The following is a 47389-nucleotide window of genomic DNA, read 5'->3' on the forward strand; positions in this document are numbered from 1 at the left end:
GAACCTGCTGGGCACCGACGACCAGGGCCGCGACGTGCTGGCGCGGGTGATCTACGGCTTTCGCATCTCGGTGCTGTTCGCCCTGACGCTGACGGTGTTCAGCTCCATCATCGGGGTGATCGCAGGCGCCCTGCAGGGCTTCTATGGCGGCTGGGTCGACCTGGCCGGGCAGCGCTTTCTGGAGATCTGGTCGGGGTTGCCGGTGCTGTACCTGCTGATCATCCTGGCCAGTTTCGTGCAGCCCAACTTCTGGTGGCTGCTGGGCATCATGCTGCTGTTCTCGTGGATGAGCCTGGTGGACGTGGTGCGCGCCGAGTTCCTGCGCGGGCGCAACCTGGAATACGTACGCGCGGCGCGGGCGCTGGGCATGCAGAACGGCGCGATCATGTACCGGCACATCCTGCCCAACGCGATGGTCTCGACCATGACCTTTTTGCCGTTCATCCTGACCGGCGCCATCGGCACCCTCACGGCGCTGGACTTTCTCGGCTTCGGCCTGCCACCGGGCGCGCCGTCGCTGGGCGAACTGGTAGCCCAGGGCAAGTCCAACCTGCAGGCGCCGTGGCTGGGCATGAGCGCCTTCGCGGTACTGGCACTGATGCTCAGCCTGCTGGTGTTCATCGGCGAGTCCGCCCGCGATGCCTTCGACCCGAGGAAATGAGATGAGCAACGACACCTTGATCGAAGTGCGCGACCTGTCGGTGGAGTTCGTCACCGGGGCGCAGCAGCAACGCGTGGTCGAAGGCATCAGCTTCGACATCCGTCGTGGCGAGACATTGGCACTGGTGGGCGAAAGCGGCTCGGGCAAGTCGGTGACCGCGCACTCCATCCTGCGCCTGCTGCCCTACCCGCTGGCCCGCCACCCCAGCGGCAGCATCACCTACGAAGGCCAGGACCTGCTCAAGCTGGAAGAAAAACAGATGCGGCGCATTCGCGGCAACCGCATCGCGATGATCTTCCAGGAGCCGATGACCTCGCTCAACCCGCTGCACAACATCGAGAAGCAGATCAACGAGATTCTCATGCTGCACAAGGGCCTGCGCGGGAAGGCGGCCACCGAGCGCACCCTGGAGCTGCTGGAACTGGTGGGCATTCCCGACCCGGTCAAGCGCCTCAAGGCCCTGCCCCACGAGCTGTCGGGCGGTCAACGCCAGCGGGTGATGATCGCCATGGCCCTGGCCAACGAGCCGGAGCTGCTGATCGCCGACGAACCGACCACCGCGCTGGACGTCACCGTGCAGCTGAAAATCCTCGAATTGCTGAAGGACCTGCAGGCGCGCCTGGGCATGGCGCTGCTACTGATCAGTCACGATTTGAACCTGGTGAAAAGAATTGCCCACCGCGTATGTGTCATGCAGCGCGGTTGCATCGTCGAACAGGCGTCGTGTGACGAATTGTTCCGTGCCCCGCAGCATCCGTACACGCAAATGCTGCTCGGTGCCGAGCCCAGCGGCAAGCCTGCCGACAACCCGGTGGGCCCGCCGCTGCTCGAGGTCGAGGACCTGCGCGTGTGGTTCCCGATCAAGAAGGGCCTGCTGCGCAAGACCGTGGACCACGTCAAGGCGGTGGACGGCATCAACTTCAGCCTGCCCCAGGGCCAGACCCTGGGCATCGTGGGCGAGAGTGGTTCCGGCAAGTCTACCCTGGGCCTGGCGATCCTGCGGTTGATCGGCAGCCAGGGCGCGATACGCTTTGAAGGCCAGGCGCTGGACGGCCTGACCCAGCAACAGGTGCGGCCGTTGCGCCGCCAGATGCAGGTGGTGTTCCAGGACCCCTTCGGCAGCCTGAGCCCGCGCATGAGCGTGAGCGATATCGTCGGAGAGGGCCTGCGCATTCATCGGATTGGCACGGAGGCAGAGCAGGAACAGGCGATCATGGAGGCGCTAGAGGAAGTAGGACTGGATCCGCAAACCCGGCACCGCTACCCTCACGAGTTCTCCGGTGGCCAGCGACAACGTATTGCCATTGCCCGGGCACTGGTATTGAAACCGGCGCTGATACTGCTGGACGAGCCCACTTCGGCGCTCGACCGGACCGTTCAGCGCCAGGTGGTGGAACTGCTGCGTACGCTGCAGACCAAGTACAACCTGACCTACTTGTTCATCAGCCATGACCTGGCGGTGGTCAAGGCGCTCAGCCACCAGTTGATGGTGGTCAAGCAGGGCAAGGTGGTGGAACAAGGTCCGGCTACGGGTATTTTCAGCGCCCCGCAACATCCCTATACACAGCAGCTGCTGGAAGCCGCCTTTTTGGCCCCCACAGCTGTCGATTAACCTGAAGAGGAACAACACATGGGTTTTCTCGCCGGTAAGCGCGTACTGATCGTCGGTGTCGCAAGCAAACTGTCCATCGCATCCGGCATCGCTGCCGCCATGCATCGCGAGGGTGCAGAACTTGCCTTCACCTACCAGAACGAAAAGCTCAAGGGCCGCGTCGAAGAGTTCGCCGCTGGCTGGGGCTCCAGCCCTGAGCTTTGCTTCCCCTGTGACGTTGCCAGCGATGAAGAAATCGCCAAGGTCTTCGAAGAACTGAGCAAGAAGTGGGACGGCCTGGACTGCATCGTGCACTCCGTAGGCTTCGCGCCGGGCGACCAGCTCGACGGCGACTTCACCCAGGCCACCACCCGTGATGGCTTCCGCATTGCCCACGACATCAGCGCCTACAGCTTCGTGGCCCTGGCCAAGGCCGGTCGCGACATGATGAAGGGCCGCAATGGCAGCCTGCTGACCCTGTCGTACCTGGGCGCCGAGCGCACCATGCCCAACTACAACGTGATGGGCATGGCCAAGGCCAGCCTGGAAGCCGGCGTGCGCTACCTGGCGCGCAGCCTGGGCCCGGAAGGCACTCGTGTGAACGCCGTTTCGGCCGGCCCGATCCGTACCCTGGCAGCCTCGGGTATCAAGAACTTCCGCAAGATGCTGGACGCCAACGAAGCGCAGACCCCGCTGCGTCGCAACGTCACCATCGACGAAGTCGGCAACGCCGGCGCGTTCCTCTGCTCGGACCTGGCGTCGGGCGTGAGCGGTGAAATCATGTACGTGGACGGTGGCTTCAACACTACCGCCATGGGCGACCTTACCGAGTAAGGTTGGCAGGATGGGAAAAGGCCGCTGATGCGGCCTTTTCTTTTGTCCGGGATCCGGCCATTCGCCGGCAAGGCCGGCTCCTGAAGAGGTTGCGATCCCTGTAGGAGCCGGCCTTGCCGGCGAACGCCCCCGTACAACCAACACAAAAACAGAAAGGGCCGCATCAGCGGCCCTTTCCGTTTACAGCAGCATCACTCAGTAACGGGTGATGTCCGCCTTCTCTTCCAACTGCTTGCGGTACGCAGCGAAGTCCTGCTGGCCAGCACGCGACGCCAGGAAGCGACGGTAGGCCGCCTTCTCTTCGTCACTTGCCGCAGCACCTTCGTTGACGCCGTTCAGGCGCAGGACCACAAAGCTGCCGTCGTTCAAGGTGACGCTACCGAAGGTCGGCTTGTCCTTGGCTTGCGGCTTGCTCATGCGGAACACCGCCTGCAGCTCGGCCGGGTCGATGGCCTCCTGGTTGCGTGTGACCGCTTCCTGGACCTTCCAGCTCTGACCTTCCTGGCTGGCTGCCAGTTCGACCTTGCCGTCGCGCAGGCCGGCGATCAGCGCCTCGCCCTTGGCCTTGGCCGCCGCACTGGCGTGCTCCCTGGCCAGGTGCTTGCGAATGCTGTCGCTCACCACTTCCAGCGGCAGTTGCTCAGGCTTGCGGTGCTCCTTGACACGGATGACCACGACCGTCTCCGGGTCCAGCTCGATGGCGGTGCTGTTGGCACCCTCTTCCAGCACTTCCGGGCTGAACGCCGCCTGGATCACCGCACGGTTGGCCGTGATGCCATCGCCACCTTCACGGCCGAACGGCGCCGAAGTGTTCAGCTTCAGGCCAAGCTCCTGGGCCGGCTGGGCCAGGTCGGAGGCTTCGAACGCCGAGTCCTCCAGCTGCTTGGTCACTTCGACGAAGCGCTGTTCGACCTGCTGGGTCTTGAGCTCGCGGGTCAGCTTGTCTTTCAGGCTGGCGAAGGTCGGCACTTCAGGTGCCTGCACATCCAGCAGCTTGATCAGGTGCCAACCGAAGTCGGTACGCACCGGCGCCGATACCTGGCCCTTGTTCAGCGCATACAGCGCCTCTTCGAAGGCCGGGTCGTAGACGCCCTGGCCGGCATAGCCTAGGTCACCACCCGTGGCGGCAGAGCCCGGGTCCTGGGAGAACTCCTTGGCCAGCTTGGCAAAGTCTTCGCCTTTGTCCAGACGCTGCTTGATCTCTTCGATGCGGGCCTTGGCCTGGGCATCGTCAAGCTTGTCGTTGACTTCGATGAGGATGTGCGCGGCATGACGCTGCTCGGCCAGGTTGGCGATTTCCTTCTGGTACAGCGCCTGGAGCGCCTCGTCGTCGACCTTGACCTGGTCGAAGAACGCGGCCTTCTTCAGCTCAATGTAGTCGATGACCACCTGATCGGGGCTCATGAACTCCTTGGCGTGCTCGTCGTAGTGCGCCTTGATCTCTTCGTCGGTGACCTTGACCGCGGCCGGGTCGGCCTTGAAGGTCAGCGAAGCGAAATCACGGGTCTGCTTCTCCAGGCGGGCAAATGCCTCGACCTGCGAATCGGTAACAAAACCGCTGCCGGCCAGGCCAGCACGCAGTTGGCCGATCAGCATTTCCTGCGCCAGCATGTCGCGGAACTGCAGGCGACCGTAGCCCAGCTGACGAATCACCTGGTCGAAACGCTCGGGGCTGAACTTGCCGTCAACCTGGAACTCCGGCGTTTGCAGGATGACCTGGTCAAGCGCGGCTTCGGAGAAGCTGAACTTGGCATCCTTGGCGCCCTGGAGCAGCAGCTTGCGCTCGATGAGGCCCTTGAGTGCTGCTTCACGCAGCATTTTTTCATCCAGCAGGGAGGCGTCGAAATCCTTGCCCAGCTGTTGCATCAGTTGCCGACGTTGCATGTCGACAGCCTGGCTCAGCTCATTCTGGCTGATGGTGTCGCCATTGACCTTGGCAGCGTCCTGGCTATGGGTGGTGGCCTGGAAGATGGCATCGAAGCCGGTCAGCGCCATCAAGGCCACGATGACACCGATGATGGTCTTGGCAATCCAACCTTGTGAATTGTCCCTGATATTTTGAAGCATGCGTCCCCCAGAAACGGCCGTACTAAATAAACAACCGCGGAGCGTGGGTAGAGTCCTGATAGAAGAAAGGCGCATCCGAGGATGCGCCTTCTCGTAACTGGCGAAGCACACGGGAATCTGTTTTTGCGATTCCCCGTGCTGCGCTACCAGGCCAGGCGAAACCCGACCCGGTTAGGCGAAGCCTGAAAGAGACGCCTTAGTTGACGGCTTCTTTCAGTGCTTTGCCGGCCTTGAAGCCTGGCTTCTTGGCAGCAGGAATTTCCAGAGTCTTGCCGGTTTGCGGGTTGCGACCGGTACGGGCAGGACGATCGGTTACCGAGAAGGTACCGAAACCGACCAGCACCACGGAATCACCGGCTTTCAGGGCGCCGGTGACGGATTCGATGACTGCGTCCAGCGCACGGCCGGCAGCAGCTTTCGGGATATCAGCAGATGCGGCAATAGCGTCAATCAGTTCCGACTTGTTCACTCTAAGTCCCCTTATCTCTATTTGAGTTTGTTTCTAAGTATGTAATGAAAAGCAAAACGATTGCCGGGTGGCCCACCGACAAGTGGGCGCCGCTTTATAACAAGGGCCCGAATTAACGTCGTGGAGGCCCCCCAGCCAAATACGTACTAATGGGTACTGATTCGTTCCTTGGAATCGCTGTCGCGCTTTTCATCCTTGGCGACAATCTCGGGAGCCACATCTGGCAAGGGCTCCGGGGCGTATTGCAGCGCAATTTGGAGGACTTCGTCAATCCATTTGACAGGTTTAATCTGAAGATCCTGTTTAATATTGTCAGGAATTTCCTTCAGGTCGCGCACATTCTCTTCTGGAATGATCACGGTCTTGATCCCGCCGCGGTGTGCTGCCAGCAGTTTTTCCTTCAAACCGCCAATGGCCAGCACCTGGCCACGCAGGGTGATTTCCCCGGTCATGGCCACATCGGCGCGCACCGGAATCCCGGTCAGGGCCGACACCAGTGCAGTGCACATGCCGATGCCAGCGCTCGGGCCGTCCTTGGGGGTAGCCCCTTCCGGCATGTGAATGTGGGTGTCGCGCTTCTCGTGGAAGTCGGCCGGGATCCCCAGGCTGCGTGCACGGCTGCGCACCACGGTCTGCGCGGCAGTGATCGACTCGACCATCACATCGCCCAGCGAACCGGTCTTGATCAGTTGACCCTTGCCCGGAATCACCGCGGCCTCGATGGTCAGCAGCTCGCCGCCCACCTGGGTCCACGCCAGGCCGGTTACCTGCCCTACCTGGTCCTGCTGCTCGGCCAGGCCGTAGCGGAACTTGCGAACGCCCAGGTAATGCTCGAGGTTGTCACCATCGACCTTGACGGCCACCTGCTTGAGCCCGGCATGTTCCTTGACGACCTTGCGGCAGATCTTGGCGATCTGGCGCTCCAGGCCCCGCACACCGGCTTCGCGAGTGTAGTAGCGGATGATGTCGCGGATGGCGGCAGTGTCGATCTCCAGCTCGCCCTTCTTCAGGCCGTTGGCCTTGATCTGCTTGGGCGAGAGGTACTTGACCGCAATGTTGATCTTCTCGTCTTCGGTGTACCCCGGCAGACGAATCACTTCCATCCGGTCGAGCAGCGCCGGCGGGATATTCATCGAGTTGGAGGTGCACAGGAACATCACGTCCGACAGGTCGTAATCGACCTCCAGATAGTGATCGTTGAAGTTGTGGTTCTGCTCGGGGTCGAGCACTTCGAGCAGTGCCGAGGCCGGGTCGCCACGCATGTCGCTGCCCATCTTGTCGATTTCATCGAGCAGGAACAACGGGTTGCGCACACCCACCTTGGTCATCTTCTGGATCAGGCGACCTGGCATCGAACCGATGTAGGTACGGCGGTGACCGCGAATTTCTGCCTCGTCACGCACGCCACCCAGGGCCATGCGCACGAACTTGCGATTGGTGGCGCTGGCAATGGATTCGGCCAGGGAGGTCTTGCCCACACCCGGCGGGCCGACCAGGCACAGTACCGGGCCGCGTATCTTCTTCACGCGCTTTTGCACGGCGAGGTATTCGAGGATGCGTTCCTTGACCTCGTCCAGGCCATAGTGGTCGGCATCCAGGATCTCTTCGGCCTTGGCCAGGTCAAGGCGCACCTTGCTCTGCGCCTTCCACGGCACCTGCACCAGCCAGTCGAGGTACGAGCGCACCACGGTGGCTTCAGCCGACATCGGCGACATCTGCTTGAGCTTGTTCAGCTCGGCCTGGGCCTTGGCGTAGGCATCCTTGGGCAGGCCGGCAGCGTCGAGGCGCTTTTTCAGCTCTTCGACTTCGTTGTGGCCTTCGTCGCTGTCGCCGAGCTCTTTCTGAATGGCCTTCATCTGCTCATTCAGGTAGTACTCGCGCTGGCTGCGCTCCATCTGCTTCTTGACCCGACCACGGATGCGCTTCTCGACCTGCAACAGGTCGATTTCGGCATCCAGCAAGGCCAGGACGTGCTCGACCCGGGCGCCCAGGTCGATGATTTCGAGAATTTCCTGCTTCTGCTCGATCTTCAGGGCCATGTGGGCGGCCATGGTGTCGACCAGGCGGCCCGGCTCGTCGATGCTGTTGAGCGACGAGAGGACTTCAGCGGGGACCTTCTTGCCCAGCTGCACATACTGTTCGAATTGCGACAGCAGGCTGCGCACGAAGACTTCGGACTCGCGATCGGCGGCCTCGACTTCGTCGATCAGCGCCACATCGGCGCGAATATGCCCGTCGACTTCGACAAAGCGCTCAACCGCACCGCGCTGCTCGCCCTCGACCAGCACCTTGACGGTGCCATCGGGCAGTTTGAGCAGTTGCAGTACGGTTGCGATGGTGCCGACACGGTACAGGGCATCTTCACCTGGATCGTCATCAGCTGGATTCTTCTGGGCCAGCAGGAGGATCTGCTTCTCGCCCGTCATCGCGGCCTCGAGGGCCTCGATGGACTTTTCACGCCCCACGAACAGCGGGATGACCATGTGCGGGTAAACGACGACATCGCGCAATGGCAAAAGAGGCAAGTCGAGGGTTGTCTTCATGATTTCGCCTCTACAGCGGCCTTATGGCCGTAATCCGATGGAAATTTGAGCATGGACTTAATGTGGGGGCAGGCCCGCAAAAAAACAAGCTCTGCGACAGGAAAAGCAAAGGGGCCCGTAGGCCCCTTGCTGGTTTGCTGCCGTCACCCGACTCAGGCGTCGGGTGCAGCCTTGGCTTGCGGCTCGCTGTTCTCGTAGATCAACAGCGGCTTGGACGAGCCATCAATGACGCTCTCGTCGATCACCACCTTGCTGACATCCTTCTGCGAAGGAATCTCGTACATGGTGTCGAGCAGGATGCCTTCGAGAATCGAACGCAGGCCACGGGCACCGGTCTTGCGCTCCAGTGCCTTGCGGGCCACCGACTTGAGCGCATCGCTGCGGAACTCCAGGTCGACGCCTTCCATCTCGAACAGCTTGCCGTATTGCTTGGTCAAGGCGTTCTTCGGCTCGGTGAGGATCTGCATCAGTGCAGCCTCGTCGAGCTCGTCGAGGGTTGCCAGTACCGGCAGACGACCGACGAACTCGGGAATCAGGCCAAACTTGACCAGATCGTCCGGCTCGACTTCACGCAGCGACTCGCCAACCTTCTTGCCTTCTTCCTTGCTGCGAACTTCCGCACCAAAGCCGATGCCACCGCGGGTGGAACGGTTCTGGATGACCTTTTCGAGGCCCGAGAACGCACCGCCGCAAATGAACAGGATGTTGCGCGTATCGACCTGCAGGAACTCCTGCTGCGGGTGCTTGCGGCCACCTTGCGGTGGTACCGAGGCAACCGTGCCCTCGATCAGCTTGAGCAATGCCTGCTGCACGCCTTCGCCCGAAACGTCACGGGTGATGGACGGGTTGTCCGACTTGCGCGAGATCTTGTCGATTTCGTCGATGTAGACAATGCCCATCTGGGCCTTTTCCACGTCGTAGTCGCACTTCTGCAGCAGTTTCTGAATGATGTTCTCGACATCTTCACCGACATAACCCGCTTCGGTCAGCGTGGTGGCATCGGCAATGGTGAACGGCACATTCAACAGACGCGCGAGGGTTTCGGCGAGCAGGGTCTTACCCGAGCCCGTCGGTCCGATCAGCAGGATGTTGCTCTTGCCGAGCTCGACATCGTCGTTCTTCTTGTCACGTTGGTTCAGGCGCTTGTAGTGGTTGTACACCGCTACGGCCAAGACTTTTTTCGCGCGCTCCTGACCAATGACGTACTGGTCCAGGATGCCGCTGATTTCTTTCGGCGAAGGCAATTTATGCGCGCTGCTCTCGGCCTGGGCTTCCTGCACCTCCTCACGGATGATGTCGTTGCACAGGTCGACGCACTCGTCGCAGATAAAGACCGAGGGGCCGGCAATCAACTTGCGTACTTCATGCTGGCTTTTGCCGCAGAAGGAGCAATAGAGCAATTTGCCGTTGTCCTCGCCGTTACGGGTGTCAGTCATTCGATCGATCCAATCCGGTAGGCTTGCAACACAAGATGAAGGCAATTGCGGGCTTTTTCAAGTCCACAGGTGGCGGGAAGGCCCGGCCACCCGCTTGGCTGCCTATCAAACAGGCCGCTTGTGGAGCACCGAGTCGATCAGGCCGTATTCGGCAGCACGCTCGGCGCTCATGAAGTTGTCGCGGTTGGTGTCACGCTCGATGGTTTCGAGGTCCTGCCCGGTGTGATGGGCCAGCAGCTCGTTCAGACGCGAACGGATCTGCAGGATTTCCTTGGCGTGGATCTCGATATCCGAGGCCTGACCCTGGAAGCCACCCAGCGGCTGGTGAATCATCACCCGCGAGTTCGGCAGGCAGAAACGCTTGCCATGGGCACCGGCAGCCAGCAGGAACGCGCCCATGGAGCACGCCTGGCCGATGCAGGTGGTGGAAACGTCGGGCTTGATGAACTGCATGGTGTCGTAGATCGACATGCCTGCTGTCACCGAACCACCCGGCGAGTTGATGTAGAGATGGATGTCCTTGTCCGGGTTTTCCGCTTCAAGGAACAGCAATTGCGCTGCGATCAGGTTGGCCATGTAGTCCTCTACCGGGCCGACCAGAAAGATCACCCGCTCCTTCAACAGGCGCGAGTAGATGTCATAGGCGCGTTCGCCACGAGCGGATTGCTCGATAACCATCGGGACCAGGCCGCCTGCGGCCTGGATGTCAGAGCTCTGCTGATAATAAGAATTGCGGGACATGTCCTGCACTCACTCCCAAATAGTCATGTCTTGAATACGCACAAGCCAGCTCGAAGGCTGGCTTGTGGTGTTTTCCTACAAGAGAAGGAAATCAGTCAGCGGCAGGTGCCTGCACCGGCTTGACAGCTTCTTCGTAAGAGACCGATTTGTCGGTCACAGTCGCTTTCTGCAGAACAGTATCCACAACTTGTTCTTCCAGCACAACCGAACGGACTTCGTTCAGCTGCTGGTCGTTCTTGTAGTACCAGGCCACGACTTGCTCAGGCTCCTGGTAGGCCGAGGCCATTTCCTGGATCATTTCGCGAACGCGGTCTTCGTCTGGCTTGAGGTCGAACTGCTTGACCACTTCGGCGACGATCAGGCCCAGCACGACGCGGCGCTTGGCTTGCTCTTCGAACAGCTCGGCCGGCAGTTGCTCAGGCTTGATGTTGCCACCGAACTGCTGAACGGCCTGCACGCGCAGACGGTTCACTTCGTTTTCCAGCAGGGCCTTTGGCACTTCGATCGGGTTGGCAGCCAGCAGGCCGTCCATTACCTGGTTCTTGACCTTGGTCTTGATGGCCTGGCGCAGTTCACGCTCCATGTTCTTGCGAACTTCGGTGCGGAAGCCTTCGATGCCGGTTTCCTTGATGCCGAACTGGGCGAAGAACTCTTCGGTCAGCTCAGGCAGTTTTGGCTCGGAAACGCTGTTGACGGTAACGGTGAACTCGGCGGCTTTGCCAGCCAGGTCCAGGTTCTGATAGTCCTCGGGGAAGGTCAGGTTCAGAACGCGCTCTTCACCGGCCTTGGCGCCGACCAGACCTTCTTCGAAGCCTGGGATCATGCGGCCGGAACCCAGCACCAGCTGGGTGCCCTGGGCCGAACCACCGGCGAACACTTCACCGTCGACCTTGCCGACGAAATCGATGTTCAGCTGGTCTTCGTTCTGGGCAGCACGATCGGTCGCTTCAAAGCGAACGTTCTGCTTGCGCAGCACTTCCAGCATGTTGTCCAGGTCGGCGTCAGCCACTTCGGCGCTCAGGCGCTCGACGTTGATCGACTCGAAACCGGCAACGGTGAACTCAGGGAACACTTCGAAGACGGCAACGTATTCCAGGTCCTTGCCCGCTTCGAGCGACTTCGGCTCGATCGACGGCGAACCGGCCGGGTTCAGCTTCTGCTCGACCACGGCTTCGTAGAAGGAGGACTGGATCACATCGCCTACTGCTTCCTGGCGAGCGTCAGCACCGAAACGGCGCTTGATTTCGCTCATTGGAACTTTGCCTGGACGGAAGCCAGCGATCTTGGCCTTTTGGGCGGTCTGCTGCAGACGCTTGTTGACCTGGCTCTCGATACGCTCAGCCGGCACGGTGACGCTCATGCGGCGCTCGAGAGCGGAAGTATTTTCAACAGAAACTTGCATGGATATTCCTCGTTGCACAGACGTTAGCCGGCGATACCGACTCCAGAATCAAGGGCAAGCATTCTAGTGACTCAAACACCAGAAGTCACCCCGTTCAAATCAAGGAGAACAGGCCGCGGCACATTTGAATTTCGCACAACTGCCCCGAAGCCTCTTGCCCGGGCGCCGGAACCCGCCGTTGAAGGCGTTGCGGCCTGACCGGCGGGCATCCCGATGCCCAGTGGAGGCTATGGAACAGAAACTTTTCAACACACTACCGCGCCTCAGGGCGCAGCATCTTCAATTTCGTTGAACTCGCAGTATTCCTGCCAGCTCAGGCCCAATGCCTCGGCCACTTCGCGGTGCACTTCAAGACGCATCTCGCGCAGTTGTTCGGGCGACTCGGCAATCAACTCCAGGGTCAACTCCCAGGATTGAAGGCCACGCTCCTGCGCCTGGTCATCGAACGCCCACTGGATCTGCTGCTGTTGCTCGTGGGCATTGAGCCCGGCTATCTCTTCGAGCAACTGCGGGTTTGCCTGGGCAAATCGCTCTAGCGCGACCGCCTGGCGTGATTCTTTTGCAATCATGGTGCATTCCTTCCTGCGGCCGATAACCCGGCCACTGCTTCAACCGCCTGAAATCTATCAGCTTTGGCTTATTTGTCACTAGCCAGGGTGACATCGGCGACAGGTGAACAGCAGAATGCCGCGCACCTTAACATCTGGCCCTGTGCCACCCAAGCGCTGCAGCAAATCAACAAACGGCCGCCCGGTTTCTGCCAGACTCACCGGCGTCTTCTTTTCGGATACCTGCATGAATCACGAATTGTTCTGGGTCCTTGGCCTGCTGTTCAGCGCCGTCGCGCTGTTTGTCATCAATCGCCCGCGCATGGACGTGGTGGCGCTGCTGGTGATCGTCGCCCTTCCCCTGCTCGGCATCCTGAGCGTGCAGGAAGCCCTGGCCGGCTTCAGCGACCCCAACGTGGTGCTGATTGCCGCGCTGTTCGTGATCGGCGAAGGGCTGGTGCGCACCGGTATCGCCTACCGCATCGGCGAGTGGATGGCCGAACGCGCCGGCAACAGCGAAACTCGCCTGATCGTGCTGCTGATGGTGTCGGTGGCAGGCCTGGGCTCGGTGATGAGTTCGACCGGCGTGGTGGCGATCTTCATCCCGGTAGTGCTGAGCATCGCCGCACGCATGAAGGTGTCGCCCAGCCGCCTGATGATGCCACTGGCCTTCGCCGGGCTGATCAGCGGCATGCTCAGCCTGGTGGCCACGCCCCCCAACGTGGTGGTGCACAGCGAGCTGGTACGCCACGGGGAAACCGGTTTCAGCTTTTTCAGCTTCACCCCTTTCGGCCTGGTGATCCTGGTGCTGGGGGTGGGCTACATGCTGCTGACGCGCAACTGGCTGGGCAGCGCGACGCGCAAGGACGGCAGCACCGAAACCCGCCGCACCCTGCTCGACCTGATCATCGACTACAAGCTGGCCGGGCGTGAACGACGCCTGCGGGTCAGGCCCCATTCGCCGCTGATCGGCCACAGCCTGAGCGAGCTGAAGCTGCGCACCGAGCACGGTGCCAACGTGGTCGGCATCGAGCGCCAGCACAAGTTCAGCACCCGCGTGATCAGCCCCGACTCCAGTACCCTGGTGCACGAAGGCGACGTGCTGCTGCTTGACCTGTTCTCGCCCAAGGACGACCTGCGCAGCCTGTGCCAGACCATGCGCCTGGAGCCTCTGCACTTCAAGGCCGCCTACTTCATCGACCAGTCGCGCGAAGTGGGCATGGCCGAAGTGGCGCTGCCACCGGGCTCGCAGTTGATCGGCAAGAACCTGCTGGAGCTGACGTTCCGCAGCCGCTGGGGGCTGAACGTGGTGGGCCTGCGTCGCGACCAGGCGGCCATCGACGAGCAACTGGTGGAAGAAAAGCTCAAGCTGGGCGACACCCTGCTGGTGATCGGCACCTGGAAGGCGATTCGCCAGCTGCAGACGCAACCGCGGGACTTTCTGGTGCTGAGCCTGCCGGCGGAAGTGGACAACGTGGCCCCGGCCCTGAATCAGGCGCCTTATGCGCTGATCAGCCTGGCGGTGATGGTGGGCCTGATGATCAGTGGCCTGGTGCCCAACGTGATCGCCGCGCTGATCGGCTGCCTGCTGATGGGCGCCAGCCGCTGCATCGACATGGAGAGCGCCTACCGGGCGATCCACTGGCAGAGCCTGATACTGATCGTGGGCATGCTGCCCTTTGCCCTGGCGTTGCAGAAAACCGGAGGCATCGCCCTGGCGGTTGACGGCCTGGTGGGCGTGCTGGGCGGTGCCGGGCCCTACGTGATCCTCGCCACGCTGTTTGCGATTACGGCGCTGATCGGGCTGTTCATTTCCAACACCGCAACAGCGGTACTGATGGCGCCGGTTGCGATCACCACCGCACAGCAACTGGGCGCATCGCCCTACCCGTTCGCCATGATCGTGGCGCTGGCCGCATCCGCCGCATTCATGACGCCGGTGTCGTCGCCGGTGAACACCCTGGTGCTGGGGCCGGGGCAGTATCGCTTCGCCGACTTTGTGAAGGTGGGGGTACCGTTCACGATCCTGGTGATGATTGTGAGCGTGCTGATGGTGCCGTGGATTTTTGCTCTGTAGACGGCGATGCTGCCTTCGCCGGCCATGCCGGCTCCTGCAGGAGCCGGTTTGGCGGCCACAACTCACTAACAATAACAATTATCATTTGAGAAATAATCTCGTTATACTCCGCAACCTCATCAGCCCTGCACCGATCGCACTCGATGGAATCCAGCCCACACGCCCCTGCCAGCGCCCATGCGTACCTGCAGACGCTGTACACCGATCACCATCGCTGGCTACGCCAATGGCTGCGCAACCGAATGGGTTGCCCGGAGTCGGCGGCTGACCTGGCCCAGGACACGTTCCTGAGCATCCTGGCCTCCAAGGACCTGTTCAGCATCCGCGAGCCGCGCTCGTTCCTGTCCACCGTGGCGCGGCGCCTGATGGCGAACGTACACCGGCGCCGACTGGTGGAGCAGGCCTATCTCGAAGCCCTGGCCAACCTGCCCGAAGCCGTGGAGCCCTCGCCCGAGGTGCGCACCCTGGCCCTTGAAGCCCTGACCCTGCTGGACAGGCTGCTCGACGAACTGCCGGCCAAGGTCCGCGAAGCGTTTCTGCTGTCGCACCTGCAGGGTCTGAAAATCGCCGAGATCGCCGAGCGCCTGCAAGTCAGCACTCGCTCGGTGAAGCTGTACCTGGTGCGCGCCAACCAGCACTGTTTTTTTGCGCAACTGCCATGAGCACACCGCAACCGGCCTTCAAGCCCCGCACCACCCGTGAGGCTGCCCACTGGCTGACCCTGTGGATGGACGGCGACCTGCCGCCCGAGCAGGCCCAGGCCTTTGCACGCTGGCGCGCCGCCGACCCGGACAACGAACGCGCCTGGCTGCATATAGAAAGCCTGCGCGGTCGCCTGGCCGGGCTGGAGCCCACCGCCGGCTACCGCAGCCTCAGTCACGGCGGCAGCAGTCGTCGGAGGGTGGTCAAGGCATTGCTGCTGCTTGCCCTGGCCGGCGGCACCGGCGGCCTGGCCTACCGCGAGCCCTGGCGCAGCGGTGCGGGCCTGGCCTACCACAATGGCGCCAGCGCCCCTCGACACATTACCCTGGCCGATGGCAGCCAGCTGACCCTGGATGCCGACAGCACGGTGGAGGTGGACTTCACCCCCACCCAGCGCACCCTGCACCTGCGCAGTGGGCGGCTGCTGATCAGTACCGGGCATGATGACGCGCAGCGCCCCTTCAGCGTGAAGACCGCCCAGGGCAGCGTCCTCGCGCTGGGCACCCGGTTCGTGGTGCAGGTGCAGCCCGAGCGCACCGATGTGCAACTGTTCGAAGGCGCGCTGAAACTCAGCCCGCTGCACACCACGCCACAGCGGCTCAGTGCCGGTGAGCGCACACGCTTTACTGCCATGCGCATCGACGACAGCACCCGGGTGGGCCGCGAGCCTTCATGGGGCGTAGGTGCACTGGAGGCCGACGACATGCGCCTGGGGCACTTCATTGCCGAACTGTCGCGCTATCGCCCCGGCCTGTTGCGCTGCACCAGTGAAGTGGCCGACCTGCGCATCTCGGGGGTCTACCCGCTGGCCGACAGCGATGCGGTACTCGACGCGCTGACCCAGTCGCTGCCGGTCAGCATCAACCGGCGCTCACGCTACTGGGTCACGGTCAGCGCCCGCTGAGGGAACTGGCCATTCAGCACGCCAGCTCGATGCCCACCGCGTGGCCGGGCCCCGCCGTTACACTGACCTGAGCCCCGAACACCGTCTCGATGGTATGTGCATTCAGTACCTGTGCGGGCGTCCCGCTGGCGCACAACCGGCCCTTTTCCATCAGCCACAGCCGGTCGCAGTAGCGCGCCGCCAGGTTGAGATCATGCAGCACGCACACCACCGCGATATGTGGCACGCGGGCCAGCCGGCGCAACAGGCGCATCAGATTCTGCTGCTGGCCGATATCCAGCGCGCTGGTGGGCTCGTCGAGCAGCAGCAGGCGCGGCGCCTGGCCCTCGGTGGGGCCCGCAGGGCTGATGGCCAACTGGTTCAGCGCGCGGGCGATGGTCACCCGCTGCAACTCGCCGCCCGACAGCGACAGCACGCCGCGGTCGAGCAGATGAGTGATGTCCATGGCCTCGACGATGCCGGCGCACGGCAACCCCGCATGCCCCTGGCCCAGCTGGATGAATTCGCCGACCTGCCAGTCGAACGCACTGTCCATGTGCTGGGTGACCAGGGCACGGTTGCGCGCCAGCTGGCGCGGTGAATAGGCGCTCAACGGCTGATCGAGCAGCCGCACTTCGCCGCAGTCGGGCGTGATATAGCCGGAGATCAGCGACAACAATGTGCTTTTGCCTGCGCCGTTGGGGCCGATCAGCCCCAGTAGCTGGCCGCCCTGTATGGCCTCGGTGACCGGGCTGAGGGCAAATGGCCGATGCAGGCCGACAGCGAGAAGATCGAGCATTCAGAACTCCCGGACCTTGCGGCCCAGCAACAACCAGAGAAAGTACGGCCCGCCGATCACGCTGGTGACCAGGCCGACCGGAATCTCGGCAGGGCTGACCAGGCTGCGCGCCAGGGTGTCGGCAAGCAGCAGCAGAATCGCCCCGCACAGCATCGAGGCCGGAATCAGCAGACGGTGGCCCGGCCCGAAGTACAGGCGCAGGCAGTGCGGCACCAGCAGGCCGATGAAGCCGATGATGCCAGTGAGTGCGACGCACAGGCCCACGCCCAGCGAGGAGGCCAGCACAATGCGATTTTTCAGGCGCTCGGCATTGAGCCCCGCCGCATGGGCAGACACCTCACCCAACTGGAACAGGTCCAGGTCGGCGGCGCTGCGCACCAGCACCAGCAAGGTCAACGGCAACACCACCAGCGCTACGCTCAGGGTCGACCACTCGGCACTGCCCAGGCTGCCCATGCCCCACAGGCTCAATTGGCGCAACTGTTCTTCGCTGGCCATGAAGGTCAGCATGCCGCCCACCGCGCCGGTCAGGGTATTGATCACCAGGCCGGCCAACAGCAGGGTGATGGTCGATTCACGACCTTTGTAGCCGCGCCCGATGCGGAAGATCACCAGCGTTACCAGCAACGCCCCGACAAACCCGGCCAGAAACTGCCCATACAGCTCCAGGCCGGCAAAACGCCCATTGAACAGCACGATCCAGATCGACACCGCCAACCCCGCACCGCTGGCCTGGCCCAGCAGCGTGGGGTCGGCCAGCGGGTTGCGAAACAGCCCCTGCATGGCGGTGCCGCCTGCTGCCAGGGTCGAGCCCACCAGCACCGCCAGCAGCAGCCGCGGCAGGCGTACCTCGCTCCACACTTGCCATTCCAGCGGCGCGGGCAGATGGCCCAGCAGGATGCGCGGCGACAGGCCGATGCTGCCCACCAGCGAACAAAGGGCCAGCAAGGCGCACAGGCCGGCCAGCATCAGCAACAGCGTGGGCAATGAGCGGGTGTGCGAGCGCGTCATGGGAACAGCGCCCCGGCATCACGGCGCAGTTGCAGCATGGCCGCCACGGTGCGTGGGCCCAGGTTGAGCAGCGCCTGATCGTCCACCTGCACCAGGCGCCGGTGCTGACCGGCCGGGGTCAGCGCCAGGCCGCCGAGCTTCCACAGGTTGTCCTCGCCGCCCAGGGCCTGCAACCCGGCGCGGCTGATGATCACGAAATCCGGTGCAAGCGACACCATCGCTTCGGCCGCCACCTGCTTGTAGGCACTGAACGGCGCGCAGTTCTCGATGCCCGCCTGCTCCAGTGCGGCATGGGCTTCGGTGCCGCGTCCCATGATCAGCGGGATCATGCCCGCTCGATTGAAGATGAACAGCGCCCTGGGGCCCTTGAGCGGCGCCAGTGCAGCCAGCTCGGCGGCCAGACGTTGCTGCTCTGCAACCAGCGGCTGGCTCAGGGCTTCACGGTCGAAGGCCTTGGCCACCTGTTCTATCTTGCGTGGGATATCGGCGATGCGCTTGCCCCTGGGCACTTCGATGACCTCGACGCCCACGGTATCCAGCTGGCGCAGCACCACGGCCGGACGCGCCGCATCGCTGAGCACCACCCGCCGCGGATGCAGGCTCAGGATGCCTTCGGACGACAACTGGCGCAGATAGCCCACCGACGGCAAGCGAGCCACTTCGGGTGGGTAGTGACTGGAATCGTCACGCCCCACCAACCGCGAAGTGGCCTGCAACTGCGCGGCAATCTCGGCCAGGTCGTTGCCGATGACCAATGTGTCGGCCTGATCGGCATGCACGGGCGCTGTACCTATTAAAAGAAGCAGGCACACACTCAGCAGCCGAGCGCTCATTGCCCCGCCTCCAACCGATCGAGCAACTCGCGCCAGGCTGGCTGTTCGGGCTGCCCGGCAGGGCGACGCCCGAACAGTTGCACGATCAGGCGCTGCTCGGCATCGAAGATCTCCAGGCTGTTGACCCCGCCTACGGCATTGGGTTTGTACACGCGCCAGGCTTCGGCTTCGACAGTGTCACGTATGCCGAAACGGGTTGGTGCGGCGTCACCGTCACCCGGCATGTCGAACACCAGGCTGTCGCCCTGCCGCGTGGCGCTGTCGAGCTTGCCGGTGTAGATCTGCGTGGAGCCGGGGCTATAGATGAAGACCATCAGTTCCAGCCCGCTGTCGGCCAGTTGCCCGAGCAGCGCCGCAGTGCCCGCGCTGCCGATACGCCGGGCAAACTGCGGGGCCACGCCCTGGTTGCCCTGATAGCGGGTCAGGCCATGACGCTTGAGCAGCGCGAAGTGGTCATGCACATCCCCCATCGCTGCCCAGTCGTCAACCAGCCCGGCGACCTGTACATCTTGTTTGACCAGCGCCTCGCGCGGTGTGAAGTGCGGGTGCTCCAGGCTGCCCTGGGCATACAGCTCGGCCCACGCCTGCAGGTTCGAGCCGGGTAGCGACGCCAGGCGCAACAGCGGCGCGGCATGCCGGTCGAACACCCTCAGCTCGAAATCACCAGCGGCCTGGCCACGGGTGAGGCACAGCCAGTGCCAGGCGCGCAGGTTCAGGCGCAGGTCCAGGCCATCTTCGCCAAGCACCAGACCGACCTGGGCAACATCGTCCGACCTTGGGAAGCGCCCCACCTGGTCGAGGAATGCATGACTGGCCTGGGTCATGACCCTGAGCGGGCCAAGGTGATACAGCCGGGCCGCCACTTCGGCGGCAGGCAGGGCGAGGCTGAGGCAGTCTTGCCCAAGGTGTTGGCGGAGGTCGCTGGCAGTAATAGCAGGCATGTGGGGATTCCTTGTGAGCAGAAAAGGTTCAGTGAAGGGCTGGCTGCAAGGGCGCGTCGCAGCTGGCAGCCGCCGGGGCAAGCGCAACGCCGTCGCCCTCCTGGCTGGGCAGCAGCCACACGAAGTCGGCATCCTGCACGGCTGGGGCCTGGCCCTCCTCACCCAGCACCAGCACCTTCAAACCTGGATCGCGCGCGCCATGCCTGAGGTACTGGGGCGCGCCCTGGGACTTGAGGGTGTGCAGCACACCGGCGAACAACAGGCGCGGGGCCGGCGCGGCGTCGAGCACCTGGGCCATGCGCCGGTCGCGACCGTGCTGAGTGGCGAGCATGGCGTTCAGTCGCGGCAGGTCGATCTCGCCACAGTGCATCTGCACGATGCGCTGACGTTGCACCTCGGCGATTGCCGCTTGCGGAAACAGGCTGGCCGCATCCGCGGGCGCGTCGGCTGCCACCTGCTTGCGTTCGCGGGAAGACAGGTTGCCGGCCAGCACCGGTGCCGGGGCCTGCATCAGTGCCTGCATCAACGGGCCGTATTGCTCCCAGCTCCAGCGCTCATCCCACTGCATGATCTTGCGCAGACGCGCCAGCCGCACGCGGTTGCCTGCGCCCAGCCACGTCTGCACATCGCCAACCGGGCGCTGCTGATCGCTATCGAGCATCTCGAGCACCACGGCGCCTTGCTGGCGCCGCTCGGCCAGGCCGGTGGCCAGCCACTGCTCGATCAGGTGATGAGCCACGTTGTCGTGGGTCTCCCCCACCATCACCGTGGGGGCTTGCGCCAGTACGTCGAGCAATTGCCCGGCATCGATCTGCTGGCCGCTGCGCACATCAACGATCGCGCCCCAGCCGGGGATGTTGGCTTCGACACGGGCATAGGCGGTCTGGGCCGGCGGCGCATTGACCGTGGCGCAGCCGACGAGCAGGGCAAGGCACGCCCCAAGCAGGCAGTTCGTGTACATGAGAGGGTCCTGTGGGGTCAGTATTCGAACGTGACGCCGAACGAGGTGGTACGACCACGCCCGGTACCGCGGTCCAGTGAGGCGGACATGATCGAGTCCACCGAGGCGTTGTAGCTGTAGGTCTTGTTCTCCACGTTCTCGACGTTGAAGAACAGGCTGACGTTCTGCTGCACCTGCCAGCTGCCGTAAAGGTCCCAGATCACGCCGGTGGACTGTGTCTTCCTGGTTTCGTACCAGTCCCAGCTTTCTTCGGCAGGGCCGGAGTACTCGCCGCGGGCGCCGAGCACCACGCGCTCGTCGAACCAGCGCGTGCCCAGGTCGAGGGTCCAGTAGCGGTCGGGCTGGCTGTTGATGTCTTCGAGTTCGATGCCCGAGGTGGTCGGCGCCTTGGTGGTGGCGCGGGTCCAGGAGAGGTTGGCGTAGACGAAGCCTGCGTCGTAGCGGCCCTCGATCTCGTAGCCGCTCATGCGCACCTGCTCGGGCCAGTTGACCCAGTTGGCCTTGGCCGAGTATTCGCCGTCGTCATCGACGATGTCGAACGACTGCGGGGTGATATAGCCGTCGATCTTGCTGATGAAGCGGTTGACCTTGAGCTGGGCGTAGTCGTTGCTGCTGAACAGCCCGGCGCGACTGAGATTGAAGCCGAACTCGTAGTTGGTGGAGCGCTCCTGGCGCAGGTAGGGGTTGGCCCCCACGCCGTCGGCATCGCTGGCATCGGCGGTCATCGGTACCTTCTCGAAGAACATCTCCTGCACCCGCGGTGCACGCGAGGTGCGCGACCAGCTGGTGTAGAGCTGCATCCAGTCATAGGGCTTTACGGCAAAGCCGATACGCGGGTTGAAGCTGTGCTCGCGGCGGGTGATGTCCACATCGCCCCCGCCGATACCCGTGCACTCGCGCAAAATCGAGCACTTGGGCACGTGGCCGCTGACCTTGTAGCCGTCGTAGTGCATGCCCAGGGTCATGGCATAGATGTCGTAGTCCAGCTCCAGGGTACTGAACAGGCTTTCGGTCTGCTGCTTGCCTTCGGGGTTGGCCCCGCGTTTTTCCGGCGTGTCGGCAACGAAGTCGTCGGTGTAGTAGCGCATGCCGTTGCTCCAGCTCGCTTCCACCGGGCCGAAGTTGAAACGGCTGAGGTTGGTGAAGTCGAAACCGTGGGCATCGTCGTGGGTCTTGCGGCCGATGAAGGTGGATTCCTCCACCGGCGGGTAATCGAGCTGGGTCTTGTTCTGGTAGGCGTTGACCGTCAGGTTCACCCATTCGTTGTAGGGCGTGTAGGCGTACTTGGCGCGGTAGGTTTCGTTGCGCAGTTCCCATGGGTAGTTGTGGTAGAACTCGTTGCGGTACTGCACGCCGCTGAGGTCCAGGCGGTGCAGGTCGTTGGGCTGCAGGCGCACCTTGAGCAGGCCCGAGCGCGGGCTCTGCTTGGTGGTGTCGTAGTGGTTTTCCTGGCCGGAGCTGGTCTTGTATTCGCCGGTTTGCGAACTGCTGGCGGCGGCGACGATGCCGTACACGCCCTCGCTATCCTCGGGACGGGTTCGTGCGCCAGCGGCGAGCATGCGCGTGTTGCCGTAACCGTTGTTGCCGGTGCGGTAGGTGCTGCGCACACCCACACGGTGGTCGGGCTTGACGATGTCGTCGATATCGAAGGTGCGGAAGTTGGCAGTGCCCCCCAGGGTATTGGCCCCTTCGGCGCCGTCCACCGCGCCGCGCTGCACATCGACACCGGCCAGCAGGTTGGGGTCGACGAAGGCCATCGGCCCGCCCGAACCGTGACCGGCGTTGTTGCGGAAGGTCTGGGTCACGCCGTCGATCATGGTGTTGACCCGCCCCAGGCCCGACAGCCCGCGGATGTTCACCGAAACCCCGGGCTGGCTGCGTGAATGCAGGGTGTAGGTACCGGGCATGGAACGCACCAGGCTGTTGAGGTCCTGGCGTTCGGCGTGCACTTCGCGGCTGCTGCGGATCACGCCCGGGCGCTCGCCCAGTGCATTGACCAGCGTGGGGCCCACCTCCAGTGCGCTGCGGCTCTGTTCATCGGCGCGCAGCACGAAGCTCTTGTCCTTGAGCTGCACGATGCGCAGCCCGGTACCCATCAGCAGCAGGTCGAAGGCTTCCTTGCGGTTGTACTCGCCATCCAGGCCCTGGGTCTGGCGCTTGTCAGTCAGCTCCGGGGCAAAGGTCAGCATCACGCCGGTGGCGCCCGCCAACTGGTTGAGTGCGGGCGCCAGCGGGCCTGCCGCAATCTGGTAATGCTTGCGTACAGCTGCGTGCTGAGCGGTGGGCGCCTCCATGGGCGCCGCCATTGCAACGCTGGCACCACTGACGGCAAGCGCCAGCACAGTAAGCGCGCCCTGCGCCGCCTTGAAAACACGGTGCCTGTCGGGCTGCTGGCCTGGATTTACGGTCGGCGCGATGCGTTTCACGTGAAGCTCCCTGGAACGTTGCAATGGTCTTGCAATAGAGGTCACGTGAGGCAGTCAAAAAGGGAAATGAAAATCAGTATTATTTTTAAAATCATTCATCAGTATGCGCGCGGATAAATGTTGGAACAGTTCTGCCCGTGATGTTCACGCGCCTACGGCGCAAAGGACGCTATGCTTGCAGGGCCTTCCGTTGACGAACGGTGCCACAGCACCCGCACACGGAACGGCCGACTCGAGTGGCAGGGAGGCCGTGATAAAGGAACCGCACATGGAAAAATACCGATTGGCCGCTGCGCAGCTCGACGAGAGCCTCAGCAGAATTCGCGAACAACGCGATCACCTCCTCGCCCTGGGGGAGGCGGAGCAAGCCGCTCCACTCACCAGAATCCTCAACATCGTTCGACTGGAGCTTGAGCTGTCACCGGTAGGTGGGCCCAAGGCGACCAGGCACTGACGCGAGGGCACTGAAACGCGAAAGCCACCTTGATAGGTGGCTTTTCTGTTCTATAGAGTGGCGCGTCGCTTGATAGCCCTACTCTCCTGGACCCTGCCCCATGACTGATCGCCAGATTATCGTCCCCGACGAGATGAAATTGCTTTGCGAGCGTGCTGGTTATGCCCCCGCGGTAAAGGTGGGCAGAACCCTGTACTGCGCCGGGCAGGTGGGTCGAACGCCGGAGCTGGAGGTGATTGAAGACCCGGAGCAGCAGTTTCTGGCGGCCTGGGAAAACCTTCGCCTCGTGCTCGCGGCGGGCGGTTGCGGGTTTGACGACGTGGTCGAAATGACGACCTATCACATCGACATGCAACGCCATATGCCGCTGTTCAGGAGCGTGAAGGACAAGGTCTTTCCAAGGGGCACCTGTGCATGGACCTGCATAGGCGTCAGCGAACTCGCCCGACCAGGGTTGCTGGTGGAGATCAAGTGCATTGCGGTGCAGCGGTAGGTGCGGGTAAGGAGTAGAAGCCCAGAAACGAAAAAAGCCGCTCAAGGCGGCTTGTTCCGGGCTTCAACGCACTTCAGCGAAGGGCGGTGAAAGCATCTATGGTGCGGACGAAGAGACTCGAACTCTTACAGCTTGCGCCGCTGGAACCTAAATCCAGTGTGTCTACCAATTTCACCACGTCCGCGTGAAGCTTTTAAAGCAAAGGCGCCGGATTTTCATCGGGCGCCTTTTAGAATATGGGGTGGACGATGGGGATCGAACCCACGACAACAGGAGTCACAATCCTGTGCTCTACCAACTGAGCTACGCCCACCATATTGCTTTACTGATTTTACTTGTGCCAGCTGCCTGTATTGGCGCACCCGGCAGGACTCGAACCTGCGACCATCCGCTTAGAAGGCGGATGCTCTATCCAGCTGAGCTACGGGCGCATATTTAATCTGCTTTCTGTTAGGATTACAAATTAACTTTTAGTCATACCGAACAAGCTATCAAAACCACTTATTCTGCCTGACCTTGCTAACCAGTGCTAGGCTCTGCCCGACAAGTGCGATGAATGTTATAGACGAGCGGCAAAGTCGTCAACACCTTTTTGAAAAAAATTCATTTTATTTAAGGGGTTAGGGGAATTGCCAGACCAAGCGCCTTTGCCCTGCGCCCCGGTCATGCGAGAATGCGCGCTCTTTTTATTCCCTCTCGATGGTTAATCACGCGTCATGACTGCACAACTTATCGACGGCAAGGCGATCGCCGCCAGCCTGCGCCAGCAGATCGCCCAACGTGTCGCGCAACGTCGCGAGCAAGGCCTGCGCACCCCCGGCCTGGCAGTGATCCTGGTAGGCAGCGACCCCGCCTCCCAAGTCTATGTTTCGCACAAGCGTAAAGACTGTGAAGAGGTCGGCTTCAACTCCCAGGCCTATGACCTGCCCAGCGACACCACCCAGCAGGCGCTGACCGACCTGATCGACCGCCTAAATGAAGACGCCGACATCGACGGCATCCTGCTGCAACTGCCACTGCCGGCGCACCTGGATGCCTCGCTGCTGCTCGAGCGCATTCGCCCCGACAAGGACGTGGACGGTTTCCACCCTTATAACGTAGGCCGCCTGGCCCAGCGCATCCCGCTGCTGCGCCCGTGCACCCCCAAAGGCATCATGACCCTGCTGCACAGCACCGGTCAGGACCTGTACGGCATGAATGCGGTGGTAGTGGGCGCCTCGAACATCGTCGGCCGCCCCATGGCCATGGAGCTGCTGCTGGCCGGCTGCACCGTGACCGTGACCCACCGCTTCACCAAGGACCTGGCCGGCCACGTCGGTCGCGCCGACCTGGTGGTGGTGGCTGCCGGCAAGCCGGGGCTGGTCAAGGGTGAATGGATCAAGGAAGGCGCCATCGTCATCGACGTGGGCATCAACCGCCAGGAAGACGGCAAGCTGGTGGGCGACGTGGTCTACGAGACCGCCCTGCCCCGCGCCGGCTGGATCACTCCGGTGCCAGGCGGCGTCGGGCCGATGACCCGGGCGTGCCTGCTGGAGAACACCTTGTATGCGGCCGAAGAGCTGCACGGTTGACCCCGCTGGATTTAAGTTCCAGCGGCGCTAGCCACTAAAGGAACGGCACCTGAGAAGGTGCCGTTTTTTTTGGCCTGGAACAAACGCACGCTCGTCAGCAAAGGCCGTCAGGTTGACGAACGGTCATGACAATGGTCAGATGCGGCCCAGTTTCAGGTGCCTGCTGCCGCCGTGCAGCAGGTGAAACGGGAAGCCGGTGCGTCTTGCATGACTAGTCCGGCGCTGCCCCCGCAACGGTAAGCGAGTGAAGCATCCAACAGGCCACTGTGCGCAACGCATGGGAAGGCGGATGACTTCGAGCCTCGCAAGCCCGGAGACCGGCCTGCAAACCCACGACTGTTGAAAGGATGCGTTCAGTCATTTTGGCAAACCTGCGGTGGGCGGGCACGAGCCGGTATTCTGGCGCGCGTTCGCCGGAACCCTCCTGTGCGCTTCCCGAAAAATCCTTTTTCGAGAAGTAGATGAAGACACGTCGTTTTACCCTGATCGGTTGCCTGATCGGCAGCCCGGCCCTGGCGGCCAGCGAACCCCTGACCCTCGACCAGCAGATCGTTTCCGCACCCTCGGTGGAGTCCACCACGGTGGCCGAGATGGCGCGCTATGGCAGCAAGGTGGAGGTCGTGGACCGCGAGCAGATCGAGCGCGCCGGCCCCAGCGCCGACATCACCCGCGTGCTGCAGATGTTCGTCCCCGGCCTGTATGTGGCGCCCAAGCAGGGGCCGTTCGACTATGGCACCTATTCGCTGCTGGGCGGGCGCAACGACGACACGCTGATCATGCTCGACGGGGTGCGCCTGAACAACCGCCTCTACGGCGGCATCTATATAGACACCCTGCCCGCCGCCGCCATCGAGCGCATCGAGGTACTCAAGGGCGGCCAGAGCCTGCTGTTCGGCACTCAGGCCGTGGCCGGGGTCATCAACATCGTCACCCGTTCGGCCCATAGCCGCGACCCCTCGGGCCAGGTCAACCTGGGCGTCGACAGCTTCATGGGGCGCAACGGCGATGCCCGTATCGAGCGCATCTTCAGCAACGGCCTGGGCGACCTGGGGCTGCTGGCCTACGTCAGCCACAACGTGTCCGAGGGCTACCAGCCCTACCACAGCAGCCAGATCACCTCGACGGTCAGCGACAAGAAGCGCAGCTACGAGGTCAACACCTTCGGCGCCAAGGCCGCACAAAGCCTGGGCGATGACAGCCGCCTGGAGCTGTTCTACCAGTACAGCGCCGCCAACCTGGACTTCCTGCGCCCGGACGCCAACCGCCGTACCACCAACGACCGCGTGCAGCAGATCGCCACGGCCACCTTCGAGCAGCGCCTGAACCCCGACTTCAGCTACTTCGTCAAAGGCCACATGAACGATTGGGATACGCGCTACACCCGCATCTACAACAACACCGACGGCAGCACCCGCACCCTCAACCACGATGACTACTGGGGCTTCAGCGACTGGGGCATGCAGGCCGAAGGCAAGGCCGTGCTCCCCGGCGAGCACACCCTGGTGTTCGGTACCGACAACCAGTGGTTCAAGGGCAAGGACGACGTGCTCAAGATCGATAACAACCAGGCCGAGGCCCATGCGCTGTATGTGCAGCTGCGCCCTGTCATCGACGCCCTGCCTGACTGGCACCCCAGCATCGGCGTGCGCCGCGAGCACCTGAGCGGCGGTGACAGTGCCACGGTGGGCATGCTCACCTCGCTCTACGACCTGACCGACCAGCTCAAGCTGCGCGGCCAGTTCGGCACCGCCTACAAGCTGCCCAACGCCGAGCAACTGTACGTCAACGAACCGGGCGACGAGATGGGCAACCCCAACCTCAAGCCGGAGAAGAGCCGCAATGCCGAACTGGGCCTGGACTACACCGGCCTGATCCAGGGCCAGCCTTACAGCCTGAGCGGTACGCTGTTCACCCGGCGCATCGAGGACCTGATCACCATCGTGGATGCACAATGGGTCAACGGCGATGGCGAGATCCAGGTGCGCGGCGTCGAGGTCAACGGGCAGTTCCAGCTCAGTGACCGCTGGCAGCTGGCGGCAGACATGACGCGCAACCTGAGCGAGTCGCGCAACGGCGCCACCCTCAACAACATTCCCGGGTTCTTTGCACGCAGCCGGCTGGGGTACGAGTCGGGTGACCGAATGTGGGGCGCAGGCGCGGCGGTGCGCTACATCGGCACGGTGAAAAGCCCGCGTGATGTGGACTACGGGCATTACACCGTGGTGGACGCCGATGCCTACCGCTACCTGGACGGCGCCCGCCAGCATCGCCTGAGCCTGCTGCTGGAGAACCTGCTGGACCGCGACTACACCACCAGCATGGACAGCGGCGTGCGCAAGGTGCAGAACCTGGGAAGGCCGTTCACCAGCGAAGTGCGTTACACCTACAGCTTCTAGAAGCAGCGCGGGTCAAGCCGCACCACGGACTCAAGGACAAGCCCATGCCCATCCCCAGCAAACCCGAGTGGTCGCACATTCCCGCCCACGCCCGCCACGTGATGCTGTGCACCGGCCCGCGCTGCACCCAGCGCGGCGCGCAGCAGGTGTGGAAAGTGGTGCGCAACGAACTGCTCGCCGCCCAGCGCATGGAAACCGCCGACGGCGTGCTGCTGACCCGTACCCACTGCCAGTTCCCGTGCAACCTGGGCCCGGTCGCCACCGTCTACCCCGAGCGCTGCTGGTACCGCATCGCCAGCGCCGACGATGCCCGCCGCCTGGTGCGCGAGCACCTGGTCGCAGGTACCCCGGTCAGCGCACTGCTGCTCAATGGTGATACCCCATGACGCGCCTGCTCTGCCTGCTGTTGTGCCTGCTCGGCACCACGGCCCACGCCCAGACCTACCGTAACTGCGGCCAGGACTGGACCCTGCCGCACGCCCCGCCGCAGCGCATCCTGGCGCTCAACCAGCATGCCGCCGACCTGCTGCTGGCCCTGCAGGTCGGCCCGTCGCTGGTTGCGGTGAGCTACATCGATGACGACCCCGAGGCGCTGGCCTCCCGGCGCTACCGCGGCGTGCCCCTGCTGTCGCGGCTGTATCCCTCGCCGGAGGTGTTCTATGCCCAGCGCTACGACCTGGTGGTCGGTGGTTTCGCCAGCGCCTTTCGCGATGGCGTGGGCGCCCGTACCCACCTGACCCGCAATGGCATCGGCAGCTATCTGCTGGAGAACGCCTGCGACCCGCGCCCGGCCTCCGGTTTCGCGGCCATCGAAGACGACCTGCGCAGCCTGGGCAAGCTGCTGCAGCGCGAATCCCAGGCCGCTCGGCTGATCGCGCAGCAACGAGCAGACCTGGACCGCGCCCGCCAGCTCGCCGCGCAGCATGCCCCGCTTTCGGTGTTCTACCTGGACAGCGAGCACCAGGGCCTCGACAGCGAGGGCAGCCGCGGCTTCATCACCCAACTGATCCAGGTTGCCGGTGGGCGCAACCTGTTCGCCGACGTCGACCTGCACCGCGTGACCGTCGACCCCGAAACCCTGCTGCAACGCGACCCGGACGTGATCATCCTGGCCGACGCCGTCTGGTCGCCGGCCCGGCGCAAGCGCGAGTACCTGCACAACCACCCGGCCCTTTCGAAGTTGCGTGCGGTGCGCGAGGGCCGGCTGATCGACCTGCCCTTCACGCACCTGGTGGCAGGCGAACACAGCGCCCGTGCTGCCGTCGCGCTGGCCAACCAGTTGCGTGACATGGCCGAGCACCTGCCCTGAACCGGCACAGCCGATTACGCTGCAATACCCCGCTTTTCAGCTTTCCCCGCTGAGCGCCCCGCGCGCTTCAGCCGGGATTGCAGCGCCACTGCATCGACAATAGACGCACTGCCAACCCCGGATGCGTGCCTCGATGCAAACCACCAATACAGTCTTGATGATCCGCCCCGCGCGGTTCGCCTTCAACCCGGACACCGCACTCAACAACCGCTTCCAGCAGCCTGCACTGGACCCCGACCAGGCACAGCATAAAGCGCTGGAAGAGTTCGACGGCTATGTGGACACCCTGCGCCAGCATGGCGTCGAGGTGCTGGTGGTGCAGGACACGCCGGCCCCGCACACGCCTGACTCGATCTTCCCCAACAACTGGTGGAGCAGCCACGCCGACGGCAGCCTGGTGCTCTACCCGATGGAGGGCCACAACCGCCGGCTGGAACGCGACAAGGGCGTGCTGCAGGTGCTCGCCGACCGTTTCAGCATTCACAACACCATCGACCTGAGCCCGCTGGAGCAACAGAGCATGTTCCTGGAAGGCACCGGCAGCATGGTGCTCGACCGCGAACACCGCATCAGCTACGCCTGCCACTCCGGACGCACCCACACCGAAGCACTGCGCCAGTTCGCCGACAGGCTCGACTACCGCCTGTGCCTGTTTCACGCCGTCGACCGACACCGGGCGCCCATCTACCACTGCAACGTAATGATGAGCGTGGGCCGCGGGCTGTCGGTGGTGTGCCTCAAGGCACTGCCCGATGCCGACGAGCGCCGTACCCTGGAACACAGCCTGCGTGCCACCGGCAAGGATATCCTGGCCCTGGACTTCGACCAGCTCGAAGGCTTCGCCGGCAACATGCTCGAAGTGCACGACAAGCAAGGCCAGCCGCTGCTGGTGATGTCGCGCAGTGCCTGGCGCTCGCTGCACCCCGAGCAGCGCCGCCAGGTCGAGCGGCACACCCACCCGGTGGTGGTGAACATCGACAACATCGAACGCATCGGCGGCGGCAGCGCGCGCTGCATGCTCGCCGAAGTGCACCTGCCGGTGCGCAATTGACCGACCACAAGAAGGAGCTCCCCATGACCCGTTACATCGACGTCAACGACCTCAGCCAAATGGTCGCCCGCAAGGGCCTCACCACCTGCCTGGAAGAAATGGCCGAGTACATCCGCCAGGACTACCTGCGCTGGCACGACTTCGAAAAGTGCGCGCGCCTGGCCAACCACTCGCCAGACGGGGTGATCGAGCTGATGCCGGCCTCCGACGCCAACCTCTACGCCTTCAAGTACGTCAACGGCCACCCGAAGAACACCCAGCGCGGCATGCTCACCGTGATGGCGTTCGGTGCGCTGGGCGATGTCGACACCGGCGCGCCATTGCTGCTCAGCGAAATGACCCTGACCACCGCGATCCGCACCGCCGCCACCTCGGCCCTGGCCGCACGCTACCTGGCGCGTCCCGACAGCCGCAGCATGGCGCTGATCGGCAACGGCTCGCAGAGCGAATTCCAGGCCATCGCCTTCCACGCGCTGGTAGGCATCGAAGAAATCCGCCTGTACGACCTGGACCCACAAGCCACGGCCAAACTGGCCGCGAACCTTCGCGCCTTCCCGGCGATCAAGGTGGTACTGGCCAGCTCCGTGGCCGATGCGGTACGCGGCGCCGACATCGTCACCACGGTCACCGCCGACAAGGCCTACGCCACCATCCTGACCGCCGACATGATCGAGCCGGGCATGCACCTGAACGCGGTGGGTGGCGACTGCCCGGGCAAGACCGAGCTGCACCGCGACATCGTCGACGCCGCACGGGTGATCGTCGAGTACGAACCGCAGAGCCGCATCGAGGGCGAGATCCAGCAGATGCCAGCCGACTCGCCGATCACCGAGTTCTGGCAAGTGGTCAACGGCCAGGTGCTCGGCCGCGAGAACGACACCCAGGTCACCCTGTTCGACTCGGTGGGCTTTGCCATCGAAGACTACTCGGCCCTGCGCTATGTGCTGGATGTGGCCAAGGCCCTGGATATCGGCCATGAAATAGACCTGGTGCCGACCCTGGAAAACCCCAAGGACCTGTTTGCACGGCTGCTGCCCAAGGTTCAGGCGGTGTACAAGAAACGCGCCTAGACCGGGCCTGCACGTCAATCCAGGCGGCCGTGCACCTTGCACGGCCGTACACAGCAAGCTGCCCCGAAGCCAAAACAGGAGGTCATGCAGCCGATTCGGCTGACACCGAATCGCCAACAGCAGAATCCGGCAGCAAGCGCCGGCCCAAACGACACAAAAAAAATGCTGCCTTCACGCATTCTGACGCCCAGAGCGAAGAGTCACACACAGACCAAGGCTCAGGCCAACGAAGCGTTCACTGCCCTACATCAACTACAAGACACAGGGATACCTTTATGACCTCGCTGCGAAAGCTGCTCAGCGTGCTGCTCCTGCCCATGTGCGCGAGCACAGTCCAGGCCCAGGAATGGAAAGAAATCCGTTTCGGCGTGTTCCCCGAATACCCGCCCTTCGAATCCGTCGCCGCCGATGGCAGCCTGCAAGGTCTCGACATCGAGCTGGGCAATGCCATCTGTGAAAAGCTGCAGGTCAAGTGCACCTGGGTGCACAACGAATTCGACGGCATGATCCCGGCCCTGCGTGCACGCAAGTTCGACGCAATCATGTCGTCCATGGCGGTGACGCCGGCCCGTCAGAAGCAGATCGAGTTTTCCGATCGCCTGTTCCTCAGCCCCACCTCGGTGATCGTGCGCAAGGGCGCCGACTTCGGCGACACCCCCGAATCGCTCGAGGGCAAGACCGTTGGCGTGTTGCAAGGCTCGCTGCAAGAGGCCTACGCCCGCGCCAAGCTGGCGCCGCTGGGCGCCCGGGTCAAAGCCTACCAGGCCCAGAACCAGAACTATGCCGACCTCATGAACGGGCGCCTGGACGCCACCCTCACCGACAAGCTCGAAGCGCAGCTGAACTTCCTCAACACCCCCGAAGGCGCCGACTTCAAGAGCGGCCCGGCAATCAAGGACCCCACCCTGCCCCTGGACATCGCCATGGGCCTGCGCAAGAACGACGCCGAGCTCAAGGCGCTGATCGACAAGGGCATCGCCGCGGTGCTGGCCGATGGCACCTTCGCCAGGATCCAGCAGAAGTACGTCGGCGACCTCGATATCTACAACGAGTAATCGCCTGCAGAGCCCGGGCCTGCACGGCCCGGTGCGCTGTCGCACCCGCCTTTGGTCCTACCGAGAGTTTTCCCGTGAACGACTTCCTCACCTCCACCGGCTTGCAGGCGCTGAGCCTGCAGGGCTTCGGCCCGCTGTTGCTGCAAGGAACCTGGATGACCCTGCAACTGGCCTTTCTGTCACTGGGCCTGAGCCTGCTGCTGGGCCTGATCGGCGCCAGCGCCAAGCTGTCCTCGCTGCGCCTGCTGCGCATTCCCGCCACCCTCTACACCACGCTGATTCGCAGCGTGCCCGACCTGGTGCTGATCCTGCTGATCTTCTACACCCTGCAGCTGTGGCTCAACGACCTGACCGAGCTGCTTGGCTGGGATTACGTCGAGATCAACCCGTTCATGGCCGGCGTGATCACCCTGGGCTTCATCTATGGCGCCTACTTCACCGAGAACTTTCGCGCAGCGATCCTCAGCGTGCCCCATGGCCAGCTGGAAGCGGCTACCGCCTACGGGCTGAGCCGCGTGCAGCGCTTCCAGCTGGTGCTGTTCCCGCAACTGATGCGCTTCGCCCTGCCGGGGCTGGGCAACAACTGGCTGGTGCTGCTCAAGTCCACCGCGCTGGTGTCGATCATCGGCCTCTCCGACCTGGTAAAGGCTGCGCAGAACGCCGGCAAGACCACCAATGAGCCGTTGTACTTTCTGCTGTTCGCGGGGCTGGTCTACCTGCTTATCACCACCCTTTCCAATCGCCTGTTCAAGGTGCTGGAACGGCGCTACAACACCGGCATCAAGGGGTTGGCATCATGATCGAACTGCTTCAGGAATACGGCCGGGCCTACCTGTACAGCGATGGCGCGGGCATGTCGGGGCTGGCGATGACGCTGTGGCTGTTCATCGTGACCATGGTGCTGGGTTTGGTGCTGTCGTTGCCACTGGCGCTGGCGCGGGTGTCGCGCAAGCGCTGGCTGCGCTGGCCGGTAGAGCTGTACACCTTCGTGTTTCGCGGCACCCCGCTGTATATCCAGTTGTTGATCTGCTACACCGGGCTGTACGGGCTGGAGGTGGTGCGTGACAACGCGCTGCTCGACCAGTTCTTGCGCAATGCGCTCAACTGCACGCTGCTGGCCTTTGTGCTCAACACCTGCGCCTACACCGTGGAGATCTTCGCCGGGGCCATTCGCAACATTCCCCATGGCGAGATCGAGGCCGCCCAGGCCTACGGCCTGCATGGCTGGCGCCTGAACCTGTTCGTGGTGCTGCCGGCAGCCCTGCGCCGTGCGCTGCCGGTGTACAGCAACGAGCTGATCCTGATGCTGCATGCCACCTCGCTGGCGTTCACCGCCACCGTCGCCGACGTCCTCAAAGTGGCCCGCGACGCCAACGCCGCGACCTTTCTGACGTTCCAGGCCTTCGGCATCGCGGCCATTCTGTACATGCTGCTGTCCTTCGCGCTGGTCGGGCTGTTTCGCCTGGCCGAACGCCGCTGGATGCGTTTCCTTGTTCCTGCCCGAGGCTGACCCATGACCCTTTGCGCACACCCCCTGCCGGCCCATGGCCAGGCCCTGTACGAAACCCCCACCGCCCCGCGCGTCAGCAGCGCCGCCATCAAACTGAGCGTGGATGCCCTGCACAAGAGCTATGGCGATCACCAGGTACTCAAGGGCGTCTCGCTGCAGGCGCGCAAGGGCGACGTGATCAGCCTGATCGGTGCCAGCGGCTCGGGCAAGAGCACCATGCTGCGGTGCATCAACTTTCTCGAACAGCCGGACTCGGGCGTGATCACCCTCGACGAGCAGAGCATCGAGATGCACCAGGGCCGCGCCGGCACCCGCGCGCCGAACCCGGCCCAGCTGCAGAACCTGCGCACGCGCCTGGCCATGGTGTTCCAGCACTTCAACCTGTGGAGCCACATGACCGTGCTGGAGAACATCTGCCTGGCGCCGCGCCGCGTGCTTGGGGTGAGCCCGCGCGAGGCCGAGGCCCGCGCCCGCGCTTACCTGGACAAGGTCGGCTTGCCAGGGCGCGCGGCCGATCAGTACCCGGCATTCCTGTCTGGCGGGCAACAGCAGCGCGTGGCCATTGCCCGGGCGCTGGCGATGGAACCGGAGATCATCCTGTTCGACGAACCGACCTCGGCACTGGACCCGGAACTGGTTGGCGAAGTGCTCAAGGTGATACAGACGCTGGCCGAGGAAGGCCGTACCATGCTGATGGTCACCCACGAGATGGGTTTTGCCCGCCAGGTGTCGAGCCAGGTACTGTTCCTGCACCAGGGCCGGGTCGAGGAACAGGGCGGCCCGCAGATGCTCGACCAGCCGCAGAGCGAGCGCCTGCAGCAATTTCTTTCCAACCGTTTGAAGTGAACCGACGCCACCATGGACACCAAGGCCAACCGCATGCATGACACGCCGCCTCTGGATCGGATCGACGAGGCGATCATCGACGTACTGCGCCACAACGGGCGCATCACCTACGAGAAGCTGTCTTCGCTGGTGCACCTGACGCCCAGGCCTTGCCTGGAGCGGGTGCGCAAACTGGAGCGACGCGGGGTGATACGTGGTTATGGCGCGATCATCGATGTGCAGCGGGTGTCGCCAGGGTTGTCGCTGCTGGTGCTGGTGGCGTTGTCTAACCAGAGCGGGCGCTCGGCTCAGCGGGCCTTCGAGGCCTGCATGAAGGCCTGCCCGCAGGTATTCGAGTGCCAGCTCATCAGCGGGCATTTCGACTACAGCCTGCGCATGCGCTGCCGGGACATGGAGCATTACCGGGTGCTGAGCGAAACCTGGATGAACAACGACGAGCTGCACATCGACAAGCTGGTGGCGCACCCGGAACTGGCGGTGGTGAAGAACACGGCGCCGCAGTTGTAGCGCCGGCCCTGCAGGAGCCGGCCTTGCCGGCCAAGGGCCCGATGCGGCATTACGCCTGGCGCAACACCACCCACTCATGCGGCTGCACATACTCGCGCACCCATCCCACCACCTCCGCCGCCGGCATCGGCCGGGCGATGCCGTAGCCCTGCGCCACATCGCAGCCAAGCCCCATCAGCACCTCGCCATGCTCCACCGTCTCTACCCCCTCGGCGATCACCTGGCGCCCGAAGGCCCGTGCCAGGCCGATCACCGCGCGGGTCAGGGCCAGGTCATCCTGGTCATGCAGGATGTCGCGCACGAACGACTTGTCGATCTTGATCGCCTGGGTGGGCAGGCGCTTGAGATAGCTCAGCGACGAATAGCCGGTGCCAAAGTCATCCAGTGAAAACTGCACCCCCAACTGCTGACACGCCTCCAGGCATTCGCTGACCCGCTTGATGTTCTCGATTGCCACCGACTCGACGATCTCAAGGTCGAGCATGCGCGGCGCAACCCCGTCATGACGCGCAAGCAACAGGCGCAGGCGCTCGACGAAGTCAGACCGTTGAAAGTGGCGCGCCGCGATGTTCACGCTCACCGACCAGCGATACCCGGCGTCCTGCCAATGCTGCATCTGCGCCATCGCGCGGTCGATCACCCACTCGCCGATGTCCACGATCAGGTCGGTCTGCTCGATCAACGGCAGGAACTCCGCTGGCGGCACCAGCCCCTTGACCGGGTGCTGCCAGCGCAGCAAGGCCTCGAAGCCCAGCACCTCGCCACTGCGCATGTTCACCTTGGGCTGGTAGAACAGGCGCAGCTCGCCATTCTTCATGGCGCGGCGGACCCGCTCAACCGTCTGGTGCGTGGCCTTCACTTCCTGGTCCAGCGACACGTCGAACAGGTGGAAGCGATTGCGTCCGCTCTGCTTGGCCACGTACATCGCCTGGTCGGCATGGCGCAGCAGGGTGTCGGCATCATCGTTGTCGGCCGGGTACAGGGTCACGCCGATACTGGCGCTGACACTGATCTGCTGGCCGCGAATCGAATACGGCGCCGCCACCGCCGACAGCACCCGCCCCAGCACCGTGCGCAACTGCGCCTGGCCCTCGACATGGCGCAGAATCAGCACGAACTCGTCACCAGACAACCGCGCAACCGCATCGCCGCCACGCAGTATGCCCTTGAGCCGCGCCGCCACCTCGACCAGCAGCAGGTCGCCGCAGGCATGCCCATAGCCGTCGTTGACCGCCTTGAAGCCGTCCAGATCGAGCATGCACACCGCCAGCGGGAACTGCTCGGTGCGCGAGAATTCCAGGGCCTGGTTCAGCAGGTCCGAAAGGAATGCGCGGTTGGGCAGCCCGGTGAGCACGTCATGCCCCACGCGCCATTGCAGGGTGTGCACCAGCTGGCGTTTCTCGCTGACGTCGAAGCGGATCGACACATACTTGCGGACCTTGCCGGTGGCCGGGTCCAGCAGTGGCACCATGGTGCTGTCGACCCAGTACAACGAGCCGTTCTTGGCGCGGTTGCAGATCTCGCCCTTCCAGACCTTGCCGGCTACCAGCGATGCCCACATGCTCTCGAAGAAGTCACTGCCGTGCAGGCCGGAATTGAGGATGCGGTGGTTGGCCCCCAGCAGCTCTTCACGGCTGTAGCCGGAGATGCTGCAGAACTGCTGGTTGACGTAGGTGATGCGTCCGGCGAGGTCGGTTTCGGAAAAGATCGCGGCCGCGTCGACGGCCGCGCGGTAGTTGTCATCCATGCTCGTTCACTCGCCTGGCGGCTATCGGTTGAAGCGTTCAACCAAGGCACGCAGGCCGCTGGAAATATGCTCAAGCTCGCCACCACGGGTGGCGGCGGCATTGGCGTTGTCGGCAGTCTTCTGCACCGTGCCGGCTACCCGATTGATCTGCTGCGACACGTCCTCCGCCACGTAGGACTGCTCCTGCGAGGCGGCCGCCATCTGCTGGGTCATATCGGTGATGCGTGCCACCGCCTCGCGAATGCCTTGCAGTGCGCGCTGCGCCTCGACCACCTGCGCCACGCCCTGCTCGGCCTCCTGGATGCCCAGGTTGGCGATGCTCACCGCGTCATCGGCGCCGCTGCGCAGGGTCTCGATGATGCCCTGGATCTGCTGGGTCGACTGGCGGGTCTTGCCCGCCAGGGCGCGCACCTCATCGGCCACCACGGCAAATCCGCGGCCCTGCTCGCCAGCACGCGCCGCTTCGATGGCAGCGTTGAGCGCCAGCAGGTTGGTCTGGTCGGCAATCGCCTGGATCACGCTGGCAGCCAGCATGATGTCCTGGGTCTGCCCGGCCAGGTGGCCGACCGCCTGGTTGATCTGGGTGACGGTGCTGGCCAGCAGCTGGATCGCCTCGCGCGAGGTACCGGCCACCTGGCTGCCCTGTTCGGCCAGCTGGTTGGCGGTGCCGGCCTCGCTGGCGGTCTGCTGTACATGCACCGCCACTTCGGCGATGGATGCCGCCATCTCGGTCATCGCCGCCGCGGTCATGTCGGTTTCGGCGCGCTGGTCGAGCAGCGCCAGCTCGGTGGCATTGGACAGCCGGCTGGAATCGCTGGCGGCCACGGCCATCTGGTTGGCCAGGTCGCTCAGGCGCGTCAGCGCGGTTTTCAGGCGCGCCTCTTCACTGATCAACACCATCTGCAGTTGCGCGGTCGGCCCCAGCGCTTCGCTGTAGGCCAGCGCACTGATCGGGTCGGAGAACGTGTTGGGGGTGCTGCGCACGATCTGGCGCACTTCATGGCGCAGGCGATTGTGCCCCCACAGGCCCACCGCCACGAACAGCGCCAGCGTGATGCCCTGCCCGCCCCAGCCCGGCAACAGCCGGTTGGCGCCCATGGCCAAAGCGGCTGCCAGCAACGGCAGCGCAAGCACGCGGCCCTGCAGGGCCAGGCGACGCCCGAAGGGCACGGGGGGCTTGCCTTCACGCAGACGGGCATACAGCGCTTCGGCGCGCTGCACCTGATCGCGAGTGGGCTTGACCCGTACCGATTCGTAGCCGACCAGGCGGCCGTCCTCGAGCACCGGTGTGACGTAGGCGCTGACCCAGTAGAAGTTGCCGTTCTTGCAGCGGTTCTTGACGATGCCCATCCAGCTCTGGCCGGCCTTGAGGTACTGCCACATCAGGGCAAATACGGCAGGCGGCATGTCCGGGTGGCGCACCAGGTTGTGCGTGCTGCCGATCAGTTCCGCCTGGCTGAAGCCACTCATGGCGGCGAATTCGGCATTGCAATAGGTGATGTTACTGTCGGTATCGGTGGCGGAAATCAGCCGCTGATGGTCCGGAAAGGTCTGTTCGACAGCCGTGACCGGCAGATTGAGACGCACGTTAAAACTCCCTGAAGCGCACGCTAAAGCCTTGTCCAGCGGCCCTGAAACCTGCAGCGTAAATGTCGGTCCAAGTGAACGATTCTACGAAATACATCACATTTTGCAAGGAAAGGTGATGAAACGTGGCGTTGTGCAATGCCAATATTTATCGTTAAGTTCTTGATTCTAAATGGGAATCGAGCGATGGAATTATCTAGTTTGGGTCCAGCCATCAGACGCTATCGCAAGGTAGCCGGGCTTACTCAGGCTGAACTTGGCGAAAAAACCGGTTTTGACCCCAAAACCATAAGCCGCTTTGAAACCGGCACCTACACCCCCAGTGTCGAAGCGCTGTTCACCTTTGCCGACGTGCTGGGCGTCAAGCTCAATGCCTTTTTCGCCGACCTGGAAGATGCGGACGAGCAACGTGCCTACTTGTTCGGTGTTATTCACAAAGCTCCACCCAAGGACCTGGGAAAGCTGATTGCAGCGGTAGACATGGCCCTTTCCAAGCCTTGATCACTGCCCTCGCAAAAGCGTGACAGGCGCCTGCCACTGTTGCTTGAAGCGCTTTTGTCGTCGATAAGTACTGCAACTGGTCAGACCGGTAAAACCGATCTGATGCCCTGGATTCGCGAAATACTTGCAAACCCGCAAAAACTCCGCCTACACTGCGCCTGCACTGGACATACCGGTAAGACCACAATAATTAAGTCTGTCGCTCGGCGCTTGTTGCCAGAAGCACGGACACCGACCAGAGATCCCTCCCCATGCTCAAATGGTGCTCGCGTTCGATCTTCCTCCAAGTGGTGCTCGGCCTGATGCTCGGCATCGCCTGCGGCCTGAGCTTTCCTGAAGTTTCCCTGCAACTCAAACCCCTCGGTGACGGCTTCATCAAGCTGATCAAGATGCTCATCGGGCTGATTGTGTTCTGCGTGGTGGTCAGCGGCATTTCCGGTGCCGGCGACCTCAAGAAGGTTGGCCGCATCGGCCTCAAGTCGGTGATCTACTTCGAAGTGCTGACCACCATTGCGCTGGTGCTGGGGCTGGTACTGGCATTCACCTCAGGCATCGGTACCGGTGCCAACATCCACCTCGACCAGTTGTCGACCGCCGATGCCGGTGCGCTGGCCGAGCGTGGCCAGCATATCCAGGGCACGGCAGCGTTCCTCATGGGCCTGATACCCAATTCGGTGCTCGGCGCCTTCGCCGACAACAACATCCTCCAGGTGCTGCTGTTCTCGGTGCTGTTCGGCAGCGCCCTGAACCTGGTGGGCGAGGCCGCGTCGGGCATCACCCGGCTGATAAACGAACTGAGCCATGTGATCTTCCGCATCATGGGCATGATCGTGCGCCTGGCGCCGATCGGTGTGTTCGGCGCCATCGCCTTCACCACCAGCCAGTACGGCCTGGACTCGCTGCAACACCTGGGCGGCCTGGTGGCTCTGTTCTACGTGACCTGTGCAGGCTTCGTGCTGGTGATCCTGGGGACAGTGATGCGCGTCTCGGGCCTGAAGCTGTTCCCGTTCCTCAAGTACATGCGCGAAGAACTGGGCATCGTGCTGGGTACTGCTTCGTCCGATGCGGTCCTGCCGCAGATCATGCGCAAGCTCGAACACCTGGGCATCGGCAGCTCCACCGTCGGCCTGGTGATCCCCACGGGCTACTCCTTCAACCTGGACGGTTTCTCGATCTACCTCACCCTGGCCATCGTGTTCATCGCCAACGCCATCGGCACACCGCTGGCCATGACCGACCTGCTGACCATCCTGCTGGTGTCGCTGATCACCTCCAAGGGCGCCCACGGCATTCCGGGGTCGGCGCTGGTGATTCTGGCCGCCACCCTCACGGCAGTACCGGCCATCCCGGTAGTGGGCCTGGTGCTGGTGCTGGCGGTGGACTGGTTCATGGGCATCGGCCGCGCGCTGACCAACCTGATCGGCAACTGCGTGGCCACCGTGGCCATCGCCCGCTGGGAAAAGGACATTGATCTGGAACGCGCCAACAACGTACTCAACGGCAAGCAGGGCTTCAGCTTCCAGACGCGCAAGCTGCCGACCCCTGCCCATCAACAGGAATTCTAGGCAACGACGTATGCATGTGTTTTCAGGGAGCAAACAGTGATTACCTCATCGACGGTAGTGAATGCGGTAGTGGAGAAACTGCGCCAGGCACTGGCCCGTGGCCAGTGGCGCTCGGGCGAGATGCTCCCGGGTCAGCGAGAACTGGCCGAGCAACTGGGCATCAGCCGGCCAAGCCTGCGCGAAGCGGTCACGGTGCTGGAGACCCTCGGCCTGGTGCGTTCCATGCCAGGCAAGGGAGTGCTGGTGCTCGACCCCGGCACCCAGGAGCTGGTACAGGCCCCCGCGGCCGTGGCCGGAGCCAGCCTGGAGGACGTGCTGCAGCTGCGTTACACGCTGGAGCCGTTCATTGTCGGGCTGGTGGCGCAGTCGGTCAGCAGCAAGGAAATCGGCCAGTTGCGCCTGACCCTGATGGACATGCGCGAGGCCCTGGAGGCCAGCGACAGCGAAGCCGGGGTGCGCGCCTACCTGGCATTTCACGAAGAGCTGTTCGCACTGACCGCCAACCCGATTTTCCAAAGTGTGGTGCAGCAGACCAGCAATGCCCTCAAGCAGAGCGCCCAGGTGCTGCACAACTCGCCCGAGCACCTGGCCGCGCGTCTGGAAGAGAACGAGGCGGTGGTGCGCGCCATCCGCAACAAGGACAGCGCCCAGGCCAGTGCGCAGATGCGCCGGCACATTCTGCAGGAAGGCCTGCGCATGGGCATCGAATTGACCATTCCGGATGAACACCCGGGCAACTGACCAGGAGAGCGACCATGAACGCCTGCCCTGCTACCCCGTCCGCGATCGCCCTGCCCGCGCTGCTGGCGGCCGGCGAGCAGCGCCTGAGCGCTGACGAGATCTACCCGCGCCTGTTCGATGCGATCCTCGAACAGCGCCTGGCGCCAGGTACCGCGCTGACCGAGCAGGCGCTGGGCCAGGCCTTCGGCGTGAGCCGCACGGTGATCCGCCGCGTGCTGGGGCGCCTGTCCGACCAGCAGGTGGTGGTGCAACGCCCGGCGCACACCGCCCGGCTGGCCGCACCCGACCCGCAGCAGGCGCGCCAGGTGCTCAGTGCCCGGCGCCTGGCTGAAACCACGCTGATCGGGCTGGCGGCGCGGCGCACCAGTGCCCCACGCATCCGCCAGTTGCGCGAGCTGATTGCCCGCGAGCGCAAGCACCACGAGCAGGGCCATCGGTGCACGGCGATTCGTCTGGGGGGCGAGTTTCACCTGAAGCTGGCGGAGATGGCCGACAATGCCCCGTTGACGCGGTTTCTCAACGGGCTGGTGCCCATGACGTCGCTGATCATTGCCCAGTACGAGACCCAGCCTTGCGAACACTGCGCCTGGCAGGAACATGCAGCCCTGGTGGACGCACTGGAGGACGGCGACAGCGAGGCGGCGCTGCAGTTGATGCACCAGCACCTGGACCGCATCGAGGCCAAGCTGAGCCTGGATTGAGAATGGCGGTGCGCCTTTCGCCGGCAAGGCCGGCTCCTGCAGGAGGTGTTGTGCAGGAGCCGACCTTGCCGGCGAAGGGTCTTGCTGCGCTTGACCTGCCAACGACAAACCGCGCAGCATCGGGCATCCCCACAAGAGCCCGCCCCGTGACCCCAGAACAACGCCACAACGTCCGCGCCCTGCTCTCCGAGTCGTTCGTCGACAGCTGGGTGGACTACGCCTGGATCGCCCGCGAACTCGAACCCTTCGACCTGGCCGAGCTCAAGCGCATCTTCTACGAGGAAGTCGCGCCGGTCTGCTACTACAACATCGTGGCACCGGTACCACCGGTATGGACCGGTTTCGAGCCGGTATCGCTCAACGAAGAAATCGAAGAGCTGCTGGAGGCGCGCCGACGCAACCCGTTGCGCCGGCATTGGGACCGACTGTGGGCCGCCACCTGGATCCGCCTGTGGAGCCAGGAATGCTGGGACGCGATCCACCAGGCCTGCCTCGCCCAACGGCAGGCCTGACACCTCGGCACGCTGGCCTCAGAAGTCCCAGCGAGTGGTCACCATCACGTTGCGCGGGTCGCCATAAGAGGCCGAGTTGTAGAAGCCGATATTGGTGAAGTAGGCCTTGTCGAACACGTTGTTGACGTTCAGCGTGGCCGACAGCTGCTCGTTGATCTGGTAACGCGCCATCAGGTCCACCAGCCAGTAAGGGTCCTGGGCAAACTCCTCGTCGCGCTTCTTGACGTTGTTCGACAACACCTGCCAGCCCTTGCCCTGCCAACGCGCACCACCGCCGATGGTCAAGCGGTCGAGCGCCCCCTTGAGCTTGTAGCTGGTGTAGAAACTGACCTGGTCCTCAGGCTCCCAGGTCGACACCTTCTTGCCCTGGTCATCGCGGATCACCTTGTGGGTGTACCCCCCTTGCAGTTGCCAGCCCTCAGCCAGTTCGCCGGAGATCTCTGCCTCATAACCCTTGGTCTTGGCCTTGATGCCTTCGTAGGCATACTCGACCGCCGGGTTGGTCGGGTTGCCGTTGTAGGCCCGGTCCTCTTCGCCCCGGCTGCTCTGGTGAATCTCGAAATACGCCAGGCTCGCATTCAGGCGCCCGTCCAGGAACTCACCCTTCAGGCCCACCTCGTAGTTCTGCCCTTCATCCGGGTCGAGCAGGCGGTTGTTGCGGTCGCGGTACCAGGCATCCTGCGGCATGAAGATATCGGTGTAGCTGGCATACAGCGACAGGTAGTCATTGAGGTCGTACACCGCCCCCAGGTAGGGCAGCAGGCGATCGTCCTCGCGGCCGTTGGCGGTCACGCCATTGATGCGGTAGTTGGCCAGGCGTGCACCGAGCAGCAGCGTCAGATCGTCGGTGGGGTGCAGGCGGGTGGTCACGTAGGTGCCGGTCTGGCGCACGCGGTCATCCACGGTCTGGGTCTGCTCCCCCCAGTCCGGTTCGGGGGTGTTGCCGTTCCAGCTGCCGTAGTCGACGGAGTTGCCATTGGGGTATCTGGCGCTCCACCAGCCCTTGCCTTCCCAGTGAGACTGGGCAAACGAGGTACCGATCACCAGTTCGTGCTCACGCCCCAGCAGCTCGAACGGCCCGCTGGCGTAGAGGTCGGCCGAATTGCTCACCGTCTCGCCCGTGTATTTGGCCGAATAGAGGCTGGCGGTGCCGTCGGCGCGCGGGTAGTAACCCTGGATCGAGCCCAGCGGCGCGTCATAGCCGTTGATCTTGTGGTCCAGCTGCGCCTTGGCAACCCAGCCGTTGGCCAGGTGATGCTCCAGGCTGGCAAACACGGTGCGGGTGTACTGGTTCCAGTGGCTCCACTTGGCGCCGTTGTTGAAGTGGCGTGGCAGGTCGTTGCGGTTGCCCTGGGCATCGAACAGCGGAATGCTGCCCGACCAGCTCGAGCCTTCCGGCTTGTTGTCCTGGTAGTCACCGCCCACGGTGAGCAGGGTGTCCGGGCTCAGGTCGAATTCGAGGATGCCGTAGTAGACGTTGGTCTTGCGCTGGTAGTGGTCCATGAACGAGTGCTTGTCCTGGTAGGCCGCCACCGCACGGCCGCGCACGTTGCCGCTGTCGGTCAGCGGGCCGCCCACGTCGAGTTCGCTGCGGTAGTTGTCCCAGCTGCCGGCGCCCAGGGTGAAATGCCCCTTGAAATCGGCAGTCGGCTTCTTGCGCACCAGGTTGATCGTGGCCCCCAGCGACCCCGCGCCGGTGAGCAGGCCGGTAGCACCCTTGAGCACTTCCACGCGGTCATAGATGGCCATGTCGCTCAAGGTGTTGCCGGCCGAATAGCCGACGTTGCGCGCCGTCGAGGGGATGCCGTCGTACTGGAAGTTGTTGATCGAGAAGCCGCGGGCATAGTAGCTGGTGCGGTCGCTGTCGAAGGCCGACACGGTGATGCCCGGGGTATGGCGCATCACATCGTCGATGTTGTTGAGCCCGAAATCGTCCATGTGCTGACGGGTGACCACGGTGATGGTCTGGGGCGTTTCGCGCGGTGTCAGCACCAGCCGTGTGGCGGTGGCGATGGTGCCTGGCGTGTAGGAGCCGCTGTCTTCGGTGATGGTACCCAACTGGTTGCTGGTGACTTCGGTCACGCCCAGGTTCAGCGCCCCGGCAGTTTGCGGCAGCGGGGCCAGGCTGTAGCGCCCGTCGTCTTCACGCACGGCCATCAGGCCATTGCCCTCGAGCAACGCCTGCAGGCCCTGATCGACACTGTAACGCCCGTGCAGGCCGGCGCTGGTCTTGCCCGCGGTCAGGCTCGGTGCGAACGAGAGCACCACGCCGGCCTGGGCGGCGAAGCGGTTCAGAACCTGACCCAGGTCGCCCTGGTCGAGGTTGTATTCGGTCGGTGTGGTGCTGTCGGCGTGCGCCATGCCCGGCATCGCCAGCGGCCACAGCAGGGTGGAGCACAACAGCGTGGTACGCAGCCTTGCCGCGACCGGTGATCGGGTATTCATCGGTTCTTTTCTCTTCTGGTTGGCAGTCAGGCCATCACGCCTGCATGCCTAGAAGTCGAACGAAGGAGCGAATACCTATCATTTACGAAAAATATTTTTCAGGTGGTGAGGGGTTCGATGCTTACCCAGTATTTTGTGCGCCGCTCGACCCGCACCGGCAGGGTCTTGCCGATGGCGCGCAGAATCTGCTCGGTATCGTCGAGCTTGAAGGTACCGCTGATACGCAGGCTGGAAACCTCGTTGGCACAGTTGAGCCAACCGGGGCGATAACGCCGCAGCTCGGCGATGAATACCCCCAGCATCTGGTCGTTGGCAATCAGCAGCCCCCTGCGCCAGGCATCGCGGTCGGGCTCCAGTGGCGAGCCAAGCACGAACTTGGGGTGTGAAAACCGCACCTGATCCCCGGCATCGACCACCGCCCCCCCCATGCCATCGCGCGGCATCACGCCCACCTGGCCCTGGTACACCGCCAGTTGCGTGCTGCTGGCGTCGCTGTCGCGGCGCACCAGAAAGCGCGTGCCCAGCGCTTCGACGGTGCCGTTGACGGTCTGCACCCGCAACGGGCGCCCGGCCTTGTCGGCGGCGCTGGTGATCATCACCTCGCCCTGGCGCAGTACCAGCAGGCGCTGCTGGTTGTCGTAGCGCACATCCAGGGCAGTGTCGGTGTTGAGTTCGAGCCGGGTGCCATCGGCCAGGGTCAATGCCTGACGCTTGCCGACGCGGGTATGGTAGTCCGCCGTCCACGGCCCGCTGCTCAGCTCTCGGTAGCCGGCCCAGCCCAGGCCGCTGGTGCCGGCCAGCACCAGTATGCCCTTGAGCACGCCGCGCCGCGGGATCGCGGCAGGCTGCCCGGCGATGTCCAGGGTACGCCCGGCCAGCCCGCCAGATAGCTGGCCAAGCCGCTGCTGAACCTGGACGACCTGTTGCCAGGCCCAGCGATGCTGGTCGTGGGCGTCCAGCCAGGTCTGCCACGCTTGCCGGTCGGTATCATCCACGGCATCAGCATTGAGGCGGGCGCGCCAAAGCGCAGCCTGTTCCAGCGCGGCGCGCTGGAGAGGGTCGAGAGTAGCCATGGGGTCACGTGTCGGCTTGCAGGCTGTACAGCGTACAGTGGTGAAAGGCCTTGGCGATATAGCGGGTGACCGTCACCTCGGAAACCCCCAGCTCCTCGCCGATCAGCCTGTAGGTCATGCCATCGAGCTGCGACAGCAGAAAGGCCCGGCGTATGCGCGGGCCGAGCCCCGCCAGCATGGCATCCAGCTCGCACAGGGTCTGCAGCAGGATCAGCCGCTCCTGCTCGGATATCTCCACCGCTTCGGGCTGCTCGGCCAGTGCCTGCAACCAGGCCCGCTCGAGGCGGGCACGGCGAAAGTAGTCGATCATCAAACGCCGCGCGATGGTGGCCAGGTAGCCGCGTGGCTCGCGTACCGCGCCGAGCCGGTCGCTGGCGTCCGGGGCGCTGAGCACCCGCACGAACACGTCCTGCATCAGGTCGGCCGCCAGGTGCCGACAGGCCACCCGCGGACGCAGCCAGCCCTGCAACCAGCGGTGGTGGTCCTGATAGATACGGCTGACCTGTTCGCGCAACGCGGGATCGGGAGTGGACATGGGCGACCGGGGGTACGAATGAGAATTCCTATCATTCTATGCCTAGCCGACGCTCAGAAGCAAAGCATCGCGGGCCTGCACGACCTACACGGCGGGCGATACCTGTGCCGATGCCGAACTCGGCAGCCCGAACACCCGATCGAACAGCCAGTTGTAGAGGAACGTGTAGCACGGGATCAGGATGATGAACGCCAGGTCCACCACGAAGGCCTCCCACAGCGAAATCCCCAGCCACCAGGCAATCAGCGGGATCAGGTACACCACCAGGGTCAGCTGGAACCCGATCGCGTGCGCCACGCGCCGGGCCACGCTGCGCCCCCGTGTGGCCTGGCGGCTCTCCCAGTACTCGAACAGGGTGTTGTAGATGAAATTCCACACCATCGCGATGGTGGTGATCATCACGGCCAGCGGCCCGGTGTTGCTGGGCGCGGTGCCGGACAGCAGCGCCAGCCCGAGTGTCGACAGACACAGCCCGATACCTTCATAGGCCGTTACATACACCAGCTTGCGTTTCAGACCTTGCACCTTTTCACCCCTCGGCAAATCAAATTCGGCCGGCAGGATGCGTCAATCTTCTTGACAGAAAAAGTCAGCAGCTATCAGATTTACTGAAAGGAGAGGCTGATGAATTTTTCCAGCGACACTATCGAACTGTTTCTTGCAGTGCTCGACCGCGGCTCGTTCTCGGCTGCCGCCCGGGCATTGGGGCGGGTACCCTCGGCAGTCAGCATGGCCATCGCCAACCTGGAGGCGGAGCTAGGCTTTGCCCTGTTCGAGCGTACCCACCGTGAAACC

The 47389-nt window shown here is 63.6% G+C and carries 44 protein-coding genes, 3 tRNA genes, 1 pseudogene and 1 riboswitch; of the genes and pseudogenes, 25 read left to right on the forward strand and 23 right to left on the reverse strand.

Features of this window, described 5'->3' with window-relative positions:
- The 3 genes from JZZ72_RS19845 to fabI all read left to right on the forward strand — a co-directional run.
- On the forward strand, nucleotides 1-661 hold a 661-nt coding region (locus tag JZZ72_RS19845; RefSeq protein WP_210014995.1), incomplete at its 5' end, for an ABC transporter permease subunit.
- Between the two features lies 1 nt (nucleotide 662).
- A complete protein-coding gene (locus tag JZZ72_RS19850) occupies nucleotides 663-2273 on the forward strand; it encodes an ABC transporter ATP-binding protein (protein WP_043864488.1) in 1611 nt (536 codons plus the stop codon).
- 18 nt (nucleotides 2274-2291) lie between these two features.
- On the forward strand, nucleotides 2292-3086 hold the full coding sequence (gene fabI, locus JZZ72_RS19855) for an enoyl-ACP reductase FabI (protein WP_043864489.1): 795 nt from the start codon (nucleotides 2292-2294) through the stop codon (nucleotides 3084-3086).
- A 195-nt stretch (nucleotides 3087-3281) separates the two neighbouring features.
- On the opposite strand, the gene JZZ72_RS19860 is transcribed toward fabI, so the two are convergent.
- The 7 genes from JZZ72_RS19860 to JZZ72_RS19890 all read right to left on the reverse strand — a co-directional run bounded on the left by JZZ72_RS19860 (nucleotide 3282) and on the right by JZZ72_RS19890 (nucleotide 12313).
- Nucleotides 3282-5153, reverse strand: coding sequence for a SurA N-terminal domain-containing protein (locus JZZ72_RS19860; RefSeq protein ID WP_054915281.1), 1872 nt, complete (start codon nucleotides 5151-5153; stop codon nucleotides 3282-3284).
- Nucleotides 5154-5349: 196 nt separating this feature from the next.
- A complete protein-coding gene (locus JZZ72_RS19865) occupies nucleotides 5350-5622 on the reverse strand; it encodes an HU family DNA-binding protein (protein ID WP_003183171.1) in 273 nt (90 codons plus the stop codon).
- Between the two features lie 146 nt (nucleotides 5623-5768).
- On the reverse strand, nucleotides 5769-8165 hold the full coding sequence (lon, locus tag JZZ72_RS19870) for an endopeptidase La (protein ID WP_043864491.1): 2397 nt from the start codon (nucleotides 8163-8165) through the stop codon (nucleotides 5769-5771).
- A 152-nt stretch (nucleotides 8166-8317) separates the two neighbouring features.
- Nucleotides 8318-9601, reverse strand: coding sequence for an ATP-dependent Clp protease ATP-binding subunit ClpX (gene clpX / locus JZZ72_RS19875; RefSeq protein WP_043864492.1), 1284 nt, complete (start codon nucleotides 9599-9601; stop codon nucleotides 8318-8320).
- A 105-nt stretch (nucleotides 9602-9706) separates the two neighbouring features.
- Nucleotides 9707-10342: an ATP-dependent Clp endopeptidase proteolytic subunit ClpP gene (gene clpP / locus JZZ72_RS19880; protein ID WP_043864493.1), complete on the reverse strand. Its 636-nt coding sequence runs from the start codon at nucleotides 10340-10342 to the stop codon at nucleotides 9707-9709.
- 91 nt (nucleotides 10343-10433) lie between these two features.
- A complete protein-coding gene (tig, locus tag JZZ72_RS19885; RefSeq protein WP_043864494.1) occupies nucleotides 10434-11744 on the reverse strand; it encodes a trigger factor in 1311 nt (436 codons plus the stop codon).
- 263 nt (nucleotides 11745-12007) lie between these two features.
- Nucleotides 12008-12313 (reverse strand): DUF6388 family protein, encoded by a 306-nt coding sequence (locus JZZ72_RS19890; RefSeq protein ID WP_043864495.1) that lies wholly within the window; start codon nucleotides 12311-12313, stop codon nucleotides 12008-12010.
- Between the two features lie 226 nt (nucleotides 12314-12539).
- On the opposite strand from JZZ72_RS19890, the gene JZZ72_RS19895 reads away from it, so the two are divergent.
- From JZZ72_RS19895 to JZZ72_RS19905, 3 genes are all read left to right on the forward strand, one after another.
- Nucleotides 12540-14369, forward strand: coding sequence for an SLC13 family permease (locus JZZ72_RS19895; RefSeq protein ID WP_058541306.1), 1830 nt, complete (start codon nucleotides 12540-12542; stop codon nucleotides 14367-14369).
- Between the two features lie 143 nt (nucleotides 14370-14512).
- Nucleotides 14513-15031, forward strand: a complete 519-nt coding sequence (locus JZZ72_RS19900) for a sigma-70 family RNA polymerase sigma factor (RefSeq protein ID WP_043864497.1) — start codon at nucleotides 14513-14515, stop codon at nucleotides 15029-15031.
- Nucleotides 15028-15975, forward strand: coding sequence for a FecR domain-containing protein (locus JZZ72_RS19905; RefSeq protein WP_058541307.1), 948 nt, complete (start codon nucleotides 15028-15030; stop codon nucleotides 15973-15975). Before JZZ72_RS19900 ends, JZZ72_RS19905 begins: the two co-directional genes overlap by 4 nt.
- Nucleotides 15976-15988: 13 nt before the next feature.
- Here JZZ72_RS19905 and JZZ72_RS19910 read toward each other — a convergent pair whose 3' ends face one another.
- From JZZ72_RS19910 to JZZ72_RS19935, 6 genes are read right to left on the reverse strand one after another with little or no spacing between them, the layout of a single operon-like run.
- Nucleotides 15989-16753, reverse strand: coding sequence for an ATP-binding cassette domain-containing protein (locus JZZ72_RS19910; protein WP_058541308.1), 765 nt, complete (start codon nucleotides 16751-16753; stop codon nucleotides 15989-15991).
- Nucleotides 16754-17764, reverse strand: coding sequence for a FecCD family ABC transporter permease (locus tag JZZ72_RS19915; RefSeq protein WP_054915286.1), 1011 nt, complete (start codon nucleotides 17762-17764; stop codon nucleotides 16754-16756). It lies immediately after the preceding gene.
- Entirely contained in the window at nucleotides 17761-18543 is a 783-nt protein-coding gene (locus JZZ72_RS19920) for a heme/hemin ABC transporter substrate-binding protein (protein ID WP_058541309.1), read from the reverse strand. The genes JZZ72_RS19915 and JZZ72_RS19920 overlap by 4 nt, the downstream gene beginning before the upstream one ends.
- A 50-nt stretch (nucleotides 18544-18593) precedes the next feature.
- Nucleotides 18594-19538, reverse strand: a complete 945-nt coding sequence (locus JZZ72_RS19925) for a ChuX/HutX family heme-like substrate-binding protein (protein ID WP_210014996.1) — start codon at nucleotides 19536-19538, stop codon at nucleotides 18594-18596.
- 28 nt (nucleotides 19539-19566) lie between these two features.
- A complete protein-coding gene (locus tag JZZ72_RS19930; RefSeq protein ID WP_210014997.1) occupies nucleotides 19567-20499 on the reverse strand; it encodes a ChaN family lipoprotein in 933 nt (310 codons plus the stop codon).
- A 17-nt stretch (nucleotides 20500-20516) separates the two neighbouring features.
- The gene (locus tag JZZ72_RS19935; protein ID WP_210014998.1) at nucleotides 20517-22925 is read right to left on the reverse strand and encodes a TonB-dependent receptor; all 2409 of its coding nucleotides are present in this window, start codon (nucleotides 22923-22925) and stop codon (nucleotides 20517-20519) included.
- Between the two features lie 268 nt (nucleotides 22926-23193).
- Here JZZ72_RS19935 and JZZ72_RS19940 point away from each other — a divergent pair, with 268 nt between their 5' ends.
- On the forward strand, nucleotides 23194-23379 hold the full coding sequence (locus JZZ72_RS19940; RefSeq protein WP_054915290.1) for a hypothetical protein: 186 nt from the start codon (nucleotides 23194-23196) through the stop codon (nucleotides 23377-23379).
- 100 nt (nucleotides 23380-23479) lie between these two features.
- Nucleotides 23480-23872: a RidA family protein gene (locus JZZ72_RS19945; protein WP_058541313.1), complete on the forward strand. Its 393-nt coding sequence runs from the start codon at nucleotides 23480-23482 to the stop codon at nucleotides 23870-23872.
- 99 nt (nucleotides 23873-23971) lie between these two features.
- Here JZZ72_RS19945 and JZZ72_RS19950 read toward each other — a convergent pair.
- From JZZ72_RS19950 to JZZ72_RS19960, 3 genes are all read right to left on the reverse strand, one after another.
- Nucleotides 23972-24056: transfer RNA gene (locus tag JZZ72_RS19950), tRNA-Leu, on the reverse strand.
- A gap of 53 nt (nucleotides 24057-24109) precedes the next feature.
- Nucleotides 24110-24185, reverse strand: a tRNA-His gene (locus JZZ72_RS19955).
- A 41-nt stretch (nucleotides 24186-24226) separates the two neighbouring features.
- Nucleotides 24227-24303 (reverse strand) — tRNA-Arg (locus JZZ72_RS19960).
- A 285-nt stretch (nucleotides 24304-24588) separates the two neighbouring features.
- Between JZZ72_RS19960 and folD the strand changes: the two genes are divergently transcribed.
- The 11 genes from folD (at nucleotide 24589) to JZZ72_RS20015 (ending at nucleotide 35187) form a co-directional block, all read left to right on the forward strand.
- Nucleotides 24589-25443 carry a bifunctional methylenetetrahydrofolate dehydrogenase/methenyltetrahydrofolate cyclohydrolase FolD gene (folD, locus tag JZZ72_RS19965; protein ID WP_054915292.1) on the forward strand — a complete coding sequence of 285 codons (855 nt, stop codon included), beginning with the start codon at nucleotides 24589-24591 and terminating at the stop codon, nucleotides 25441-25443.
- Between the two features lie 137 nt (nucleotides 25444-25580).
- A riboswitch (cobalamin riboswitch) is annotated at nucleotides 25581-25783 on the forward strand.
- 121 nt (nucleotides 25784-25904) lie between these two features.
- Nucleotides 25905-27839 carry a TonB-dependent receptor plug domain-containing protein gene (locus JZZ72_RS19970; RefSeq protein ID WP_210014999.1) on the forward strand — a complete coding sequence of 645 codons (1935 nt, stop codon included), beginning with the start codon at nucleotides 25905-25907 and terminating at the stop codon, nucleotides 27837-27839.
- Nucleotides 27840-27883: 44 nt separating this feature from the next.
- Nucleotides 27884-28225 carry a (2Fe-2S) ferredoxin domain-containing protein gene (locus JZZ72_RS19975; RefSeq protein ID WP_043864507.1) on the forward strand — a complete coding sequence of 114 codons (342 nt, stop codon included), beginning with the start codon at nucleotides 27884-27886 and terminating at the stop codon, nucleotides 28223-28225.
- Entirely contained in the window at nucleotides 28222-29148 is a 927-nt protein-coding gene (locus JZZ72_RS19980; RefSeq protein WP_088515234.1) for an ABC transporter substrate-binding protein, read from the forward strand. The genes JZZ72_RS19975 and JZZ72_RS19980 overlap by 4 nt, the downstream gene beginning before the upstream one ends.
- 133 nt (nucleotides 29149-29281) lie before the next feature.
- Nucleotides 29282-30199 carry a citrulline utilization hydrolase CtlX gene (gene ctlX, locus JZZ72_RS19985; protein WP_043864655.1) on the forward strand — a complete coding sequence of 306 codons (918 nt, stop codon included), beginning with the start codon at nucleotides 29282-29284 and terminating at the stop codon, nucleotides 30197-30199.
- A 23-nt stretch (nucleotides 30200-30222) separates the two neighbouring features.
- Nucleotides 30223-31269 (forward strand): ornithine cyclodeaminase, encoded by a 1047-nt coding sequence (locus JZZ72_RS19990; protein WP_210015000.1) that lies wholly within the window; start codon nucleotides 30223-30225, stop codon nucleotides 31267-31269.
- A gap of 275 nt (nucleotides 31270-31544) precedes the next feature.
- A complete protein-coding gene (locus tag JZZ72_RS19995) occupies nucleotides 31545-32324 on the forward strand; it encodes an ABC transporter substrate-binding protein (RefSeq protein ID WP_088515235.1) in 780 nt (259 codons plus the stop codon).
- A gap of 74 nt (nucleotides 32325-32398) precedes the next feature.
- On the forward strand, nucleotides 32399-33124 hold the full coding sequence (locus tag JZZ72_RS20000; protein ID WP_043864511.1) for an ABC transporter permease: 726 nt from the start codon (nucleotides 32399-32401) through the stop codon (nucleotides 33122-33124).
- Nucleotides 33121-33834 (forward strand): ABC transporter permease, encoded by a 714-nt coding sequence (locus tag JZZ72_RS20005; RefSeq protein WP_043864512.1) that lies wholly within the window; start codon nucleotides 33121-33123, stop codon nucleotides 33832-33834. Before JZZ72_RS20000 ends, JZZ72_RS20005 begins: the two co-directional genes overlap by 4 nt.
- A 3-nt stretch (nucleotides 33835-33837) precedes the next feature.
- Nucleotides 33838-34680, forward strand: a complete 843-nt coding sequence (locus JZZ72_RS20010) for an ABC transporter ATP-binding protein (protein ID WP_236066305.1) — start codon at nucleotides 33838-33840, stop codon at nucleotides 34678-34680.
- 12 nt (nucleotides 34681-34692) lie between these two features.
- Nucleotides 34693-35187: an Lrp/AsnC family transcriptional regulator gene (locus JZZ72_RS20015; RefSeq protein ID WP_100633178.1), complete on the forward strand. Its 495-nt coding sequence runs from the start codon at nucleotides 34693-34695 to the stop codon at nucleotides 35185-35187.
- 49 nt (nucleotides 35188-35236) lie between these two features.
- On the opposite strand, the gene JZZ72_RS20020 is transcribed toward JZZ72_RS20015, so the two are convergent.
- From JZZ72_RS20020 to JZZ72_RS28455, 3 genes and pseudogenes are all read right to left on the reverse strand, one after another.
- The gene (locus JZZ72_RS20020; RefSeq protein WP_043864514.1) at nucleotides 35237-36934 is read right to left on the reverse strand and encodes a putative bifunctional diguanylate cyclase/phosphodiesterase; all 1698 of its coding nucleotides are present in this window, start codon (nucleotides 36932-36934) and stop codon (nucleotides 35237-35239) included.
- 21 nt (nucleotides 36935-36955) lie between these two features.
- Complete coding sequence (locus JZZ72_RS20025; RefSeq protein WP_434093267.1) at nucleotides 36956-38032, reverse strand: methyl-accepting chemotaxis protein; 1077 nt, start codon at nucleotides 38030-38032, stop codon at nucleotides 36956-36958.
- Nucleotides 38033-38239: 207 nt separating this feature from the next.
- Nucleotides 38240-38521 (reverse strand): annotated as a pseudogene (locus JZZ72_RS28455) (PAS domain-containing protein); the annotation flags it as partial.
- Between the two features lie 186 nt (nucleotides 38522-38707).
- On the opposite strand from JZZ72_RS28455, the gene JZZ72_RS20030 reads away from it, so the two are divergent.
- The 5 genes from JZZ72_RS20030 to JZZ72_RS20050 all read left to right on the forward strand — a co-directional run bounded on the left by JZZ72_RS20030 (nucleotide 38708) and on the right by JZZ72_RS20050 (nucleotide 42541).
- Nucleotides 38708-39022 (forward strand): helix-turn-helix domain-containing protein, encoded by a 315-nt coding sequence (locus tag JZZ72_RS20030; RefSeq protein WP_210015001.1) that lies wholly within the window; start codon nucleotides 38708-38710, stop codon nucleotides 39020-39022.
- Between the two features lie 251 nt (nucleotides 39023-39273).
- A complete protein-coding gene (locus JZZ72_RS20035; protein WP_210015002.1) occupies nucleotides 39274-40587 on the forward strand; it encodes a C4-dicarboxylate transporter DctA in 1314 nt (437 codons plus the stop codon).
- 36 nt (nucleotides 40588-40623) lie between these two features.
- Complete coding sequence (locus JZZ72_RS20040) at nucleotides 40624-41328, forward strand: FadR/GntR family transcriptional regulator (protein WP_054915296.1); 705 nt, start codon at nucleotides 40624-40626, stop codon at nucleotides 41326-41328.
- Nucleotides 41329-41342: 14 nt separating this feature from the next.
- Nucleotides 41343-42029 (forward strand): GntR family transcriptional regulator, encoded by a 687-nt coding sequence (locus tag JZZ72_RS20045; protein ID WP_043864518.1) that lies wholly within the window; start codon nucleotides 41343-41345, stop codon nucleotides 42027-42029.
- A gap of 146 nt (nucleotides 42030-42175) precedes the next feature.
- A complete protein-coding gene (locus tag JZZ72_RS20050) occupies nucleotides 42176-42541 on the forward strand; it encodes a DUF7079 family protein (protein WP_063612014.1) in 366 nt (121 codons plus the stop codon).
- 18 nt (nucleotides 42542-42559) lie between these two features.
- On the opposite strand, the gene JZZ72_RS20055 is transcribed toward JZZ72_RS20050, so the two are convergent.
- The 4 genes from JZZ72_RS20055 to JZZ72_RS20070 all read right to left on the reverse strand — a co-directional run bounded on the left by JZZ72_RS20055 (nucleotide 42560) and on the right by JZZ72_RS20070 (nucleotide 47119).
- On the reverse strand, nucleotides 42560-44986 hold the full coding sequence (locus tag JZZ72_RS20055; RefSeq protein ID WP_210015003.1) for a TonB-dependent siderophore receptor: 2427 nt from the start codon (nucleotides 44984-44986) through the stop codon (nucleotides 42560-42562).
- A gap of 98 nt (nucleotides 44987-45084) precedes the next feature.
- Nucleotides 45085-46059 carry a FecR domain-containing protein gene (locus tag JZZ72_RS20060; RefSeq protein ID WP_043864520.1) on the reverse strand — a complete coding sequence of 325 codons (975 nt, stop codon included), beginning with the start codon at nucleotides 46057-46059 and terminating at the stop codon, nucleotides 45085-45087.
- A 4-nt stretch (nucleotides 46060-46063) separates the two neighbouring features.
- On the reverse strand, nucleotides 46064-46594 hold the full coding sequence (locus JZZ72_RS20065) for a sigma-70 family RNA polymerase sigma factor (RefSeq protein ID WP_054915299.1): 531 nt from the start codon (nucleotides 46592-46594) through the stop codon (nucleotides 46064-46066).
- A gap of 84 nt (nucleotides 46595-46678) precedes the next feature.
- Nucleotides 46679-47119: a PACE efflux transporter gene (locus JZZ72_RS20070; protein ID WP_043864659.1), complete on the reverse strand. Its 441-nt coding sequence runs from the start codon at nucleotides 47117-47119 to the stop codon at nucleotides 46679-46681.
- Between the two features lie 99 nt (nucleotides 47120-47218).
- On the opposite strand from JZZ72_RS20070, the gene JZZ72_RS20075 reads away from it, so the two are divergent.
- Nucleotides 47219-47389 (forward strand): helix-turn-helix domain-containing protein (locus JZZ72_RS20075; protein WP_210015004.1); only part of this gene is annotated, 171 nt, incomplete at its 3' end.

Source organism: Pseudomonas palmensis (assembly GCF_017848315.1).
In the GTDB taxonomy this organism is placed as follows: Bacteria; Pseudomonadota; Gammaproteobacteria; order Pseudomonadales; family Pseudomonadaceae; genus Aquipseudomonas; species Aquipseudomonas palmensis.

What these genes read in the sequence shown, in the direction of transcription:
- JZZ72_RS19850 (WP_043864488.1), top strand. Translation starts at nt 663, where the DNA reads ATGAGCAACGACACCTTGATCGAAGTGCGCGACCTGTCGGTGGAGTTC.
- fabI (WP_043864489.1), top strand. Translation starts at nt 2,292, where the DNA reads ATGGGTTTTCTCGCCGGTAAGCGCGTACTGATCGTCGGTGTCGCAAGC.
- JZZ72_RS19860 (WP_054915281.1), bottom strand. Translation starts at nt 5,153, where the DNA reads ATGCTTCAAAATATCAGGGACAATTCACAAGGTTGGATTGCCAAGACC.
- lon (WP_043864491.1), bottom strand. Translation starts at nt 8,165, where the DNA reads ATGAAGACAACCCTCGACTTGCCTCTTTTGCCATTGCGCGATGTCGTC.
- clpX (WP_043864492.1), bottom strand. Translation starts at nt 9,601, where the DNA reads ATGACTGACACCCGTAACGGCGAGGACAACGGCAAATTGCTCTATTGC.
- clpP (WP_043864493.1), bottom strand. Translation starts at nt 10,342, where the DNA reads ATGTCCCGCAATTCTTATTATCAGCAGAGCTCTGACATCCAGGCCGCA.
- tig (WP_043864494.1), bottom strand. Translation starts at nt 11,744, where the DNA reads ATGCAAGTTTCTGTTGAAAATACTTCCGCTCTCGAGCGCCGCATGAGC.
- JZZ72_RS19890 (WP_043864495.1), bottom strand. Translation starts at nt 12,313, where the DNA reads ATGATTGCAAAAGAATCACGCCAGGCGGTCGCGCTAGAGCGATTTGCC.
- JZZ72_RS19895 (WP_058541306.1), top strand. Translation starts at nt 12,540, where the DNA reads ATGAATCACGAATTGTTCTGGGTCCTTGGCCTGCTGTTCAGCGCCGTC.
- JZZ72_RS19900 (WP_043864497.1), top strand. Translation starts at nt 14,513, where the DNA reads ATGGAATCCAGCCCACACGCCCCTGCCAGCGCCCATGCGTACCTGCAG.
- JZZ72_RS19905 (WP_058541307.1), top strand. Translation starts at nt 15,028, where the DNA reads ATGAGCACACCGCAACCGGCCTTCAAGCCCCGCACCACCCGTGAGGCT.
- JZZ72_RS19910 (WP_058541308.1), bottom strand. Translation starts at nt 16,753, where the DNA reads ATGCTCGATCTTCTCGCTGTCGGCCTGCATCGGCCATTTGCCCTCAGC.
- JZZ72_RS19915 (WP_054915286.1), bottom strand. Translation starts at nt 17,764, where the DNA reads ATGACGCGCTCGCACACCCGCTCATTGCCCACGCTGTTGCTGATGCTG.
- JZZ72_RS19925 (WP_210014996.1), bottom strand. Translation starts at nt 19,538, where the DNA reads ATGCCTGCTATTACTGCCAGCGACCTCCGCCAACACCTTGGGCAAGAC.
- JZZ72_RS19930 (WP_210014997.1), bottom strand. Translation starts at nt 20,499, where the DNA reads ATGTACACGAACTGCCTGCTTGGGGCGTGCCTTGCCCTGCTCGTCGGC.
- JZZ72_RS19940 (WP_054915290.1), top strand. Translation starts at nt 23,194, where the DNA reads ATGGAAAAATACCGATTGGCCGCTGCGCAGCTCGACGAGAGCCTCAGC.
- JZZ72_RS19945 (WP_058541313.1), top strand. Translation starts at nt 23,480, where the DNA reads ATGACTGATCGCCAGATTATCGTCCCCGACGAGATGAAATTGCTTTGC.
- folD (WP_054915292.1), top strand. Translation starts at nt 24,589, where the DNA reads ATGACTGCACAACTTATCGACGGCAAGGCGATCGCCGCCAGCCTGCGC.
- JZZ72_RS19970 (WP_210014999.1), top strand. Translation starts at nt 25,905, where the DNA reads ATGAAGACACGTCGTTTTACCCTGATCGGTTGCCTGATCGGCAGCCCG.
- JZZ72_RS19975 (WP_043864507.1), top strand. Translation starts at nt 27,884, where the DNA reads ATGCCCATCCCCAGCAAACCCGAGTGGTCGCACATTCCCGCCCACGCC.
- JZZ72_RS19980 (WP_088515234.1), top strand. Translation starts at nt 28,222, where the DNA reads ATGACGCGCCTGCTCTGCCTGCTGTTGTGCCTGCTCGGCACCACGGCC.
- ctlX (WP_043864655.1), top strand. Translation starts at nt 29,282, where the DNA reads ATGCAAACCACCAATACAGTCTTGATGATCCGCCCCGCGCGGTTCGCC.
- JZZ72_RS19990 (WP_210015000.1), top strand. Translation starts at nt 30,223, where the DNA reads ATGACCCGTTACATCGACGTCAACGACCTCAGCCAAATGGTCGCCCGC.
- JZZ72_RS19995 (WP_088515235.1), top strand. Translation starts at nt 31,545, where the DNA reads ATGACCTCGCTGCGAAAGCTGCTCAGCGTGCTGCTCCTGCCCATGTGC.
- JZZ72_RS20005 (WP_043864512.1), top strand. Translation starts at nt 33,121, where the DNA reads ATGATCGAACTGCTTCAGGAATACGGCCGGGCCTACCTGTACAGCGAT.
- JZZ72_RS20010 (WP_236066305.1), top strand. Translation starts at nt 33,838, where the DNA reads ATGACCCTTTGCGCACACCCCCTGCCGGCCCATGGCCAGGCCCTGTAC.
- JZZ72_RS20015 (WP_100633178.1), top strand. Translation starts at nt 34,693, where the DNA reads ATGGACACCAAGGCCAACCGCATGCATGACACGCCGCCTCTGGATCGG.
- JZZ72_RS20020 (WP_043864514.1), bottom strand. Translation starts at nt 36,934, where the DNA reads ATGGATGACAACTACCGCGCGGCCGTCGACGCGGCCGCGATCTTTTCC.
- JZZ72_RS20025 (WP_434093267.1), bottom strand. Translation starts at nt 38,032, where the DNA reads ATGGGCGCCAACCGGCTGTTGCCGGGCTGGGGCGGGCAGGGCATCACG.
- JZZ72_RS20030 (WP_210015001.1), top strand. Translation starts at nt 38,708, where the DNA reads ATGGAATTATCTAGTTTGGGTCCAGCCATCAGACGCTATCGCAAGGTA.
- JZZ72_RS20035 (WP_210015002.1), top strand. Translation starts at nt 39,274, where the DNA reads ATGCTCAAATGGTGCTCGCGTTCGATCTTCCTCCAAGTGGTGCTCGGC.
- JZZ72_RS20045 (WP_043864518.1), top strand. Translation starts at nt 41,343, where the DNA reads ATGAACGCCTGCCCTGCTACCCCGTCCGCGATCGCCCTGCCCGCGCTG.
- JZZ72_RS20055 (WP_210015003.1), bottom strand. Translation starts at nt 44,986, where the DNA reads ATGAATACCCGATCACCGGTCGCGGCAAGGCTGCGTACCACGCTGTTG.
- JZZ72_RS20060 (WP_043864520.1), bottom strand. Translation starts at nt 46,059, where the DNA reads ATGGCTACTCTCGACCCTCTCCAGCGCGCCGCGCTGGAACAGGCTGCG.
- JZZ72_RS20065 (WP_054915299.1), bottom strand. Translation starts at nt 46,594, where the DNA reads ATGTCCACTCCCGATCCCGCGTTGCGCGAACAGGTCAGCCGTATCTAT.